This is a genomic window from Nostoc sp., assembly GCF_036918015.1.
In the GTDB taxonomy this organism is placed as follows: Bacteria; Cyanobacteriota; Cyanobacteriia; order Cyanobacteriales; family Nostocaceae; genus Nostoc.
The window spans coordinates 1-51158 of sequence record NZ_JBALEO010000053.1; the positions used below are offsets into that span (position 1 = coordinate 1).

48 protein-coding genes and 1 pseudogene are annotated in these 51158 nt (G+C 41.0%); 15 read left to right on the forward strand and 34 right to left on the reverse strand.

What is annotated here, in order from left to right; translation table 11 throughout:
• The first annotated feature begins 100 nt into the window (after window positions 1-100).
• Complete coding sequence (locus V7K61_RS12160; RefSeq protein ID WP_335053552.1) at window positions 101-1477, forward strand: adenylate/guanylate cyclase domain-containing protein; 1377 nt, start codon at window positions 101-103, stop codon at window positions 1475-1477.
• Here the strand turns inward: V7K61_RS12160 and V7K61_RS12165 are convergent.
• Entirely contained in the window at window positions 1451-1618 is a 168-nt protein-coding gene (locus V7K61_RS12165; RefSeq protein ID WP_335053553.1) for a hypothetical protein, read from the reverse strand. The two genes, V7K61_RS12160 and V7K61_RS12165, sit on opposite strands and share 27 nt — an antisense overlap.
• Window positions 1619-1718: 100 nt before the next feature.
• On the opposite strand from V7K61_RS12165, the gene V7K61_RS12170 reads away from it, so the two are divergent.
• The 7 genes from V7K61_RS12170 to V7K61_RS12200 all read left to right on the forward strand — a co-directional run bounded on the left by V7K61_RS12170 (window position 1719) and on the right by V7K61_RS12200 (window position 14700).
• Complete coding sequence (locus V7K61_RS12170) at window positions 1719-3224, forward strand: cyclic nucleotide-binding domain-containing protein (protein WP_335053554.1); 1506 nt, start codon at window positions 1719-1721, stop codon at window positions 3222-3224.
• Between the two features lie 468 nt (window positions 3225-3692).
• Window positions 3693-4757, forward strand: a complete 1065-nt coding sequence (locus tag V7K61_RS12175) for a substrate-binding domain-containing protein (protein WP_335053555.1) — start codon at window positions 3693-3695, stop codon at window positions 4755-4757.
• A 29-nt stretch (window positions 4758-4786) separates the two neighbouring features.
• A complete protein-coding gene (locus V7K61_RS12180) occupies window positions 4787-4924 on the forward strand; it encodes a hypothetical protein (protein ID WP_335053556.1) in 138 nt (45 codons plus the stop codon).
• Between the two features lie 59 nt (window positions 4925-4983).
• On the forward strand, window positions 4984-5628 hold the full coding sequence (locus tag V7K61_RS12185) for a hypothetical protein (protein ID WP_335053557.1): 645 nt from the start codon (window positions 4984-4986) through the stop codon (window positions 5626-5628).
• A gap of 34 nt (window positions 5629-5662) precedes the next feature.
• A complete protein-coding gene (gene pstS / locus V7K61_RS12190; RefSeq protein WP_335053558.1) occupies window positions 5663-6679 on the forward strand; it encodes a phosphate ABC transporter substrate-binding protein PstS in 1017 nt (338 codons plus the stop codon).
• Window positions 6680-6723: 44 nt separating this feature from the next.
• Entirely contained in the window at window positions 6724-8604 is a 1881-nt protein-coding gene (locus V7K61_RS12195) for an iron uptake porin (protein WP_335053559.1), read from the forward strand.
• 606 nt (window positions 8605-9210) lie between these two features.
• The gene (locus V7K61_RS12200) at window positions 9211-14700 is read left to right on the forward strand and encodes a trifunctional serine/threonine-protein kinase/ATP-binding protein/sensor histidine kinase (protein WP_335053560.1); all 5490 of its coding nucleotides are present in this window, start codon (window positions 9211-9213) and stop codon (window positions 14698-14700) included.
• 393 nt (window positions 14701-15093) lie between these two features.
• On the opposite strand, the gene V7K61_RS12205 is transcribed toward V7K61_RS12200, so the two are convergent.
• Window positions 15094-15894 carry an RMD1 family protein gene (locus tag V7K61_RS12205; RefSeq protein ID WP_335053561.1) on the reverse strand — a complete coding sequence of 267 codons (801 nt, stop codon included), beginning with the start codon at window positions 15892-15894 and terminating at the stop codon, window positions 15094-15096.
• Between the two features lie 229 nt (window positions 15895-16123).
• Between V7K61_RS12205 and V7K61_RS12210 the strand changes: the two genes are divergently transcribed.
• Both V7K61_RS12210 and V7K61_RS12215 read left to right on the forward strand, forming a co-directional pair.
• Window positions 16124-17617, forward strand: a complete 1494-nt coding sequence (locus V7K61_RS12210) for a CIA30 family protein (protein ID WP_335053562.1) — start codon at window positions 16124-16126, stop codon at window positions 17615-17617.
• Window positions 17618-17790: 173 nt separating this feature from the next.
• Window positions 17791-18138, forward strand: coding sequence for a hypothetical protein (locus V7K61_RS12215; protein WP_335053563.1), 348 nt, complete (start codon window positions 17791-17793; stop codon window positions 18136-18138).
• Between the two features lie 103 nt (window positions 18139-18241).
• On the opposite strand, the gene V7K61_RS12220 is transcribed toward V7K61_RS12215, so the two are convergent.
• The 4 genes from V7K61_RS12220 to V7K61_RS12235 form a co-directional block, all read right to left on the reverse strand.
• Window positions 18242-19765: a GH3 family domain-containing protein gene (locus V7K61_RS12220; RefSeq protein WP_335053564.1), complete on the reverse strand. Its 1524-nt coding sequence runs from the start codon at window positions 19763-19765 to the stop codon at window positions 18242-18244.
• Window positions 19765-20373 carry a DapH/DapD/GlmU-related protein gene (locus V7K61_RS12225; protein WP_335053565.1) on the reverse strand — a complete coding sequence of 203 codons (609 nt, stop codon included), beginning with the start codon at window positions 20371-20373 and terminating at the stop codon, window positions 19765-19767. The genes V7K61_RS12220 and V7K61_RS12225 overlap by 1 nt, the downstream gene beginning before the upstream one ends.
• Window positions 20370-21122 (reverse strand): sterol desaturase family protein, encoded by a 753-nt coding sequence (locus V7K61_RS12230; RefSeq protein ID WP_335053566.1) that lies wholly within the window; start codon window positions 21120-21122, stop codon window positions 20370-20372. The genes V7K61_RS12225 and V7K61_RS12230 overlap by 4 nt, the downstream gene beginning before the upstream one ends.
• A 160-nt stretch (window positions 21123-21282) precedes the next feature.
• Window positions 21283-22305, reverse strand: a complete 1023-nt coding sequence (locus V7K61_RS12235; RefSeq protein ID WP_335053567.1) for an aromatic ring-hydroxylating dioxygenase subunit alpha — start codon at window positions 22303-22305, stop codon at window positions 21283-21285.
• Between the two features lie 157 nt (window positions 22306-22462).
• Here V7K61_RS12235 and V7K61_RS12240 point away from each other — a divergent pair, with 157 nt between their 5' ends.
• Window positions 22463-24034 carry a hypothetical protein gene (locus V7K61_RS12240; RefSeq protein WP_335053568.1) on the forward strand — a complete coding sequence of 524 codons (1572 nt, stop codon included), beginning with the start codon at window positions 22463-22465 and terminating at the stop codon, window positions 24032-24034.
• Window positions 24035-24160: 126 nt separating this feature from the next.
• On the opposite strand, the gene V7K61_RS12245 is transcribed toward V7K61_RS12240, so the two are convergent.
• The 12 genes from V7K61_RS12245 to V7K61_RS12300 all read right to left on the reverse strand — a co-directional run bounded on the left by V7K61_RS12245 (window position 24161) and on the right by V7K61_RS12300 (window position 33973).
• Entirely contained in the window at window positions 24161-24559 is a 399-nt protein-coding gene (locus V7K61_RS12245; RefSeq protein ID WP_334859566.1) for a type II toxin-antitoxin system VapC family toxin, read from the reverse strand.
• Window positions 24556-24801: a type II toxin-antitoxin system Phd/YefM family antitoxin gene (locus V7K61_RS12250; protein ID WP_221708524.1), complete on the reverse strand. Its 246-nt coding sequence runs from the start codon at window positions 24799-24801 to the stop codon at window positions 24556-24558. Before V7K61_RS12250 ends, V7K61_RS12245 begins: the two co-directional genes overlap by 4 nt.
• 617 nt (window positions 24802-25418) lie before the next feature.
• Window positions 25419-25712: a 2Fe-2S iron-sulfur cluster-binding protein gene (locus V7K61_RS12255; protein WP_335053569.1), complete on the reverse strand. Its 294-nt coding sequence runs from the start codon at window positions 25710-25712 to the stop codon at window positions 25419-25421.
• Window positions 25713-25764: 52 nt separating this feature from the next.
• On the reverse strand, window positions 25765-26958 hold the full coding sequence (locus V7K61_RS12260; protein ID WP_335053570.1) for a P-aminobenzoate N-oxygenase AurF: 1194 nt from the start codon (window positions 26956-26958) through the stop codon (window positions 25765-25767).
• Between the two features lie 39 nt (window positions 26959-26997).
• Window positions 26998-27903 (reverse strand): ferritin-like domain-containing protein, encoded by a 906-nt coding sequence (locus V7K61_RS12265; protein WP_335053571.1) that lies wholly within the window; start codon window positions 27901-27903, stop codon window positions 26998-27000.
• 157 nt (window positions 27904-28060) lie between these two features.
• Complete coding sequence (locus V7K61_RS12270) at window positions 28061-29146, reverse strand: aromatic ring-hydroxylating dioxygenase subunit alpha (protein ID WP_335053572.1); 1086 nt, start codon at window positions 29144-29146, stop codon at window positions 28061-28063.
• A 5-nt stretch (window positions 29147-29151) separates the two neighbouring features.
• Window positions 29152-29892, reverse strand: a complete 741-nt coding sequence (locus V7K61_RS12275; RefSeq protein ID WP_335053573.1) for a hypothetical protein — start codon at window positions 29890-29892, stop codon at window positions 29152-29154.
• Window positions 29893-30152: 260 nt separating this feature from the next.
• Entirely contained in the window at window positions 30153-31157 is a 1005-nt protein-coding gene (locus V7K61_RS12280; protein ID WP_335053574.1) for an aromatic ring-hydroxylating dioxygenase subunit alpha, read from the reverse strand.
• Window positions 31141-31563, reverse strand: a complete 423-nt coding sequence (locus tag V7K61_RS12285) for an Mpo1-like protein (protein ID WP_335053575.1) — start codon at window positions 31561-31563, stop codon at window positions 31141-31143. Before V7K61_RS12285 ends, V7K61_RS12280 begins: the two co-directional genes overlap by 17 nt.
• 337 nt (window positions 31564-31900) lie before the next feature.
• On the reverse strand, window positions 31901-32683 hold the full coding sequence (locus V7K61_RS12290; RefSeq protein WP_335053576.1) for a nucleotidyl transferase AbiEii/AbiGii toxin family protein: 783 nt from the start codon (window positions 32681-32683) through the stop codon (window positions 31901-31903).
• Window positions 32676-33758: a type IV toxin-antitoxin system AbiEi family antitoxin gene (locus V7K61_RS12295; protein ID WP_335053577.1), complete on the reverse strand. Its 1083-nt coding sequence runs from the start codon at window positions 33756-33758 to the stop codon at window positions 32676-32678. Before V7K61_RS12295 ends, V7K61_RS12290 begins: the two co-directional genes overlap by 8 nt.
• Before the next feature lie 62 nt (window positions 33759-33820).
• A complete protein-coding gene (locus V7K61_RS12300; RefSeq protein ID WP_335053578.1) occupies window positions 33821-33973 on the reverse strand; it encodes a hypothetical protein in 153 nt (50 codons plus the stop codon).
• 361 nt (window positions 33974-34334) lie between these two features.
• On the opposite strand from V7K61_RS12300, the gene V7K61_RS12305 reads away from it, so the two are divergent.
• Together V7K61_RS12305 and V7K61_RS12310 are read left to right on the forward strand one after the other, a co-directional pair.
• Entirely contained in the window at window positions 34335-34778 is a 444-nt protein-coding gene (locus tag V7K61_RS12305) for a GNAT family N-acetyltransferase (RefSeq protein WP_335053579.1), read from the forward strand.
• Between the two features lie 54 nt (window positions 34779-34832).
• Window positions 34833-35147 carry a helix-turn-helix domain-containing protein gene (locus V7K61_RS12310; protein WP_335053580.1) on the forward strand — a complete coding sequence of 105 codons (315 nt, stop codon included), beginning with the start codon at window positions 34833-34835 and terminating at the stop codon, window positions 35145-35147.
• 56 nt (window positions 35148-35203) lie between these two features.
• On the opposite strand, the gene V7K61_RS12315 is transcribed toward V7K61_RS12310, so the two are convergent.
• The 14 genes and pseudogenes from V7K61_RS12315 to V7K61_RS12380 form a co-directional block, all read right to left on the reverse strand.
• Window positions 35204-35581 carry a helix-turn-helix domain-containing protein gene (locus tag V7K61_RS12315; protein ID WP_190894980.1) on the reverse strand — a complete coding sequence of 126 codons (378 nt, stop codon included), beginning with the start codon at window positions 35579-35581 and terminating at the stop codon, window positions 35204-35206.
• 14 nt (window positions 35582-35595) lie between these two features.
• A complete protein-coding gene (locus V7K61_RS12320; protein WP_335053581.1) occupies window positions 35596-35889 on the reverse strand; it encodes a type II toxin-antitoxin system HigB family toxin in 294 nt (97 codons plus the stop codon).
• Between the two features lie 139 nt (window positions 35890-36028).
• The gene (locus V7K61_RS12325) at window positions 36029-37744 is read right to left on the reverse strand and encodes an N-acyl-D-amino-acid deacylase family protein (protein WP_335053582.1); all 1716 of its coding nucleotides are present in this window, start codon (window positions 37742-37744) and stop codon (window positions 36029-36031) included.
• A 122-nt stretch (window positions 37745-37866) separates the two neighbouring features.
• Complete coding sequence (locus V7K61_RS12330; RefSeq protein ID WP_335053583.1) at window positions 37867-39333, reverse strand: Fic family protein; 1467 nt, start codon at window positions 39331-39333, stop codon at window positions 37867-37869.
• Window positions 39334-39465: 132 nt separating this feature from the next.
• Window positions 39466-39633, reverse strand: a pseudogene (locus V7K61_RS12335) (element excision factor XisI family protein); the annotation flags it as partial.
• 169 nt (window positions 39634-39802) lie between these two features.
• The gene (locus V7K61_RS12340) at window positions 39803-41107 is read right to left on the reverse strand and encodes a glycosyltransferase (protein WP_335053584.1); all 1305 of its coding nucleotides are present in this window, start codon (window positions 41105-41107) and stop codon (window positions 39803-39805) included.
• 8 nt (window positions 41108-41115) lie between these two features.
• Complete coding sequence (locus V7K61_RS12345) at window positions 41116-41691, reverse strand: YybH family protein (protein WP_335053585.1); 576 nt, start codon at window positions 41689-41691, stop codon at window positions 41116-41118.
• Window positions 41692-41750: 59 nt separating this feature from the next.
• The gene (locus V7K61_RS12350; protein WP_335053586.1) at window positions 41751-41999 is read right to left on the reverse strand and encodes a hypothetical protein; all 249 of its coding nucleotides are present in this window, start codon (window positions 41997-41999) and stop codon (window positions 41751-41753) included.
• 125 nt (window positions 42000-42124) lie between these two features.
• Entirely contained in the window at window positions 42125-43204 is a 1080-nt protein-coding gene (gene metX, locus V7K61_RS12355; RefSeq protein WP_335053587.1) for a homoserine O-acetyltransferase MetX, read from the reverse strand.
• Window positions 43205-43485: 281 nt separating this feature from the next.
• Entirely contained in the window at window positions 43486-44790 is a 1305-nt protein-coding gene (locus V7K61_RS12360; protein ID WP_335053588.1) for an O-acetylhomoserine aminocarboxypropyltransferase/cysteine synthase family protein, read from the reverse strand.
• A gap of 224 nt (window positions 44791-45014) precedes the next feature.
• Window positions 45015-45713, reverse strand: coding sequence for a glutathione binding-like protein (locus tag V7K61_RS12365; protein WP_335053589.1), 699 nt, complete (start codon window positions 45711-45713; stop codon window positions 45015-45017).
• Window positions 45714-45836: 123 nt separating this feature from the next.
• Window positions 45837-46613 (reverse strand): class I SAM-dependent methyltransferase, encoded by a 777-nt coding sequence (locus tag V7K61_RS12370; RefSeq protein ID WP_335053590.1) that lies wholly within the window; start codon window positions 46611-46613, stop codon window positions 45837-45839.
• Window positions 46614-46647: 34 nt separating this feature from the next.
• A complete protein-coding gene (locus V7K61_RS12375; RefSeq protein WP_335053591.1) occupies window positions 46648-47337 on the reverse strand; it encodes an SDR family NAD(P)-dependent oxidoreductase in 690 nt (229 codons plus the stop codon).
• A 59-nt stretch (window positions 47338-47396) separates the two neighbouring features.
• Window positions 47397-47906 carry an endonuclease domain-containing protein gene (locus V7K61_RS12380; protein ID WP_335053592.1) on the reverse strand — a complete coding sequence of 170 codons (510 nt, stop codon included), beginning with the start codon at window positions 47904-47906 and terminating at the stop codon, window positions 47397-47399.
• 77 nt (window positions 47907-47983) lie between these two features.
• Here V7K61_RS12380 and V7K61_RS12385 point away from each other — a divergent pair, with 77 nt between their 5' ends.
• Window positions 47984-48181 (forward strand): hypothetical protein, encoded by a 198-nt coding sequence (locus V7K61_RS12385; RefSeq protein ID WP_335053593.1) that lies wholly within the window; start codon window positions 47984-47986, stop codon window positions 48179-48181.
• A 35-nt stretch (window positions 48182-48216) separates the two neighbouring features.
• Here the strand turns inward: V7K61_RS12385 and V7K61_RS12390 are convergent, their stop codons facing one another.
• Together V7K61_RS12390 and V7K61_RS12395 are read right to left on the reverse strand one after the other, a co-directional pair.
• Window positions 48217-48516 carry a 2Fe-2S iron-sulfur cluster-binding protein gene (locus V7K61_RS12390; RefSeq protein WP_335053594.1) on the reverse strand — a complete coding sequence of 100 codons (300 nt, stop codon included), beginning with the start codon at window positions 48514-48516 and terminating at the stop codon, window positions 48217-48219.
• Between the two features lie 109 nt (window positions 48517-48625).
• Window positions 48626-49474, reverse strand: coding sequence for a uroporphyrinogen-III synthase (locus V7K61_RS12395; RefSeq protein WP_335053595.1), 849 nt, complete (start codon window positions 49472-49474; stop codon window positions 48626-48628).
• Window positions 49475-49933: 459 nt separating this feature from the next.
• Between V7K61_RS12395 and V7K61_RS12400 the strand changes: the two genes are divergently transcribed.
• On the forward strand, window positions 49934-50845 hold the full coding sequence (locus tag V7K61_RS12400) for a S1C family serine protease (RefSeq protein WP_335053596.1): 912 nt from the start codon (window positions 49934-49936) through the stop codon (window positions 50843-50845).
• Window positions 50846-51158 lie beyond the last annotated feature (313 nt).

Here is a 51158-nt window from a genome sequence, read left to right on the forward strand (position 1 = left end):
TTCCGTTACTGGGGTGCTTGTGATTACAGGCATCCCTTTATTTTTTGCCCACCCTCTCACTTACTGATCGCTCACCTTTAGTCTAAAGTCCAGTTTGAAGTTGAACGGGTTAAATTGGGCGATCGTAGCAGAGATAGAGGTGGGGGAAGCTTATCGTCCGCTTTACCAGTTACAGGTAATTTTGCTGGTTGCGGCGGCGCTTTTCTTGCTAGGAACAGCATTCTTAGCGGCAGTTGCTGCGAAAATTTTCACCTCTCCCCTGCGTCGTTTGACTGATAGCGCCCGGAAACTTGTGGCTGGGGAACTGGACACAGAAGATGAGGTAAAGTCACTTGATGAGTTTGGGGAATTGGCAACAGAGTTCAAAGAGGTGACAAACAAATTACGCCAAACTAAGGAAGAGCTGGAAACCAAGAAGCAGGAGAACGATGTTCTCATGCAGAATATTCTACCCAGAGCGATCGCCGAACGCAGGAAACAAGGAGAGCTATCCATTGCTGACAACTTCAAGCAAGTAACCATCCTCAATGCTCATGTGGCTGGAATTTCTGAGTTGAACAAACGCCTTTCACCGCAAGAAATGACAGAACTGCTCACCGAGTTATTTGATGAATTTGACGACTTTGCAGAACGCTACGGGTTGGAGAGGCATAACTCTCTGAGTACAAGCTATATGGCAGTTTGCGGACTCAGCGAAGCCAGATTTGACCACAGCCAGCGAACTGTTGATTTTGCCCTAGCAATGTTAGAGATTATCCAGCGTCTGAATATTAATTATAATTCTGCCTTGGCTTTACGCATTAGCATTCATGTAGGTTCTGTGACAGCAGGGGTAGTAGGGACACAAAAATTTGGGTACAGCATTTGGGGAGAAACAGCGTATATAGCCAGCAGTCTCCAGAGCCAAGCTCACTTGAACTATATTTTACTGACTGGGAGTGTGTACCAAAGGATCGCAGATAGCTACACATTCATCCAAAATCCGGTCGTGGAAATTCAAGGTCTGGGAGAGGTCGAAACTTGGACGCTGATAACCACCAGGAAGTTAGTTCTAACTCAGGTGGAGTTGGTTCAGTCATCCTTTGAAAAAGTGAAGCCTATTGCCGATCAGGCTGCCGAACTGTTTTACCAACGACTGTTTGAATTAAGCTCCTCCCTGCGTTCTCTATTTAAAGGGGATATGAAACAGCAGGAGCGGAAGCTAATGGATACGCTTGCACTTGCAGTAGAAGGTTTGCGTCAGCCAGAGCAGATTATCCCCACCGTTCAAGATTTGGGTCGCCGTCATGCAGGCTATGGGGTCAAGGATGAATACTACGATATTGTCGGCGAAGCTTTGCTATGGACTTTGGCGCAAGGACTGGGTGTAGAGTTTACTACGCCAGTGCGAAAAGCATGGGAAGAAGCTTACATATTTCTGAGTGAAATTATGAAGGAAGCAGCAGCAAAACTAGAGTTGGAGAAGATAAGTGTATGAACCCGGATTTCTCACGCATTGTGTAGGCTTCAGGGGAAGAGGAGTGTGGGGAGTGTGGGGAGTGTGGGGAGTGTGGGGGGTAAGACTTCTTCCCCATCCTCCCACACCTCCCACACCTCCCACACCCCTTGGATTTCTCACAAATGAGAAATCCAGGATGAAGAAGGCAGGAGGCAGGAGGTTAAAATAACACCTTTTTCTCGGTTTTAGATATTAAAAAATTGTTCGTAAAAAAACAGTCATGGATAAATCACTTCTGGGATGGCTATTGCTTTTGGGGCTGGGATTCCCATTGTTCGGTATACTGCTTGATGAAGCCGCCTCAAGATTAGAACGCAAGCAACACCCCTTAGCAGTCGCTCTGCGTCAGGTGCGCGAGTATGTGTTACCGCCCTTAGCTGCGATCTTGGTCATGCGACAGCTTTTAAGCGTCGCTGGCAAAGATTCTTGGGCACGTTTTGTGGAAACGTTAACTTGGGTTGCCGTCATTGTGGCGGGACTTTCTTTAATCAATGCCCTGTTGACCACAAAAAAGCAACCGATAAAATGGCAAATTCATGTACCTAGCCTGTTCTTTCAGGTAGCTAGGGGTGTAGTAATCTTAGGCATTGGCTATCACATTCTGAATGGAGTTTGGAGTATAAATTTTACTGGTTTGGGTTCCAGTGTGGGGATAGCTTCAGCAGTAATTGCCCTGGCGCTGCAAGACACCCTTAGCAACTTAGTATCAGGATTGCTGCTGCTATTTGCTAAACCCTTCAGAACGGGTGACTGGATTGAGCATGACGGAAAGCAGGGGCGGGTACTTGAGCAAAATTGGTGGTCGGTCACGATCGCAGGTCCTGGCTGGAAATTAAACGTTCCTAATGGTGTGTTGTCGAAGGCAAAGATTATCAATTACGGTCAGGGAGCAATCTTTAAAAGTATCTCTGTCAGTTTTTCTTACGACGACTCTCCTAATCAGGTGATTCCAGCACTAAGTAGCTTGGTGAAAGGCATAGATGGCATCGAAGACGAAGGTTTTGCTGCGGTTAGTTCCTATGGAGACTCCAGTATCACCTACGACCTTTACTATAAAGTACTACCTGAAAAAAACTTTGGCGTTTCTGGGGAACTCAAATCCCGACTTTACTATCTGACAAAGCGTTATGGTTTTACTTCTCCCTATCCGATCGCCGTTCAGTATAACGTCGATGCAAAACTTGGGATACCTAGTCAAATTCCCCAAGTAGTAGAGAACCGTCAACAAGAATTGATAACTTATTTGCGATCGCTCCCATATTTCCTCACGCTCAATGACAATCAGATTGAGAAACTGGCTGAACGGGCTAGATTTAAAGCCTACGGTCAGGGTGAGTTAATTGTTCAGGAAGGCAAAGAAGACGAGGGACTTTATATTATGTTCAAGGGTACGGGACAAGCGTACCTAAAAGATGAACAAGGGAACCGTAAGGTAGTGGACGAGCTTGAACTTAACGAAGCATTTGGTGAAATGGCTATCTTTCCAGGAGAACTCAGTCCAGTTAGTGCGATCGCCAAGGAAGATGTTGAGGTTGTGGTGATTCCCGCCCAAGAGATTATTGAAGCAATTGAATCTAACAACAAATTTGCCTCAGAACTTATCGAATATATCGAAGATCGGAAAAAGCTGATTCGACTTGCCAAAGGAATTAAGGAGGATGTAAATCTGCCGATTAATAATCTGCCGATTAACAATAATGGTCGCCGAGTGCAGGTGGGAAGATAATATATGTCATCAATCAGAATGAGAATGAGAAGGCAGAAGGCAGAGGAGCCACTGGGTTGCGGGGGTTTCCTCCATAGTAGCAAGTGGCGTGGCAGAAGGCAGAAAGTTTTATTAAAAAGGCGATTCAGAACCCTCCTTAATAAGAGCGACCAAATTAAAAATTTGGTCAGGGTTTTAAACCCTTGTTTCCTTTGGTCACGGGCTTTAGCACGGAGTCAGAATGTAAGAATTCAGTACCCAGGAGTCAGAAGTCAGAATAATAAAGTATCTATAGAATTAGTAAATTCATTCATCAAATATTTCTCCTTATTTTTTAACCCTTCTGGCTCCTGGATTCTGACTCCTGAATTCTTACGTCAGAATTTCCTTCTGCCTCCTGCCGACGCTCGCGGACTCGCTAACGCTGCGCTATCCTGCCCTCTGCCTTTCTCAATAACTAGAGCAAAAAAATTCAGAAATTACTTATTTTTGTTCAGCATCGTTTTACTATTAACAGCCTGCACTGGTCAATTAAAAACCTCAAAAGCAAATATTGACAATCAGGCTAGTGTGAACAAATCTTCACCAGAAAACTTAGGTATTGAGAAAGTCGAGGGGAAATTAGTTAAATCACTCTCAACCCCAGACTCAACTAAACAGGGCATTGTGCTTCCAGAGGTAAACCCCCTAGAACTAGAGGGAACAATAGCGATATCGGGAACTCAGGTAGTTTTGCCAATTAGTCAGGCTATTGCTCAACGCTTTATCCAAGACGGGTATCCTAGCAAGATTAATCTCGCTGGTATTGATACGGTCGTTGGCTTCAAGCTATTTTGCCAGGAGAAAAAAATAGATATTGTCAATGCAGTTCGCCCGATTACCACTCAGGAGTCAGCCGCCTGTGCTAAGTCAGGTATTGAGCCGATAGGCTTTCAAATTGCCACCGATGCAGTGACTATTGTAGTTAGTTCTGAAAATAATTTTGTCCCCAACACTCTGACACGCGATGAACTGGCAAAGGTATTTACTGTCCAAAAGTGGTCAGATGTGAATCCCAAATGGCCACAAGAGCTGATTAAACGCATTGTTCCAGCTGGGGCTGGTACTGGGGGAGGAGTTGACTTGTTTGCCCAAGCTATTCTCAAGGGGAACGTTAACCAACTTACTAGTGCTCCCAATACGATATCTTATGACTTTGTAGAGCAGTTACACTCAGAAGCTTTAATTAATCCCTACATGGTTGGCTTTTTAGAGTATGGCTCCTATCAAGAAAACCGCGGGAAGTTGAGGGCGATCGCTATTGATAAAGTAGACCCTTTCCTCCCAGAATATCCTCTAACTCGCCCTTTGTACATTTATGCAGATGCCAAAGCGATTCGGAACCGACCGGAATTAGAAGGGTTTATTAACTATTACTTGACCTATGTGGGCGAAGAAATTTCTACTCTGGGCTACCTTCCAGTTAAACCAACTGTATTGGATGAATCAAAAACTAAGTTCTTACAAGTGAAAGGGAATAAAGAGTTATTGAAGTCAGTAAGTAAGAAAAATTAGTTAGTGGGACAATTATTAACATTTAAATCATGAACGCAGACAGAGATTTAGCTGAGGCTGATAAGCAAATACAAATTTATTCCGACCAAAGCGATACTAATAACTTTTTGATAAAAATTATTGGTGGCGAACACGTTCATATAGGTTTATTTAAACAGGTTAATTGACTGGTTTAATGCTGGAGAAAAGGAACTGAGTCGCCGGGTAATTTTGAACTTTAAAAATAATGAATAAGAAAAAACCAACTAAAAAAATGATGATTTTCTGCACAACTACTGCGGGAAAATTGTTAACAATTACAGGAATAGCTATGCTCACCTCCTCTGTTTATTTGGCTGATGCTCAGGCTCAATCTCTCACTAACAATAGAAGTTTATCTCCGAAGACAGAAGGCAGAGGAGCCACCGAGAAAGCTCATAAAGCCTCCTGCCTCCTGCCTCGTTTATTAATAGCCCAAAATCTAGGGGGAATAGTCCGAAAAATCCCCCTAGAAGAAGTAGCACTTCCCGCAATGTCTTCAGCCAAGACAGCAACCAATGCTAAATTTAGCCAAGCCCGAATTGAATTGAAGTCAGATGGTTCTTTAATCTACATACTCAGAGGTCAAAACCAACAAGGCTTTGAAGTTGAAGTACAAGTTACTCCCGGCGGCACTCTTATTCAAGTTGATGAGCAAATAGAGATGAGTGGAGTTCCAGAAACTGCTGTAAAAGCTTTCAAAAAATGGGCACCAAACGATCCACTTATCAGTACTTGGCGGAGTACGCGTCTTGGCGAACTTTTCTATCAATTTGTTATTCGGGATTTTTGGTTAGAAATTGCTGCTGATGGTAATAAAGTAGTCATTTACCGCAAAAAAATCAATATTTAGCAAGTAAAAATATGCAATTCGGCGACATAGAGCTATGAAGACATTTACAATCAATAATTGGCAGAGAATTGTCGCTACTACACTAACTGCAACAACAATTACTTTCACTACTAACGCTGCATCTGCCCAATTACTTAAGGGTGGTGGTGCTACTTTTTCTGAACCTCTTTATCAGCGCTATAGTGCAGAATACGAACGGGAAACAGGCATCAAGTTCCAATACACTTCTATTGGCAGTGGTGGTGGCATTCGTTTGCTCATCAATAAAACTGTAGACCTCGCAGGTACTACTTTAATTCCTACCCCAATTGAGAAAAATCAGATGCAAGATGGGTTGTTAATCGTACCAACAGGAGGAGGGGCAATAGCGATTGTTTACAATCTTGAAGATGTCACCGCAGATATCAAATTATCTCGTGAGCAACTGGCACAAATATTTACAGGTAAAATTGCCAATTGGAACCAAATTGATTCCCGTTTTCCTAACAAAAAGATTCAAGTTGTAGTTCAATCCGATAGTAGCGGTACTAATTTTACCCTGACTAGATACTTGCGAAAAATTACGGGCGGAAAGATAGAAGCTAGCCGGGAACCTAATTGGGGATTTCAGGTCTTTGCTGCCCTGACTCAAGATAGTGCAGTGGCTGGAGAAGTGCGAAGAATTGATGGTGCAATTGGCTATGTTCAAACAAGCTTTGCTCGTCAGAACAATCTGCCTACAGCTAGGATTGAAAATCGGGCTGGTCGTTACGTGGAACCAACTTTGGCAGAGACGGAAAAGGCTCTAGCTAATATAAAGTTTAACGATGACTTCACGACTGAAGATATTGACGATCCAGAAGATGGCTATCCTTTGGTTAGTTTGAGTTGGCTACTCTTCTATAAAAAGTATCCCAACGAAACTCTTGTCCAAGCTAATAAAAATTTGTTGACATGGATTCTAACTAAGGGTCAAGGATTTAACCGAGAGCTAGGGTACACGAAAATTCCCGAAGATACAGCTAAAAAAGTGATTGAAACTGCCAACAATGAATTGGGAGTTCGTCCTTAAAAAATATTTATTATCCATTAGTTGTGTGAAAAAATGCAGAAATTATGAGCAAATCGAGTCTGCCATTGCCGCTGACTTTATTAATCTTGGGTTGTAATTTATTAGTATTATCTCCGGTCTTGGCGCAAGCAAATCATACTAATACTTCAGTATCTGAAATTCCAAAAACTGTAAACTTGTTAGAGAATCATGAGGTTAGTTCTGTTGGTGAATTAGCTCCTAATTCAGGTGTTCAAGGAAACGGGGAACTCTTAACAGGGAATAGTGAGGTACAAGACCAGAGATTTTATCCCAAACTTTCACAACTGTCTATAAAGGCGGGGGTTTCTAGCACCTTGAAAAATCAACTGGCTTCTGGTGATAGAATTCCCTCAAAAACCTCTGACGATCAACTTAAAATTCAAGAAATTCCTACTAACCAATTACAGCCACCCCAACTATATAGCCAACCACCAGATGCGATGACGGAAGTTACCAGGGTTGAAGATTTACGAGATGTTATTCCTGGGGATTGGGCTTATGAAGCACTGCGAAGCTTGGTAGAAAAATATCGTTGCATTGTTGGTTCTGAAAAAGCTACTTTTGAGGGTAATCGGGCTATAAACCGTTATGAATTTGCTGCTGCTTTTAATACTTGCTTGCTCAAGATGGGACGTATAATTTATAGCTTGAGTAATACATTCCCTAATCAAGAAGACTTAGCATCTGTAAAAAGGCTACAAGCAGACTTTGCTACAGAACTGAAAACCCTCACCACTAAAGTAGATAACTTAGAACAGCGATTAGTCTTTGTTGACGACCATCAGTTTAGTACTACTACAGTTCTCCGCGGGACAGTAGAGTTTAATTTAATTAGTGCTTTTGGGGGCAATAAAGCTGTTTCTTCTGGAGGAAATCCCAGGGAAGATTTGAATGAAAATCTTACTTTATCAGGGCGAGCAAATCTGAATTTCGATACCAGTTTTACAGGTAAAGACCGATTGCGAACTAACATTTTAGCTGGGAATGTTAGCAATTTTGGTAATAGTATTACTGGAACCGATATGACTCGCCTGATTGGTGCTGTCAATACTGGTAACAATGTGATGTTAGGTTCGTTGTTTTATGAGTTTCCGATCGCAGGTACACGCGGTAAGGTGGCGATCGCATCTGTTGCTGACTTTCCCACTCGCATTTTCCCTGCCCTGAATCCTGTTGCTTCTATTTCCAATTTTGGTGCTGAAAGTCCTATCTATTCGTTTGCTTTTGGTACGGGTGCTGTAGTTTACTATAACTTCACCGATCAAATTGCCGCTGGTGTCAGTTATTTAACTAGGAGTGGTAGCAATCCACTGGAAGGACTGTTTGGTGGTCAATCTACGGCCTTAGCTCAGGTAACTTATACTCCATCTAATAAGTTAGCGATCGCTTTTACTTATGGTCAATACTACGCTTTGGCACCTAATGTAACTGGGAGTAAGGGTAGCAGATTTGCTCAGTTGCCTTTTGGAGGGAGTACGGCGACTTCCGCCAATGCTTATGGTTTACAGTCTACTTATAAGTTGAGCAATAAGTTGATTTTAGGTGGTTGGATTAGCTATTTCAATGCTAGGGCTGAGTCTTCACCTAGCGTTAATGGTTTAGATGGTTCAATTGGAGCTAATGCTGACATCTGGAGTTGGGCAATTACTGCGGTAGTGCCAGATTTGGGTAAGTTAGGTAGTCAGTTAAATTTTGTTTTGGGTATGCCCCCGAAGGTTATAAGTAATGATGTTTATGCTCGTTTAGATAGGGATACTTCGATGCATTTTGAGCTATCTTATCGCTATCCAATGACTGATAGAATTTCTATTACTCCGGGAGTTTTATTGATTACTAATCCTGAGCATAATGCAGCCAATGATAGTGTTTGGATTGGATTATTGCGAACTACTTTTACGTTTTAATTAAAACCCAGAAATTCAAGTGCAGAGGAAATCGATCTAGAATTTCTCATTGAAGATTTACAAAAGATACTGCCTTCAATGAAAATAGGGACTGAAAGAATTTGTAATATTAAATACTACAAATTGGCAATGATCGCCTTAATGTCTCAACCACAAAAACACCTGGAAACGCCAATGCTACAGCATTAATTTCTTCGAGTTCAAATACGCCATAGTGATGAGAAATGTTAACTAAACCAAGCTTAGTGACTCAGTTATTTGGTAAGATCGACGCCATCGGGGGGCTTAACACTGGGAATGGCGAGTTAGTAGAAGTATCTAGCAAGGAATTGCTCTTATTTCAAGGCTTGGTTGATTGGCGTTCGCGTAGCGTGTCCGCAGGAATCTCGCCTGCGTATGTCTTTACTTGCGGCTGCGATCGGATAAGCGTTACTTCATCACAGGTCAGAAATATGCAAGATACCGTAAAAATCAAGTAATAATATACACTTTTGTTCCAACTTCTTTATGTAACATATCGTAAAAATCTGCTTATTCTCGTCACAAATGTTACAAAGCTAAACTTGCATGGGCATATTAAGAATGCTAATTTTGCAAGAAAAAACAATGACAGCTAGTTTATCTGGTTATCAACTCCTCGAAACCCTTCACTCCGGTAGTAAAACCGTCATTTATCGTGGACGGCGAGAAACCGATAATGTCTCTGTGGCGATCAAAACTCTTCTGTGCGAACATCCACCCCTGGAAGATATTGCTCGACTGCGCCACGAATATCAAATCATTGAGTCCCTGCGAATTCCTGGCATTGTTAAAGCCTACGAGCTAAAGAATTATCAGCATGGTTTGGCTTTGGTATTAGAAGATATTCCAGGTTGCTTGCTCAAAGAAATGATTACAACTCAAAAAACTACCTTGATTACTTTTCTCAAGGTGGCGATTAATTTGACACAGACTTTAGGAGAGCTACACGCCCAAAAAATTATACATAAAGATATTAAGCCGCACAATATTTTAATTAATCCCGAATCAGGGGAAATCAAACTGATTGACTTCAGTATCTCCTCGCGCCTCGATCGAGAAAATCCTACTTTGAGCAATCCTAATTTGCTTGAAGGTACACTTGCCTATATGTCGCCTGAGCAAACAGGCAGAATGAACCGAGTGTGCGACTATCGCACCGACTTTTATTCGTTGGGTGTCACCTTGTATGAAATGCTAACAGGTACGCTGCCATTTTATGCTAGTGACCCGATGGAGTTAATTTACTGTCACATCGCCAAAATGCCAGTCACACCCTGTAGTGAAACCGTGTGTCGTGTTCTGGAAGATGTGCCAGAGGCGATTAGTGCAATTATTTTGAAACTGTTAGCGAAAACAGCAGAGGAGCGGTATCAAAGCGCTTGGGGACTGAAAGCGGATTTAGAGGAATGCTTGTTTCAACTTCAAGTGATTGGCAAGATTGAAAACTTCGTACCAGGGAGACAGGACAAATCTGGGCATTTTTTGATTGGGCAACAACTCTACGGACGCGAAGCAGAAGTAGCAACATTGATGGCTGCATTTGAGCGTGTAGCAGATGGTAGCAGCGAATTTATGCTCGTCTCTGGTTATTCGGGCATTGGCAAGACGAGTGTCGTCAATGAAGTTCATAAACCGATTGTGGGGGCAAGGGGTTATTTCATTGCAGGCAAGTTTGACCAATTCAAACGCAATATTCCATACACGTCGTTGATTCAGGCATTCCAATCTTTGATTGGGCAATTACTAACTGAAAGCGAAGCCCAAATCCAAGGGTGGAAAGAGAAACTGTTAACTGCGTTGGGAGAAAACGGGCAAGTCATTATTGATGTGATTCCCGAAGTCGAACTAATTATTGGAACTGTGCCACCTGTTACACAACTGGGAGCCGCAGAATCTCAAAATCGTTTCAATCGCGTCTTTGGGCAATTAATTGGGGTATTCACGAACCAAGACCATCCCTTGGTTGTTTTCTTAGATGACTTGCAGTGGGCAGATTCGGCATCACTGAACTTAATTGAGCGATTGATGACGGATACTGAGCGCAAATATTTATTACTAATCGGGGCATACCGTGATAATGAAGTTTCCCCCACCCATCCATTGATGATGAGTTTGTCCAAAATTCAATCCTCTGGTGCGGTGGTGAATAACATCGTCTTGTCATCATTGCAATTAACGGATGTGGAAGCATTAATTGGCGATACATTGAATCACATAGAACACAGTCAGCCACTAGCAGAATTACTATTCCACAAAACCGGGGGGAACCCCTTCTTCTTAACACAACTGCTGAAAACCCTACACCAAGAAGACTTACTAACATACGACTTCCATTCAGGAGTATGGCAGTGGGATATTCAACATATTCAAGCGATCGGCATTAGCGACCTGAATGTGGTTGAACTGACAGCGAGAAATATTCGCAAACTGTCATTAGAAACGCAACAAGTCCTCAAACTGGCTGCTTGTATTGGTAATACTTTTAACTTAGATGTATTAGCGATCGTTAATGAAGCATCTTCTCTCACAACTGCGGCTCAATTATGGTCAGCCCTGGAAGTTGGGTTGATTTTGCCGTTAAGTCAGGATTACAAAATTCCCTTAGTATTTGGTCAAGATGAATTTAGCGGCATTAATTTAACGGATGTCAAGGTTGATTACAAGTTTTTACATGACCGCGTACAGCAAGCTGCGTATTCTCTGATTCCCGACGATCGCAAGCAAGCAACGCATCTAAAAATTGGTCAATTACTGCTGCAAAATACGACACCAGAAGAACGCAAAGAAAATATATTTGCTTTAGTTAATCAACTCAATTACGGTACTGATTTACTGATATCTGAAACAGAAAAATATCAACTTGCAGAACTAAACCTCATCGCCGGTCAGAGAGCAAAGGCAGCCACAGCCCATGATTCCGCTATCAAATATTTGCAAGTTGCTTTGGGACTGTTAGCAGAAGAAAGCTGGAAGTGTGAATATGCACTGACATTAACACTGCACTCAGAAGCGGCAGAGGCAGCTTTTTTAAGCGGTGATTTTGAAGAAATGCAGAGATTGTTTGCGATCGTCCAAAACCGTGCTGTGACGCTACTGGACAAAATTAAAGTGTATGAAGTCCAGATGCAAGCTTATATGGCGCAGAACAGGCTGCTAGAAGCGGTTAACACAGCGCTACAAGTTTTAAAGGTGTTAGGAGTGGAGTTTCCCCAAGAGCCGAACCTGTCAGATATTGGGCAAGGATTGGCGGACACGGCGGCAATTTTGAGTGGAACGCGAATTGAGGATTTAATTGAGCTACCTCAAATGAGCGATCGCTATAAATTAGCAGCTATTAGACTTTTGTCAAGTATCTTTGCTCCTGCATATATTGCTGCTCCTGCACTGTTGCCCTTGACGGTGTGCAAACAAGTACAATTATCCGTCCAATATGGTAATGCTGCCCTTTCTGGGTTTGCTTATGCCAATTATGGTTTTCTTCTTTGTGCCATTGTGGGAGATATTGATTCAGGTTATAAATTTGGTCAGTTGGCTTTAAATTTAGTGTCAAAGTTAAATGCTCAAGAAATCAAGGCCAAGACAGTTTTCATCGTAAATCTATTTATCCGACATTGGAAGGAGCATCTAAGAGAAACCTTAGAGCCTTTGCTGTCAGCTTACTCTAGCGGCATGGAAACTGGAGATTTAGAATATGCAGGCTATAGTCTACTTCAGTACTCCTGTTTAGCTTACTTTAGCGGTAAAGAACTGACTGTCCTGGAAACAGAGATAGCAAGAAACAGAGATGCTATTCATAAAATTAAGCAAGAAACAGCGCTTCATTATATAGAAATCTATTGGCAAGCTATCTTAAATCTACTGGGAAAAAGTGAAAATCCCTGCCTAATTAAGGGTGAAGCCTGCGATGAACAGATAAGGTTGCCACTGCACCAGCAAGCAAACGACAATGCGGGAGTTTGCTACATATATTTGAACAAATTTTTGCTTTGTTATTGGTTTGAAAATTACTCGGAAGCGATTGAGAATCTCGCTATAGCAGAGAAGTATTTAGATGCAGTGGTAGGAATGCCCGTTGTTCCTGTATTCAATTTTTACGATTCTTTATTACGGCTAGCGGTGTATCCTAACGCCCAAGAATCAGAGCAAAAGGCCCTCCGCGATCGCGTCCAAGCTAATCAAGAAAAAATCCAAAAATGGGCGGATTATGCGCCAATGAATCATTTACACAAATTCTATTTGGTAGAGGCAGAACGGCATCGGGTTTTAGGCGAAAAAATCGAAGCGATCGAGATGTATGAAAAAGCGATCGCACTTGCCAAACAAAACGAGTATATCAACGAAGAAGCGATCGCCCACGAACTCGCAGCCAAATTTTATTTGTCATGGGGTAAAGAAACGATTGCTCAAATCTATATGACTAATGCCTACTACGCCTATAGCCATTGGGGTGCTGTTGCTAAAGTCAAAGATTTAGAAACACGCTATCCACAATTAATTTTGCGGTCAAACACAGAAAAAATAGAAACGAATTACCTGCACACTCTTCAAACAAGCTCTACGACTACAGGAGGCGCTCACATTCTCGACTTCATGACAGTGATGAAAGCTGCACAGGTGCTGTCAGAAGAAATCGTGCTAACTCACCTGCTCGAAAAATTGATGAAGATTGTCATCGAAAATGCTGGCGCTCAACAAGGTTACTTTATTGTCAAGCACGAGAATAAATGGCTGCTAGAAGCGATGGGAATAGTTGTAGGTAAGGAGGTTAGTGTTGTTGTTCACGCAGAGGAGAAAACCAATTCCCTCTTACTCCCAGTTGCCTTATTAAATTATGTCGAAAGAACCAGAAACAATCTGGTTTTAGACGATGCTGTTAAAGACTCCCGTTTTGCGGCTGATGCTTATATCACCACTTACCAATCCAAATCGATTTTGTGTTTGCCGTTGATTCACTCTGGCAAGTTTACTGGTATTATCTACCTGGAAAATAATCTCCTTTCTGGTGCTTTTACTCCAGAACGGGTAAATGTGCTGAGTCTGTTGATAGCACAAATTTCGATTGCGATCGACAATGCCCGTCTTTACACCAATCTGCAAGCCTACTCGCAACAACTAGAAGCCAAATCACAAGAACTCGAAGCTAAAAATGAAGCTTTCCAAGCATCCGAAAAGCGCGAGCGAGAAAAAGCTGAACAACTTGCACAATCCCTGCACAAACTCCAACAAACCCAGGCTCAACTTGTGCAGACCGAAAAAATGTCAAGCTTAGGGCAACTAGTCGCTGGCGTTGCCCACGAAATCAATAATCCAGTCAATTTTATCTTTGGCAACCTAACTCATGCCAACACCTATACCCAAGAGGTGCTGAGACTGCTGGAACTTTACCAGAAACATTACCCATCTCCCCATCCAGAGATTCAGGAAGAAGTAGAGGCGATGGATCTAAAATTTCTGCTGGAAGACTTGCCCAAGCTACTGTCTTCTATGCGGGTTGGGGCAGACAGAATTCGCCAAATTGTCGCTTCTTTGCGAACTTTCTCACGCATGGACGAAGCCGAAATTAAAGCCGTTAATATTCATGAGGGCATTGAAAGTACCCTGATGATTCTGCAACATCGCTTCAAAGCAAAGTCAGATCGTCCGGGTATTGAGCTTATTAAACACTACGGCAATCTGCCCCAAGTTGAATGCTATGCAGGACAGCTAAATCAAGTATTTATGAATGTGTTGAGTAATGCGATTGATGCTTTAGAAGAGTCATTAACAGACAATCAAGGACAAATAAAAATTCCAACTATTACTATTCACACTGCACAAATTGACGCTCATCAAGTCGAAATTCGGATTGCAGACAATGGGATGAGTATACCAGAGTCTATTCGGCAACGCTTGTTCGATCCTTTCTTCACCACAAAACCTGTGGGTAAAGGAACAGGTATGGGCTTGTCGATTAGCTACCAAATTGTCACCGAAAAACATGGTGGTTCACTGTCTTGCACTTCAGAACCCGGCGAGGGAGCGGAGTTTCAAATCCGTATTCCAGTTTGCCAGGAAGTTAGTAACTTTCCCCGGTAGTTTGAACACTGATAGTTTTTTAGTTTTTCTTGAGCAAACATTAATTGGTTTCATCATTGTGGTCTGTTTTTCAGCCCTATTAGATAGCTCTTTCTGTGAACCCGCTTGGTGAAAATGTTTTGCCCTCACCCCCAGCCCCTCTCCCCAAGAGAGAGGGGAGCTAGACATTCAATTCCCCTTCTCCTTTGGGAGAAGGGGTTAGGGGATGAGGGCGTGAGGGATTTGCAAAACGCGTGTCTGATATAGTTTTCACCTTAAGTTAAAACCTATGAGCAATGCTGTGCCCCTACGATAGATGTGGTTCAAATACATGAAGACTGCTGTAAAATAGGTCGATTTTACCACTGAATTTTGAGTAGTTGCGATCGCTCTCTCACAATCCCAAATTTAGCATTAGCCTTTGAAAAGGATATCATAAAGTGACAGTAAAACCTCTACCACAATCAAAATCACCACATACCACTCTACTCGCTGACTACTGCTATGCTGCATGAACTCCAGCACCGTTTGGGCGGTTTGGGCAATTAGCTCTAGTTTACGTTCCAGGGCATGGTGACGCTCGCGGATTTCGTATTCATCTTCCAAGCGCAGATATAAGTTTTCTAGCTGTGGAGATTCCCAGAGTAACTCCGGCTTATCGATAATCTCTACTTGACCTACAATCTTATGTTGAACTAATAGGGTAGTCCCTAGTTGACGCAGTAATTCTCGGCTTTGTTGTCTACTCCTGTTTTCACGCTGAAGACTAGCTGCAAACGGTTCAATTTGATCGAATACAGTCGCTAGGCTGGTTTCATAGTGAGACAGTACAACACTTTTGGCGAGAATATCAGCCACTATTTGCAAGCGTTCTATACTCAATTCATGCAGTAAAATTTTTCCTTCTTTAGCTCGTTCACTTTCACTAATACTGAGATGGACTTCCACCTCTTCTGTTTCCGGGTCGGCAAAAGGGCCGCTAATTTGAGAGGATAGTTTGGTCAAAAAGGCTACCTTTTCTACAGGCTCAAGGTTAAACAGGACAACTGCACCATAGCCCAAGAGTACTGCGTAGCCTTCTTCACCGGCTTTAACCAATACTGGCATACTCGCCAAGCAAACATAATTCTCCAGCGTCTGTAAATTAATACCTTTACCAAGGAATAGGGCTTGCGCTCTAAATCTATCTTTGTCATTAAAAAGGAGTTTTTGCATTGTTGCCCGGAAGCTATATTCTGCCTGCTTTACTGCTCTGGTAGCGATAGTAATTTATGCCTGTTGTCAGAAATAACTACAATCTCAGCTTACCATTTCGTCTTTCCCCTACACCCCATGCCCTGTTTTAGATACTCTTGCGCCCTGAATAAATTACAGCGCTTTTCAAGTAATTGAACGACACTCCCTCCAAAATTGTTAGAGTGAATAAAGTTATGAGGACGCAAATATGACTGACAAAAATCGTTCTCAATGGGACTTAGGCAGGTTTATCGAAACCCTGACTTACTTTGAGGTAATTCCTTTCCTTAACTGGGTACAGCAATTAATCCAAGGTCGTCCTCAGGATAATCAATATAGACCCAATGGAGGAAGCAACGTGGGTGTAATATTAGTAGCAGGTGCAACAGGTGGTGTCGGTAAACGAGTCGTGCAGCGATCGCTCCAACAAGGTTATAAAGTTCGCGCCCTAGTTCGAGATATTGACAAAGCGCGGTCAATTCTTGGTAATGATATCGATTTAGTAGTTGCGGATATCACGCAACCAGAAACTTTAACTCCTTTAGTTCTTTCTGATATCCAAGCTGTAATTTGTTGCACAGCAGTACGCGTACAACCAGTTGAGGGAGACACAGCAGACAGAGCCAAATATTATCAAGGTGTCAAATTTTACCAGCCAGAAATTGTTGGCGATACTCCCGAAAATGTAGAATATCAAGGAGTCAAAAACTTAGTCGAAGCGGCGGCAAAATATTTACCCCAAGCAAAAGAAAAACTAATATTTGATTTCACCAAGCCATCAGCAGAATTAAAGGATAACTGGGGGGCGTTGGATGATGTCGTCATGGGTGGCGTGAGTGCCAGTAATATCCAATTAGTAGAAAATACAGCTTTATTTGCGGGTAATGTCTCCACCGCTAACTCTGGCGGATTTGCTTCTGTCAGAACGAAGAATTTTGATCCACCCTTCAACTTATCTGGTTACGCAGGTGTAAAATTGCGTGTCAAAGGTGATGGTCAGCGTTATAAAATCTTTCTACGGACAGATACAACATGGGATGGTATTGGCTATAGCTATTCTTTCGATACTGTAGCTAATACCTGGATAGATATTCACATTCCCTTTGCAGATTTGATTCCCGTATTTCGGGCAAAAGTTGTCAAAGATGCGCCGCCAATTGAGCAAAGTAGAATTTGTTCGTTTCAACTGATGTTGAGCAAATTTGAATACGATGGCGCTTTAAATCCCAAATTTTCCGCAGGTGGTTTTACTTTCCAGTTGGAATCACTTAAAGCTTATGGCGGGACAGCTTTACCACAATTTATCCTCGTCAGTTCAGCAGGTGTGACTCGTCCCGGACGCCCTGGTATTAATTTAGATGAAGAACCGCCGGCAGTGAAATTAAATGACCAATTGGGAGGAATTCTAACTTGGAAGTTGAAGGGAGAAGATAGTTTAAGAGAAAGTGGAATTCCTTATACAATTATTAGACCTTGTGCTTTAACTGAAGACGCAGGTGGTAAGGAATTAATATTTGAGCAAGGTGACAATATTAGAGGCAAAATCAGCCGTGAGGATGTGGCAGAACTTTGCGTGCAAGCGCTAAAACTAGGAAAAGCGTCTAACGTCACATTTGAGATTAAACAGGGAGAAAATACTGTCAATATCGATTGGCAGAATTTATTTTCTAACTTACAACCAGATATAAAGGTTCTCGGTTGAGTGAGGTATAAGAACCCCACCCCGCACCCCTCCCCGCAAGCGAGGAGGGGAGTATGATGTACCTTATATGATTAGGAAACGGTATAAGAGATAAAATATTTACAGATTTTTAGTCTGTAACTATCCCAATCAAATCTGATGAGATAGACTGTTTTAACAAGTTAGCTATTGATATGAAAAAAATCAAGGTGCTACTAATCGCCGGGATTTTAATAACAATTATCTGGGGCAGTTTTTTTTCTAAAACTGCCTCATCGCAGCAAGTAGAGTCCCGCATCTACAATCTGGAAGCGGATTTGAATCGTGTTGAGTCGCGGTTAAATCAGCTAGAGTCTCAGCTAGGTAAAACTCGCCAGTCTCCATCCTCAAGAACAACACTTACCCCACGACAATCAACTCGTTCTAGAGGTAACTTATCACAGCAAGATCCGATGTTTGATCGGCTTGCAACTTTGGTGGTTGAATTGAAGCAACAAGTTAATAAATTAGAGGAGCGAGTTGCTAAATTAGAATCACGCTAAATATTTAATCAAATTTCAAAAGCTAGTACTGCAAGGCGGAATTAAAAATTAAAAATGAACACATTAAGGCGAGAGACGCGATGAATCGCCGTCTCTACAATCATCAGTCTTTCATCTTGACGGCAATTTTCAACTTCAATTCTTGTAAAAGTTCAGTGCTAATGGGTGATTTTGCCAGAATTGGATGTTTAATACCTCCCCAAATACTTCCAGTACGGGTACGATGGGAAACTAATATTTCAGGAATTTGACTAGAGATTAAAACCTGTGGTGGTGCAAGTTGACTGAGCGATCGCGCTCTCTGGTAATGATATGATTCTGATAGAGCCAGATCCAGTTGTTGAGCGATAATTTCTGGGGTTTCTTTTGCCGAATCTAGTAATAGAATATAGTGTGGAGGATCGGCAATGGGCATCAAACTTTTAAAATTAGTTTCTTGCAAATTCAACAAAGTTAGAGCATTATTTACAAAGGTTTCTTGCAACTTTTCGCCCACTAAATCGCTAACAGCTTGATGTCGTCCGAGAAACTCTAAACAGGGAGTGTGGCGATAGTAATGAGTTACCCGGATGCGATCGCCAATTCGATAACGATACAAGCCCCCTTTCTGGGATAAAATAATCGTGTATTCCTTGCCAATGTTGAGTTCATGTAAACCATGAAGGGAACCAGTCTCATCCTCGAACTCGAAAAATATTTCATCGAGAACCGGCACACATCCCCCAGCGACAATCAAGGGAATCGTCATTGGGGCTTCCGTTGCTAGTAGTCCTTTACCTTGAATTAATACATCTGGAAATTTTAATCTTAATCCCTGAGCTTGATCTGCTGCATTGGCGCTATCCCAGCAAGAAATTAGCTTTAAATTTGGCCAGAGTTGCATCCAGGGAATATTACTTTCGCTAAGGAGTTGCAGCCGATGATGTGAAATCCGGTTGTGTAATTCTTTTCGCAATAAATCCTGATTTTCTTGAATATATTTTAAATGTACTTGCAGAAAACTAGGACTCCAAATAGAGATAATTTCTAGTTTTTCAGCTTTTAATAATGCCAAGGACAGTTGATGTTTAAACAAATTCGCATCATGCAGGCGATTAAGTTTATTTGGCATCACCAACCAAGGACGCAAAAACCAACGCAACCAGCCATCTAAATAATCTAAATCATCTTGTAAACTTTGGCTATCAGCTACATTTAATTGCGGCGAGATACAAGCATAAATCTTGCCTGTGGAGAATTTCGGGCCATGTACAATCAAATCATGCGCCCATACACAGAACATCTGATTAAACGATCGCCGTAAAGATTGAGTATAAGGAATCCATTTTACTGCTCCACTACTACCAGAGGTTTTTTCGTAGAACAAAATGGGTTCGGGAGTGAGGGAAATTTGCTGCTGTTTTTGATTTAACCAGGGTTCGAGTGCATCATAATCTACAATTGGTACACGCTGCCAATCGTCTACAGAATGAATCCCCAAAGTTTTACCATACTCACTCTTGATTAAGCGATCGCAAATCTCCCTCTGTACAGATGTCTGCATTAACTCTGGGTTATCCAAAGCTTGATGAAATCGCCTCGCCGTTGGCGCGAGGATTTGCCCAAAAAGCTGAATAATCGGACGCATTATTGCACCTTTTGATTAGGATAAAGATTGGTGGCTGCTGGTACATAAGAACCATCACCAATGACTACACCAGCAGCAAGATGAGATCCAGCTCCCACAAAAACATTGCTGCCAATCTTGACTTTTTTGACATACAACATTAAATTTTGCTTACGGGGTTTAATGACGTGAGAATAGATACCGACACCATGCCCGATAACGACGCGATCGCCAATTTCTAATAAACTGCGATCGGCAATCTCCAATCTTGTTGTCCAGTAAACATCTCGCCCCACTTTAGCACCCCACAATCGCAACCAACAAGAAAACACCCCCGGAATCAACCGCAGCACTGCTTCTAAAGCTGGAATGGCAATATAAATTACCTGGATTTGATGACTACCCCACCAGGGATTATATTCTTTATTTTGTAAATAACTAATACCTTCCCGCACAGGATAAATCCATTCATGCAAGCGGTAAATTAACACTGGTAGCCCATAAATAGAAAGCAACACCGCCAGAATGCTGAAGATGTTGGGTGAATAGGCAAGGTAGACTATTGCTGCCCCAGTTAGCAATAATATAAAGGTGGGAAAAAAGGAAAGAATTTTACTTATAACTGTCATGAAAATGGGAAGAAAAGTTTTTGGAACAAGTTTAATGAGCTAGAAATTCCGATTATAGATGGCAATTTTTTGCTTTCATAATATGTTCCATGTAACTTATCCCAAATTTTGAGATTAGCCCCATAGTTATAATTGTGGATTTCGCTGCAATGATGCCAAGCATGATCCTGTGGTAAGATTAGCCAATAAGATAAAAATTGATAAAGCCAGCTACTTTCAGGAATTATCAAGTTACTATGTCGCCATAAATCTAAGGCAGAAGTTAGACTTACTCCAAGTATATAACCTGTTGGATCGGCTAATAGATACAAAAATAAAGTGTGTATCCATAAATAAATAATTAACAAACTTGTCCAAAGTGTGTTGCGAGAAGTTCCTAATACATCCATCTGAGTAACGGTATGATGCACTTGATGAACTTTCCACAACAATTTAGTATGTAATAAACGATGATTCCAATAATATAAATAATCAATCCCAACAAAACTGATAATAAAAGCCGGAATTAATGATATTTTTAAATATCCTTGTTGAGTGGGTAGTAAATATTGATAAAGCCAATAAACTAAAGTAGCTTGTAGTAAAGGAATCAATATTCCTTGAATTGTTAATCCTGTAGCATCTATTACCCAATCTTCACGACTTTTAACTTTAAGTTGAGTTCGTCCAACCTGATTGATAATAGTCCAACCAACTAATCCGATAAAAGAACCAAAAATTAGTAGTTGTGAAAAGTTTTGTATTTCCACTTTTGATTGCTCACACTGATTTTAAACATGGGTTTTACCCCACCCTAACCCTCCCCTTATATACGCGCTTCGCGTTCCCGTAGGGTAGGGGAGGGAACTGGATTTTCCGATCTCCCCCCAATACATCGGGGGGATTAAGGGGAGTAATTACGAATTATTCTTAAACCCAAAATGTAACTTTTACTGATTGATTTGGCAATAAACGCGGATCTTCTCCACGAGATATAGCTGCCATAATTGACTCGACAAATATATGAATTGTGTCCGCAGGGGTATTATAAAATTGTGTCCCGTATTTAGCGATCGCTTCCCCTTGAATACCCAAAATTTCCACGTCTTGGCGGATAATGTGTTGAGCAGTCCACCGCACAAAGGGACGTGCTAATTTATTCCAAATACCATAGTTATAGGTGACATCGGTGTAAACCAGAGTTGAATTATCGGTTTCTGGAATAGATTGACTGGTAATGAATAAATGGCGATTATGTGCCATCTTATACTCTACAGAGGTAATATTTGGCATATAAAAGCGATCGCTATGTTTAATCTCTGCATTCTGCAAATTCAGAAAACGGCTGTACCATCCCAAATTACTGTTTTCGTTGCGATACTCCACCAAAACCGAACCATTGCAGCGTTCTACAGTCATCTCTAACTTTTGTTGGCGGGAGGTACGGAAAACACCAGGATGAACAAAAGCCGTATGGGGAATATCAATAAAGTTCTCTGCACAATTAGTCACATTGTTAGCAAAACGGTTAATTACCCGCACCGTTTCCCATCCGGTTTGTCCGTAGTGAGGCATAGAAAAGGGTTCAAGATCAATCTTTGGCGTATCAGCTAACCGCACATAAACATAGCCATCTTGTTCTTTGGTAGCGTAACACTTGGCTCGACGCTGTGGGGAAGGTTTGAAATCATCTCCTTCGGCTGGAACAGCAATCACGTTCCCAACCGCGTCATATACCCAACCATGATAGGGACATTGTAAAGCACCGTTACAGATTTTACCTGATGATAGACGGCTATTGCGGTGTAAACAGCGATCGCGCAAAGCTACGGGTTGTCCATCTTCACCGCGAAATATCGCTAACCATTCTCCTAAAACGGTGCGTGATAATACTTGGTTAGGTTGTAGCTGTTCGCTGAGTGCGACAATGTACCAGAAATCTGCAAATTGCATGGTGGGTGGGAGCGATCGTATTTAAATTATGGCAATGTCTTGAGTAGAACTGTTTGATAAAATTGATGTTGATGAAGTTACGGAATTTATTGCAGCACAAAAGATTACTAACATAATATTATAAATAATTAGCTCAACTTTTAGATATAGAGACAGTATGAGTAATTTTCAAGGTGATATTGCTGGTAAAAATATTATCACTTACGCTTCTAGAGGTGGTAAGAAATACTCTTCTAATGATATTGGACAATATTTAAGAAAATTTAAACTTTGTGATGCTCTCAGGCTTATCGGAGAATTGTCCTATAAAATCTTCAAGTCTCATAAAGGGTTACATATTATCAAAGGTGTACCTGTTTTTGACGGTGTTCTAGCATATTTGTCAATGCTGCTAATTGAAAACTCCAATGATTACCGCAGTCAAAACATGACTGAAGATGATTTGCTGAAAGCTATTGATATGTATTTTGGACTTCTAGACCCCTTTGAAAAAGACGACAAAAATCAACAAGGTTTTCTCATAAGATTTGGAGCTTCTCAACTTGAATATGATCGTGAAGCTCGTCACCTCCTTCCAAGAACACTAATTATCTACAGAGACCTGTGGGCTAAAATTGCAGGTGCAAATAAAATTGATATAGCTTGTGCAATTAAGAGTTTTTCTGGGCTAAATTTGCAGGAAATATTAGTATTAAGCTTGGCTTTACCTGGGAAGCAAGGTTTTTTTCGCCTATATGAAGACATAGATAAATATCCTGAAGCCGCAAAAGAATATTTTGATGTCAATAAGCAAAGAATCTTTGTAAATTGGATTTCATCTAAATACAATGACTTTCGCTCTCTCTCAAGAGCAGATTCACCACCGACAGGTGAGTATGATAAATTTAGATTTAACCCGCTTTGGGTCAAGCCTGCAATTATTCCAGATCGCAATCCTAAAGTCGGTTATTCCCAAGTTTACATAACACCAATACCAACTTTAGTTTATCAGCGAGTAACTAGAGGTCTTTACTTTAGTTTAGCAGATTACTTCAGAGATACTAATAAAAATCCATTTCGAGAAAATTTTGGACTTGTCTTTCAAGAGTATGTTGGATTACTCATAAAAAAGGCAATTGGAGAATTAAACGTTCAACAAGAGTGGCGATATGGGACTAGTAAATATCCTAAAGACACACCAGATTGGTTTGTTATTAAAAATGGTTCTGCTGTTTTGATAGAAGTGAAGCAGTCAGGTCTTTATTTAAATGCTAAAAAATGGGGTGATTTAGTTGAAATCAAGAGAGACATTACTAAAAATATTGGTGCTGCGGTACATCAAATGTGGGAGTTTGAAAATGATATCGAAGCTGGTTTATGCACCGTTCCTGATTGGTTAAGCGGGATGACAATAACTGAGAGATTAGTTATAACTTATGATCGGTCTTTTTTCGTAAATTCAGTTTTTAGAGATGAGATCCGGCAATTGTATCCTGCTATTCCTGAAACATATCATTGGCATACTATTTCAGTTGAAGAATTAGAGTATTTCCTGGGTATCGTTGGTCTGAATTTTATCGAGGCGTTGAAAGAAAAAAGACTTGATGCTGAAGGAGACAGTATGGATTTTAGAGATTATTATTCCAGAAAATCCTCTCAGAATGATTGCAGAAATCCATATTTAGATAGTGTTTATAATGACTTTTTTGGGGAACTAGAATTCTTATCTGAACAAATAAAGGCAGATTAGCAAGTATGTTGGGTTAACACTAGGAAACCCAACATTTCCCAAAACTGACTAAGAGCGATCGCCAGTTTGATAGTATAGATAGTGGCAAATTTTTGCACCACAAGCCAGAAGCATTGAAGTAAAATATCACGATTTAGCTGCCCAAAGCAGGGAAATATCGTATTTATTGAACATTGAATCGGCACTTACAAGCGTCATTTCTTCTATCTGAGCCTGTGCAATCAACATTCTGTCAAAAGGATCTCGATGATGCAATGGTAAAGCAGCCGCTTGTAAAGCATGAGAAGCTGTAATTTCTAGCGATCGCATTCCCAACTGTGCCATCCGACTAGAAATATAACTGTCTAAAGGATCTGGCAGTGGTAACTTACCGATGGCAACTTTTATACCTATTTCCCAAATACTGGCAACTGATAACCATAATTCATTGTTTTCATCGGCAATGTGTGCGATCGCTTCCTCATTCAAACGCTCTGGTTGTGCAAACCACCATAACCAACACTGCGTATCTAGCAAAAGTTTCACTCCTCACCGCCCTCAAATGCTGCTAACATCTCATCGGGTAAAGGAGCGTTAAAGTCTTCTGGCACTACAAAACGCCCTTTATCCTGTCCTAAACTATCGCGGCGATTTGATGAGGTGCGAAACGGAACCAATTTGGCAACAGGAATGCCTCTGTCAGAAATAATGATTTCTTCTCCATGCTCTACCCGCAACAAAAGCTGTGAGAGATTCGTTTCAGCTTGATGGATATTTACAGTTTCCATGATTTTATTTAACTAAGTCTTTAAACTAAGTTTAACCAAATTCATCCTTCACCCTGCGAATTTCCAGATTACTGCAAAATAAGCTTTCTTAATTCGTTTTTATTGGGTACAAATGAAACGGTCTTGGCTAAGAAGAAAACTGATTATTAATTTGATGTGAAAAATATCTAACTCACTAGAGATATTCAAGACTTTAAATAAAGATAGATTGGCAAAGCTTCAAATTCGAGGATTTAGTCACCTCCAGCATCACAACTACCACCCCCATCAGATCCCCCACTATCGCAACTGCTTGAGTCATTACTGCTTCCATCGCCATAACTTAGAGGATCTAAAGAATTCCAACTAGTATCTGTGTCATGAGAGTAGTAGCTAGAATTAGTTATATTTGTTTTGTAGGAACTCTTTTGATCCAATAAAGTATTTAAAATATAGGGTATCAAAAACGCACCAATAAAACCTATTGATATCACGATGAAAATAATCAGGGGAAAAAAGCGATCGAGGTGCATAGCTTTTATTTTTTGGTGATGTTTTCAAATTATTCAACAAAAAGTAAGTCTCAGTATAAACTTCAGTGGCAGTAAGCCTGATTCCAGATTCAATCTTAACTAAATTTATCCTTTCAGTCTCCGAATTTCAATATTAACTGTAACATCATCAATCTGACAAGCTAACCGCGCATGAGGATGATTAGCTGCTAACGTCTCTAACATTTCCTGTTCATCAGGTTGGGGAGGCGGAATATCACCAATAACTTCAACCAAACAAGTTCCACAAATACCAGTCCGACAACCAAATAAAACAGGTGAATTCTGAATTGTGAGATGTTCAGATAAATTTTGATGACATTCCAAAGTTATAGGAATAAAATCACTTCCTGGAAACGATATTTTACAGAAGTCATCCATAATACGCAATAATTTTACCTAAACAACACTCTTCCATTCCTCTCTGCGCCGGTCACTGAGCGTAGTCGAAGTGCTGCGTCTCTGGGTGAGCTAAAAATAAATCCCCTTGGTGTTCAAAACCTTGAAAAGCCTTTTGCTGAGTCGCCAAATACCGAGAAATTGAATTAGTAGCCATCAGTGACATATCCCGATTACGTTGCCAAAGATAATCGAGCTTTTCAACATACACCTGATAAGATTTCATTGCCTCCTGATGAGTTGAAAAACTGCGCTGCAATCCTTCCGACTCTTCTGTAAAGCAACACCGCATCATTTCTTTAGCATCTTCGTCACTCATCTCAAAAATGGGCGATCGCAACACCCGATAAATCTTGCTATACAGCGCCGGATCGTACCAAAAAATCCCGTTTATCGCCGCCGAAAAATGAAAATGATCGCGCTGACATCCGAGCAATCCTAAATTAGCAACCAGTCGCTCAAAAGCAGTCGGTGGTTTAAGACAAGTGACAACATCGTGAGATATAATTGTCGAACTATTGAAGTGAAAACTTTCATCCATGAAGTGATAATAGGAGACTTTAGCAGGAATTGGAGCAGCTTCAGGATGCGGATGTTTCTGATAATAATTGCTGAGTTTGTGCTGTACTAACTTGCCATTTAGTGTCCGCACTCCCCGTACCGTGAAATACTGACAAGCCAAAAAAGTATTATTCGCAGAAATCAGCCCAAAGTATTGAAGTTGAATTTTTTTCCACCAAGTTTTTAGGGCATTGGTATCAGCATAAACCATCGTTTCTGTAAAGGGACCGCGCATGGGGTAGGTAAAGATAAGTTCCCCAAATAACGCTTGTTCAACCTGTTTGGCAATTGTGCGGAAGGCGTTAATGTGCGATCGCTCTTGGGCAGATTCCAAATCTAATGTATCGCAGATTAAGCGAAAATCTTCTTGGGCGTAAAGTCCAGCTGCACTGGTTTGATTGAAAAAGATAGTTGCAATTTCGGCAGAAACAATTTGTGAGTAGTAAGCTACCCAGTAAAGTTGGTTCAAAATTATACGCTGATGTTGGCTGGACTGTTCCCATAAAGGTGTGCCATATAGCAGGGAAAATTCCTCTGGATTCCAATACTCGTTTTGACAATCCTCATAGCGAAACTTGGTGACAGCTTCATCCATTAAAGCAGTATGATCTTGCTGTTTGTTGCGGGTGTGGTTAATTTGTAATTTACGATGAATATTTTTTTCCATATCCGTTTTTATTTCACGCAGAGATAAGATTAATATTTATTACACACATTGATGGGCGGGGAGTGGTTCAAAGGCTCCGCGTTCTTCTAAATTTTGCAGGATAGACTGGGCTGATGTTCCTCCCATGAGCGATCGCAATATTTGTAATCGTGTTCCGCTATGGGTTTCTGTATCTAGTTCTTCTAAAATTTGGATTTTTTGCGATCGCGTCAGATGTCCTTTTACTTGTTCGATTGCTGCTAGTACGCTTTGTGGCCCCACCTGTACCATAAACAAAAACTGTGCCAATACATCAAGAATTGTTGTTTGACTCAATGCTGAAACAGTAATTTGATTAAACAAAGTGGTTCCCGTAGCGTGATGACGGGATTCAGATTGTAAAAAACTAGAAAAAAGTTCTGCTAAAACTGGATAGCGGCATTCCTTCGCTAAACGCCGGTAATGGCTTAAACCCCATCCTTCTAAAATAACTTGCAGCACAAACAATAAAACTGTTTTATCTGCACTTTCAACCACTTCTGATAGTAAGCGCAAAAACGGATCGTTCGTGCTATCTACTTCAATTTCTGGTAAAAAATGGCTAATTTGGTAAAGGTGGGTAGCTTCATCAGCCGTAAACAGTCCATAAAGGATTCGTTCTTCAACTGTTTCTGCTAACAGTACCATTTTTGCCATGTAGCCAACGCCTGCTTTCTCAATAACATAAGATTCTTCTAACAAACTGCGGTTGGCAAGTTCGAGAATAGCAGATTTTTCATTAATATTAGATTGTTGAAAAATTTTGACTTGATGTAAGTTGAAAAATTCAGCATTCCAATAACTTAATTGAGGGTAATTAGCATAATCCTTCTGATTTGATAATGCGGCTGTTAATATCCGTCGCAAACGGTCATCAAAATCTGTGTGTGGTAGGTTAAAACCGACAATTTTATATTTAAAATCCATGTTTTTCCTGTTCAATTAAAGTGAATTCATGGTTATAATTTGAGAGGACTTTTTAAAAGCTATATTTGTTACCGAAAACATCTAATATCCCCCTTAATCCCCCCTTATAAAGGGGGGAAACTGGAAATCTAGTCCCCTCCCCTTTACAAGGGGAGGGTTAGGGTGGGATAATGTCACAATTTGATGTGCTATACGACACTTTACAAACATCCTCTGATAGGGTTTGAATATTCGGATAATTAACAGTGTCCCAAGTTCCCCAGGTTAAAGCTTTCTGGTGATTAACGTGCTGAATAAATTCCAGAATAGATTGATCTGCTTTAGTTGGAGTCTTTAAATCAAACTGAATTGTTTGAAATACCTGTGTATCCCCTTTGGCGAAGTAATTACCAACCTGCTGAGTTAACCATAACAAACCACGATTTAAAACCCATCCCCAAAATCCCGGACGCTTGGGAGTGACAAGAATTGTTTGCCCTTCAGTTTTACCACCTTCGATCATTCGCAGTGTAAATATAATGTAGAAGTGCAGAAAATCTGGGCCTAGCGTCACAGTGCCAGTGCTGCCATACCAGTAACACATACTATAAGTAACTTCGTTGCGATATAGAGGACGAATTAGGCGGATTAACCAAGAATCATCCCCTCCGCGCGTAGTGTTGCTGAAGGTAATAGCGTTGGGGTTGAGGTTTTGAGAATCAAATACAATCTCTAAAGGCAAATTGTGTACTGTATTGAAGTGGTGAGCATCAATCGCATTAATTAGTAAGACATTGGGATGGCAGTTTTTGACAAATCGAGTCCCCAATATATAATCACAGTCTGCGTGTTCTAATTGTGGTACAAAAGGCAGCGAACTTGGCTTTTCTTCTCCCACCCAAACCCAAATCATGCCGTAGTTTTCCGCCGTATGCCAAGTTTTAATATACACAGGTAGCGGTTTTCCCAGAGAAGGAACATCTACACAAATTCCGCGACTGTCATACTTCCAATTATGAAAAAAGCAGCGAATTCCATCACCTTCTACCTTCCCTTCTGCTAAATGTGCGCCCATGTGTGGACAATAAGCATCTATAGCTATTACCTGATCGCTAACTCCCCGATAAATTGCCAGATTTCTACCTAGCAAAGTTATCGCTTTTACCTTGCCAAGCTTTAATTTTTTTGATGGTAATGTCCAATACCATCCTTCTATAAATTGTGTTGGGTTATTAAAGTTTAAGTGTGGGTTAGTAGATGGCATAAAAATTAAATAAGAACACAATCTTGCACAAATTTTAACGATGATTCTGACTTCCACATCCGTTGTCCAGAACGGGTGAGATTGTCATAATTAATTTCAGTTAAACAAACTAATTCATCCCCTAACCGATAATCGGGATTTTTTTCTTCAAAAAATTGGATATGGGGATTAGTTTGTCGTCCTGATGGAATTTCAATCAACCCTTCCCGTAAAACTTGGGGATGCGAGAACCGGACAATACCACTTGCTTCCTGGTATAAGTTACCATAATATTCCTGTGCCAAATTCCCCATTAAATTCTTAACATCGGCAGGTGTTGTGACATCATAACGCGGATAGAAATCTTGCCAAAAAGTAGGGAGAAAACGATAAGTGCGAAAACCAGAGCAAATTAGCAGCCAATAAAGTTTATTTTCGGCATAATGTTGATGCAGAAAATTGATAGCGGCAATCCAACTACGTGGTAGTGTTGTACTCGACCAAGCACTAGGATCAACAATAGTGTCGCCAGAATATACCACACTAATTTTTTCTCCCAAAAAAGTCTTTTGGCATAACATCAGAGTTGAAAATCCTTTGAGTGCGTTGGATGTTTCATCTCTCAACAACAAAACCCAGTTTTTGCGCTCTAGATCGATTTCAAACCCATCCCAGGTTATACCTTTAAAGTGATTTTGCAGCAACGCATACATGGCGGTGCGATCGCTTGGCTGCAAATTTTGAACAGGAATCAGCAAACTTTTCATTACTCGTAAATTACCTAGACTCGATTCGTATTATATTTAATTAAAACTTTATCGACCATTACGGTAAATTTACGGTGTAATGTGACAGATTCCAGAATGGTTATCTACATTACAATTCTGTATTTACATCTTGCACCTTTTGAATCAGAGTTGATGGAAATCACGCACTCTACAAAATAATTAAGATGTATTTAGATTGAGAAATAAAACGCAACATTACCAAAGCTTTTGTTGGATTACGCGATCGCTAACCCAATGTACTATTCTACACCCCTATTTTTTGACCATCGAGACGGTTTTAGCTGATTTACATAGTCCATATATTTAGCTAATGGCTGATCAATACTAAGGAGCAACTTCGGATTAAAGCGAATATTGTCGTAAATTTTACCATCCTCATCCCTGAGCATATAGTAAGCCAAGCGAGTACAGAATAGCAAAAACTGACTCACCAAATATCCCCCAATACCTTGACGTTTTTCAGTTACATAAATCGGTTGAATTCTCGTTCTTCCAGGTGCAATTGGAGTATAAGCATATATCATATATAGTGGCGGAAAAAGCCTAACATCTTTCATCATTGTTAACAAGCCAATGCAACCATGAGCATAACGCATTGAATATTGATATGTAGAACCAAGAAATCTTTGACCTAACTTTTCTCGAAATGTAGTTTTGGGGAATTGTCCCCGCATTGTAAAGTCAATTTGCGTCCCTGATTCGCTGCGATGTAGCAACAGATCCATTTTGATATCTAAACGATGAATTGTTTTTAAATGTTGAGCATCAATCCCATTCATCATACAAATATGGTGATGACAACTTCTTGCAAATGCAATATCAGCTTGTGCAACAATTTCTTTTCCCTTCAATTCATCAAAATCAGCCACTCTCTCTGGTGCTTTAGCATCAGGATAAATCCAGATAAATCCATACTTTTCCTCTGTTGCATAAGCTTGTAACTTAGCTTGAGTAGGAATTTCTGATTGACAGGGAATATTTTGACAAATACCTGTTTCATCAAATGCCCAATGATGAAATGCACAACGAATCCAATTACCGTCAACCTTCCCAATTCCTAAATCTGTTCCCAAATGAGGGCAGTAAGCATCCAAAGCCCGTATTTGCCCATCTTGACCTCTAAAAATGGCAATTTTATGACCGCATACTTCTACAGATTTTGCTGTTTTTTTAGGTATTTCATGACTAGGACAGGCAATATACCAACCCTTAGCAATTACATTCCAATTATTGAATATTTGCATAATTGTTTGATAGATAATTATTTAATATTTCTTGTCGTTGGCGAATATCATCTCGATATTTACCCGTCAAAATTCTAAATAACATTTTACCTAAACAATAAGAAGCGCGCCAAGAAAATACAGCATCTTGTAAATCGATATGGCTACGCTCAAATAAAAAATGTCCGGTTAATCCCAGCAATTGAGTTAACGGTAAGCTTAAGAGCAACCAAAAGTTTTGCAATTTACAAGTATAAAAAAGTAAACTGTAAAAAAAGAATATTCCCAGAATGTGTAACGTAATATTAATTGGATGTTGATGTTTAAGAATAAAAATATCCCAATAGTCTGTAAAAGGATGCTCCAAAATTTGATTATTAATCCCATTTCTGAAACTTTGTTGAGGATTATAATTGATATTACTCATAAGAGAGTTTGTGAAAAAGCAATATATTTTATACATCAATAGTCATTATCAGCCACACAAATACCTTTACATTTAATACCGTTCGTAGCAGTGCGTTGACAATGAGGACATAGAACTTTTTCATTTTCTGTTTCTTTATTTATGTTTATGTTTATACTACTGCTTGCCTGTAGCTTATCTTTGTCGGTCTGGAGTTTTACATTCATAAGGATAGAGGAATTTTTCCCTTTTAAAATGTTATAAGGATGATCTATAATTTGATTATTAATCCCATTTCTGAAACTTTGTTGAGGATTATAATTTATGTCATTCATGAGAAGAGAGATGAAATGCATTGTTAAATCACGTTATCCGAGGAAAAAGAGCTAATGCCTTTTTTAAGTATTTCCAACTTATAGCCTAAAGATCCTGGCTCATCATCAAACTTATCTAGTAGTTTGTTCAATAGTAAATTTAACTCAAGCAGTGTTTTTGACTGAAGAATTTTATAAATATCTTGTCCTAGTAAATAGATATTTGCATCAAGTAACTCAATTACTCCATCAGCAAGTTTCTCTGCTAGTTCATTATAAACTCGATCATCATCTTCATATTTTGATAAAATAAAATCAATATCCTCTAAATCTTTGTTTGTGCGCTCTCCGCGATCTCCCCAAGCAAAAATTTTGAGAACTATGAAAGCTGGTATGTCGATTACTTGTATTTCAAAATCATCAATAGGAATATGTTTGGCAGATAACATCGCTTCAGTAAACCCTAAAACGTTCATTGAATTGCCTGTGTCAGACCAAACAATTTTTTGATCAGGTTCACCAATTTCTCCGAAAGGTACGATGTCCACTTCGATATTAGTGTTAATATGTATAAATTTGTGAGGAATCCTTGTATCCTCAAAACAAGGAGAATCACCATTTATTAGAGCTTCACAAATTTGTTGATAATCTTCCCAGCTATCTATCGATATTGCAATATCCCAGTCTTTTGTTCCTCTCCCTTCTCCAAATTTCTGATCAAATATTAGTAACCTAGCACCGGCACCAACTACAATCATTGGTATATTTAATGCACTAAAAATGTTTACTAAATCAGATAATACTTGTTTTTCGTTAGATTCAATCATTATTTTGATTTATTTCTTCAATGTATTTATTGTAAATAATTTGAGCAGTTTCTTTTAATCGACTGTTGCCAGTCCGAACTAATTCTGCATGAATTAGTAATGGGTGAACAATATTTTTTGCCAAGTTTCTAAATTCATTTTGTTGGCAGTTGTCGTGACCAAAACTTTGAAGCAACACAATCTTCCCCTCAGAATCAGGCTTTAGCTTTAGCTTGACTGCTATCTGACGATCATTGATATTTTTATTGAGATGTAGCGTCGCACTAATAGGGCGAAGATATTGGGTTATTATTGAGGCAGCAAGTTCACCACCTATTAAATATCCATATACATCTGCATATTCTTTAATCTCAGCTTCAACCTCGGAGAAATTTCGTTTCCCTATAGGAGTAAATGTTCCAAGTAGTAATTTTGCACGTAATATTTCAGAGTATCCTAACTCCCATCGCTCAAGAAGTTTAAGATAATTAATAATTTCATATCCTCTATTCTTACGTCTAATATAATCTAGCTCTTGAAGTTTTGTAAGTGTGTTTTTTATTGTTTTTGGAGTAACACCAGCAATATAAGCGATTTTTTCATCTAAATATTCTTTCACAGAAATACATCTTGGCTGCTTCAGCAAAACATATATGATTTGCAAAGCGGCAGCCGTAATTTCTAAAGATTTATTTGTGCTGTCTTTTAAAACTTGATTGCGAACTACTATATAAATTTCTGGACTATTTAAATAAATGTTGCCATCAACATCAATAAACTCAATATTTCTTTCTAAAAGTTGATCGACAACTAAACTGGATAACCTACGTGTAATGAGCAAAGGTCTTTGTCCATGATTTAGTTTTTTACCTAAATTTGCCAAATATTCTGCAACTTGCTCAATTAAATCATTGGTAAGTCCAGTTTTAATTTCACATATATAATTGACAGTTGTATGAGATGTGTTAATAATTAATTGCCCATCTGCTAAAGCTTCATTAGAACAATAAGGTTCTTCTTTGATGACTGCCTTAATATTGGGTAGCGATTCAAGATAAGCAAGACATTTCTGAAACAGTGGGTTACTTGGGTGCATGAATTATTCACCACCTAACGACATATAAAGTTAATTATAGCTCTCGATTATTATTTTAATAATTAATCCAGTTCAACCGAGAAACAAAACTGTTCCCAACTTTTCATGCCCCAAGCGATCGCTCCACCCGCCGTAGGTATTACTCTCATAAAAATAGTGCGTTCTATTTCGTTAATGTAGCGTACAGTAAGAGCGATGCCTACGGCGGGTTGCACCAACGCACGAGCAACTAACCTTGTCTACAACCATGATAAGTGGGCAAAGATTTTTTCCTGCCAGTAATTAATCCGGTTTTCTCGTGTTGCTGGTTTACCCATTAGTCTACCCCAAGTACCATTTGCCGCACCACTAGGATGAGGAAACTCAAGGTGTTTGACTTCTAAATTTATACTTCTAATGGCGCTACTTGCTTTTTTTCCCCAGGTAACGATCGCAAGTGGCTCAAAAATTTCTAACTCTGCCTTCAGAACTTGAATGAAGCGAGTACGATCTTGCTTGTTCAGATGTATTACACACGAGTCGCGTAAACGAGAACCCCTATATGTATAAACTGTATTGAAGTGATGAGGACACCCAATGGAAGTTTTCTTGGCTAATATTAATCATCTTGAAAGTGTTTCAGTACTATTTGATCGGTATCGTATTTTTTACAATCAGGCATCAAACCTTGCAGCTGCCAAAGAGTTTCTCAAAGAACGTTTCAAGAATAATGACTCGGTAGTGTTTGCAGCTAATGACAATGGAGAGTTAGTTGGATTTACCCAGCTTTATCCCAGCTTTTCTTCAGTGTCGATGAAACGAGTATGGATATTGAACGATTTATATGTGGAAGAGTTGTATCGCCGGAGGGGAATTGCAAAGTTATTGATGAGTGTTGCGGAAGAATATGCAAAAGAGAGTGGAGCCGTTCGAGTAATTTTAGCTACTCAAATTTCTAACATAACCGCGCAAAAATTCTATGAAGCGCGAGATTACATTAAGAATGAAGAGTTTTACCATTACGCTTTGCGGTTGCAGTAATGTCACATTCATGCGCTATGACAAGCATAGGAATTCGCTTTCAGGAGTAATGTGATGGATCAAGCAAAGAGAAAACGTTTGGAATCTAAAGGCTGGAAAATTGGCACAGTTTCAGATTTTTTGGAGTTAACACCCGAAGAAACTATCTTGGTTGAAATTAAGCTAGCTCTCAGCCAAAACTTGAAGGAGCGTCGGCAAAAACTGATGACTCAAAGTGAACTCGCTGCTAAAATTAGTTCCAGCCAACCTCGGATTGCTAAAGCTGAAAATGGCGATGCTTCAGTATCAATTGAATTGTTGATTCGGGCAATGTTAGCAACAGGTGCAACTCCTCAAGATATTGGCCAGGTGATTGCTGGTGTGGGGTAAAAGCAATTTAATGCTAAACTCATTGTTCATATTTAATCGCTTTTTTCTGGCCGTTATTAAGCAGAGGTTTGCACTGAATCATAAGGCTGGATCAAAATCTCAGCCGGAATACCTAACTCTTGATTTAACTTCCGAATCATCTCCAAGGTCAATGAGCGTTTACGAGATAGTATCTCAGATACCCTAGCTCGACTGCCAAGACATAATTCCAAATCACGACGAGACCAGCCACGGGTATCCATGTAGTATTGAATTGCTTCGATAGGATCGGGTTTTTCAATAGGAAAATGTGCCTTTTCGTAAGCTTCTACTAAAGTACTCAGCACATCTAATCGATCGCATTCAGGTGTATTAGGGACGGCATCAAACAGCAACTCAATTTCTCGAAGAGCTTCCTGATAGTCAGCTTGGGTTCTAATTGGACGTAATTCCATACATCAACCTCTATTTAGATAGTTTCTGCATCTATCTTGTCATACTCGATATGAGTGCCAATAAACCGGATAAAAACAATACCGATATCATAACGAATTGCGACAATGAGCCGATAGTTATTGCCTTTGATGTTGAATACGACACGGTTGTTAGCAATAATACTGGCATTACCATGAGCGGCTTTAACATCAACTGGACTCTGCCAATCGGCGTGAGAGGCTTCATAATACCAAGTTTTTAGTGCTTCTTCAGCATCTGGATGAGATTCCCAGAAATTTCGCAGGGTGCTGCGGGATAAAATACGCATGGCATTTATGATAATTTGATCCCTTTTTGGGATCAAGAGTAACTTGAAGAGATACTAACTTTTATCCCGAATTAAGCCTAACGTTCCTAATTAGCCATCGCTTCACCCGTTGTAGGCAGCGCACTAGTCAAGCTCGAACTTAGCGATCGCTAAATGATGACAAAACACTTCCCAACTTTTCACGCCCCAAGCGATCGCTCACTTCCCCCCGACAAACAACCCGAACCCCATTAATATAAACCCCTTGCACAATCTCATCCGAGCCACGCTTAACCATCCGAGGTTCACCATCTAAAACGGGATCTGATATCTGCACCTGCGGGCTAATTGGCTGATTTAAAGCATTAGGATCGAGTAAAACTATATCCGCTTTCGCGCCAACTTTGAGAACTCCCGTATCAAGACGAAACCAACCAGCAGGTTCTCCCGTAACCCGGCAAATCGCAGCTTCAGGTGAAAGAAACTTCGTTGCAACTGCTTGTTTGAGCAAAGATAAAGCTCCATCATAGTAGCCCAGGTTACGTACATGAGCGCCAGCATCGGTAAAACCAGGGAAAATATGAGGATGCTGCATCATCGCTAAACGGGGTTTTAGGCGATCGTTCGCTCCTGTTGCCACCCAGCGTAAATCTGTATCGTATTTTTGTAATGCGTGGATAAATAAATCTACTGGTTCTTGTTGCTTTTGACGAGCAATTTGGGCAAAACTTAACCCTTGCCAACTTGCTTCGGGACAGTGAATAACTTCCATCAAATCTAACTGACGATGGAATGATTTACGCCATTTACTGAGCCATTCTTGGCGAAACTGACGACAAAAAATTTCCGATGCCCATAGTTGTTGCCTTTCTTCTCGTGACTGACAGCCATTGAGTTGTGCGCCTGTGGAAAATTCTTCAAATAAGGGAGTCACAGATCCATCAGAGTAAATGGTGAAGGGTTCGGTTAGGGTTTGAAAGCGCACATTACCATTTAGAAGCCGATTCCAAATAAAAAGTAGGGGGGAAAATATTCGCCATAGTTTGCGATCGTGTACGGCATCTAAGGCTGAGAGGACTGTTAGCCGCAGTGGTTTTTGTCCAATCCCTGAACCCATCCGCAGAATCTCTACAAAGGAAGTAAGTCGTTGTAAGTTGGGTGTGACTTGAAAAACGCGATCGCACCGCCGACATAAATCCGCCAACATTGCATATTCTTTAAATTTGGCGTGTTGAGACGGAATTGTACAGCCTTGCCATTCTCCACTCATCCGATGCCAGGGAAACATATCAATAGAAATGCCAATAAAGCCAGCATCTATTGCATCCCTGGCTATGCGCTGCATAAGTTTTAGTTCAAATTTTGTCGGCTGAACGGTTAAACTGCGTTCTAATCCCATCACATAAGCGCGTAAAGCACTGTGTCCAAACATTGGGGCAACATTGGGGCCAAGGGGTAACTGTTGCAAATGCTGTAAATATTCTGCTGGTGTCTGCCAGGAAACCGACTTTTCTAGCCATTTTGCAATCAGCCGATGGGAAAGTGTCTCTACCCTCTGAAAAATATCAGCCAGGATTTGGGGTTGGGCGATCGCAACAGACAAGCTACAGTTACCAATAACCACGCTCGTAACACCATGACGAACTGATTCGCTTAATCCTGGTGCAATTTCTAACTCTAAATCGTAGTGGGTATGAATATCTATAAATCCAGGTGTCACCCATAACCCAGAAGCGTCAACCACCTCACGCGCTGGGGTAGTTAAGGAGGGTGCAAGGGTGACAATGCGCCCATTTTGAATGCCAATATCTCCGCGAACAGGTGGAGAGCCTAAGCCATCGAAAATTAGCCCGTTTTGAATCAGCAAATCCAACATGATTTTTTTGCCCTTTGGTTGTTATTGGATCTGTTTAGGGTCATTATAGGCTGGGAATTTATTGGAAATGGCGACGCCGATAGCGAGTCTTCGAGCGTCATAGCCCGTCGTAGACATCGCTTTCAGAGACTCTTGTTCCAATATTCCAAACCGGTCACAATTACATCTTCTAACCACTTCTTAAAACGCTCTGTTAAATTACCCTCTTCATCAGCATAAGAGAACTGGAATGGAGAATCTGTTAGGGCTTGAATGTCACTAATGTTGCGCTCACCATCTTCTGCATTATCTCTGTGGTATGCACATGCAGAACACACAAGTAAGCCACGATACTCATGTCCAAGAACATGAAATGAAAGCAAAATCGTCGTTGATATTCCTATATCAATAACTAACTGTATCCAGGTATGATAGTTACGAATATTAGCAAAGTATCCTAACTGTTTAGCCGTCTCTACAATTTGGTAGCGGTGGTAATATGAACGAGTATCACCAGCAGACGCACTAATTATAAAAGCATCAGCATCATCCACTAAATTTTGTACGGATAGCTTGATTTCATTAGCAACATCTTGTGAGCGATTAGAGGCTATCTCAAATAACTTGGAAGCAAAATCTTCAACTTTTTGACTGCGCTCTTGAATAGATGCTGATTGATTTTGCTTCAGCTTTTCAGCAATGGAAGCAATAATAACCTGAGTACGTCGGGACTCTGATAAAACTTGTTCTGATAAACCAAGACTGCGGATGAAAGCTTGCTTTTGGCTCTTGGCAAATAGTTCAATCAATTTTGACAAATTGCCTTGGTCTGCCTGCTCTAAAGCTGCAATGTAATCTGCACGATCGTCACGAGTCAGAACAAGGGGAAACCAACCAGCTTGAATAAAAACTAAGCTGGCAATACATCGAGCAACTCGGCCATTTCCATCTTGAAAGGGATGAATCTGTGTAAATCGATGATGCAACCAAGCTGATTCAACTTCAGGAGGAATTTGCTGATTTCGATGTTGATGATGCAATTCAATTAACCTGTCCATTTCAGATGCCACTTGTTCTGGCGGGCAGTATTCGTGAATAATGCTATCTGGTCTCATCGGATTATTAGGTAGACGCTTCCAGTCACCCATTATGAGAGAAACACGAACAATTTCCCCTGTCGATGGAACTAAAGCCTCTGTATATTCTTGGTTCTGGGTTAGAACCTGATGTAACTGCTTTATATACGAGGTTGATAAATTTCTTTGCCCGCCCACAAAATCAAACAGTCCTTCAATCGCAGTTTCCTGATCCCTGATTAAAGACACTACTTGTTTTACAGGACGATCTGTAGCTCCATGAGGAATCAGAGCCTCGTTAATTCCTTGTTCAATTAAAAGGCGAGTTATTCCTCGATCTATGTTGTATAATCGCTCAATAATTCCAGTTTCAATGGCTATTTCGCGGCGTAGTCTTTCCATGAAGACTTTAAACTCACCAGATGCGCGAAGCCGCTCTGCTTGCTCATTCCAAACAGTTACCAATGGCGGTAATTCCGAACTAGCTAAACTTTGCCAACTTGATAATATATCTTCTATCGGTTGCCATGCCATAAGTCATTAATATTTGATAATTAATTTTAAATTTTACCTTATTTTTTTTCATAATCACTGTAATAATTTCCACCATAATGTTCAGCTTTTACTCAGTGCGATCGCTCATTCTTCCGATTTACTCGGTTCAACTTATGCAACACCATATCCCGTATATTGCCTAACATTTTGCGGGTGAAATCCTAAGACAATTCTATCTTTAGGAATTCCGGCAGCTTCTAATTCATAGGTAACACCATCTTCTGTATCATCCCGTTGTACCCAGATTTTGCCATCGATAATGTCAACATGAACACAACAAAAGCAGGCATTATTTTTAACATTTTAGTCCATCTTGGTACTTAAGCGTTCTAAACTTGATTTTAAAGTCTAGTTTTGATGTTTAACTAATAATTTGGCATAACAGGTACTGAAGAACCAGAATTTTTAACAGCATCGTGATAGATATCTTTTGCAGGCATATTAGATTTTATCTATTTCTATAATCACTGTCAGTATTTTGACCACGATGCTCAGTTTTCAGCCAGTGCGATCGCTCTTTTTGCACACACATCTTTAAAGTCGTCACAATCATCACAGGAATCCAATGCACCATGTATAATGACCCTTGAATTGTTGCCCAAACCAAAGACCATCCTCGTAAATTTTGAAATTGGTAAAGTCCAGCAATAAAGGCAATTGTCAAAATGATGCTGAGTAGTGTCTGGAGGGAAAATAAAACGGGATGATGGCTATAAAATATTGTCCAAAGTAAGTCGGGTATTAGTCCAATTGGCAGAAGAAATTGCAATATAAAAAATAATAGTAAATCAATTTCTTTCGCCCAACCTAAAGTAAGAATTTGCGGAAAATAATCCAGGTAACGCTGATAGCCACCCTCAGCCCAACGACAGCGTTGATTCCAAAGTTTTTCCCAAGTTGTTACACCTTCTTCCTGAATTGATGGAACTGTCACAAACTCAATTTCCGCACCTGCTAAATAGAGTTTGAAGCAAAGATCCAAATCATCGGTGACGGTGTTCTCATTCCAACCTTGACACTTTTCTAACAATTCCCGACGAACTAACATCCCATTACCGCGCAGTTCAGACATTCCACCAATAGCAATGCGATGGGTTTGCAGAAAGCTATCACAGTTCATTTCCATCTGCTGGCAACGGGTTAAGAAATTAGTATTAGCATTAGAAATCGCTTTTCGCACTTGCACTGCACCGATCGCTTGCTTCTGAAATAGAGGTACTGTTTGCTGGAGAAAATTAGCAGGTAACTGAGCATCCGCATCGCAGACTAGAATAATCTCCCCTTGGGTAAAGGGAAATACTGCATTCAATGCCCCTGATTTACCACCTTTTGATTCTCGTCGATGAACTTGTAAAGCTGAAAATTGAGTTTGTAATTCTTTCAAAACTTGGGGGGTTTCATCGGTACTACCGTCATCAACGACCCAAATATCTAGGGAATCGCTGGGATAATTCAATTGGCATAAGCTGTAAACTAGATTAGCCAAGACTGAACTTTCATTTTTAGCCGGAACTAAAATCGAGACTGGCGGTAAATAAATCTCACTCTCCATCACCGCCGCCGCTGGTTTTGCTAACAGCATCCGTAAGGTTTGCACAGTCAGGATTGCTGTTAATCCGAGCATCAACCATTGTGTTTCTGGTAGCCAGTGCAGCAAACTCACACTACCCCAAACTAATAAAACTACTATGGTTGCTTTGATACGGCGATGAAAGCTAGTATTTTTACTGGGCTGATAGGTGCTTCTTCCCACTTTATTTGCTATATCCTTTCGGTTCGTGGCTTAGTCCTGCGACGTAATAATAGCATCGCCGCTGCTCCCAGAAGGAAACCGCCCACCCCTGCTGCAACTGCTAGAATCCGCCCCAATTGTTGAGCAGCATTTAGCACTGGGTTATTCAACAGATTTGAGGAAAAATGCAACGATTGAATCGTCCATTTATCTTGGAGTTTTTGCAGCACGGCTGTCCATCGCAACGCCATATCAGCCGCTTTGCCATCTTTGAAAGAAAAAGATGCGATCGCTTCTCCAGAGGCAACATCGATCTCTGGAGTGAGAAATGTTCTGACAGGATCTCCTTTTAGTTGCATTTTGATATCTTTAATGGAACTGGAAAACTGCTGATTCCAGTACTTTTCAAACTCAGGAACAGTGTTAAAAATCTGGTTATCAACTGTTGTGATTGTGAAGTTTGGGTGCAAATAAGGCTGTATTTTGGCAAAATCGCGAGTGTTTAGGGCTTGCAGGGCAATATCCCGCGTGCGAATAATTGCATTTATCTCCTGTGGGTTGACATCTGCTAGAGCGTATTGGGGTAGATTCCAAATTACCAACATTAACAAAACACTCCAAAGTAGCTGAGTGCATTTGTATATGCTTGCTCGTCTCTGTTTCATCATCTAAAAAACCTGTAGATTGGGTGAAGCTTACCGATAATTGTTTTAATCTTAATACCCACATTTTGCCACTTCTGTTGAATGGCACTGATTAAAAGAATTTTTACAAAGATGTTTCGACTACGCTCAACAACCAGGCAGAAGGTTTCCGCAGATACCCGCCGTAAATCTGGTACACTATGTTTTAGTTGGCGCTGTCGCAAAATCTCAACTCCCGCGACTGTCGCCACTCTATAAATTTTTTCCATATACACAAGTTTTAATTTGGTAGGGTGCGTTATGGAATTTATTCCTAACTCACCGAAAATAACTGACGGTGCGTTACGCGGACACGATAACACACCCTACAAAACTACAAAATGAGATTATCGAGTTAGGAGGCTGAGAAATCTAAACTTTGCCGAAAAGATATCAGCAATTCATTCAATGCAGCCATATCAATTAAAAATGCATCGTGTCCGTGGGTTGACTTCAGCCACGCCAGTTGAGCATTAGGGATTAAATTTGCCAATTCTTGTTGTTCTACTGGAGGATAGAGGATGTCAGAATCAATTGCGACAACTAAAGTCGGTTGCTGGATGCTTTGCAGAATATATTCATAATCTGACAAATCAGGACTGGTGCGATCGCGTGCAACATTATGGCGATCCATTGCGTGGGTGAGGGTAATGTAAGTGTTGGCATCAAACCGTTCTGTCAGCTTTTGACCCTGATGCTGTAAGTAACTGACTATAGTAAACTGCTCAGATGTATCATACTCGCGTCCAAAGCGGCTTGTAAAACTATCCCAAGAACGGTAAGTAGACATCGCCATCATCCGCGCTACTGCTAGTCCTTGGTTTGGCAGCGCATCGAGGGTGTATTTCCCTCCTTGCCAATTTGGATCGGCATAAATTGCCTGTCTTTGGGCTTCACTCAATCCAATACACCAAGCTGAATGTCTGCCAGAAACAGCAATGGGTGCGATCGCTTTCGCTTTTTCTGGATATAACAACGCCCACTCCAGTGCTTGCATCCCACCGAGTGAGCCACCAATTACTAACCGCAGAGATTGAACACCCAGGTATTCTAATAGTACAGCTTGCAGGTGAACCATATCTCGGATTGTAATCTTAGGGAAGGATACGCCATAAGGGTTTGCCGTTATGGGGTTGATAGTAGTTGGCCCAGTTGTGCCGTAACAACTTCCCAAAATGTTGCTGCATACAATAAAGTCGCGTTCTGGATTGAAGGCTTTTCTCGAACCAAACAAAGGTTCCCACCAATCATCAGCGTCAGCGGAACCAGTTAAGGCATGACAAATCAGTACCCCATTATCGCCTTGAGCATTTAACTGTCCCCAGGTGCGATAAGCAACCTGAACGCCAGTTAATGTTTCGCCGCCTTCTAGTTGAAATGGCATCGTCAGTTGGTAAAACTGGGTTTGCGGCGAGATGAAGTCTGAGTAGATCATAACTAGAGTGGGGAGATGGGGGGCAGGGGAGCAGAGGGGCAGGGGAGCAGAGGAGCAGAGGGGCAGGGGAGTTGTAAGCTAATCGTCATTCATTTTTCCAGAATGATTCGCTTGTAGTAAGGGGTTCAGCCCTGCTTTTATGCAACTTAAATGAAATGCCTATTAGCTTAGTAAGTTTTATCCCCTCTGCCCCTCTGCCCCTCCGCCCCTCCGCCCCTCTGCCCTTCTGCCCCTCCGCCCCTCTGCCCCTCTGCCTCTTGTGCCCAATGCCCAATTGAGAGCTAAATTCTAACTTGCTGGAATGCCTGCTCAAAATCTTCTTTGATGTCGTCGATATGTTCAATTCCCACAGATACTCGCACCAAATCGGGTGTCACACCTGCTGAAAGCTGTTCGTCATTATTTAGCTGTTGATGGGTTGTGGAAGCAGGATGAATGACGAGAGTTTTCGCGTCACCAACATTTGCTAAATGACTCGCTAATTTCACATGATTAATAAAAGCTTTACCCGCTTCCAGTCCACCTTTGATGCCAAAGTTTAAAACTCCCCCAAATCCATGCCGAAGATATTTTTTCGCCCGTTCATGATATGGGTGATTGGGAAGCCCCGGATAATTAACCCAAGATACTTGCTCTTGTTGCTCTAACCACCGAGCCAATTCTAGGGCATTGCTCACATGACGATCTACACGTAGAGAGAGAGTTTCTAATCCTTGCAGTAACAGAAAGGCGTTAAATGGACTCAAGCACGGGCCAAAATCTCGTAATCCTTCAACTCTGGCGCGAATAATAAAGGCAATGTTACCAAAGGAGCCACCGGGGCCAAAGACTTCTTGAAAATTTAGCCCATGATAGCCGGGTGCTGGCTCAGTAAATAGAGGAAATTTGCCGTTACCCCAGTCAAATTTACCCGAATCGACAATTACGCCACCGATGGAAGTACCATGTCCACCAATCCATTTAGTTGCAGATTCCACTACAATATCTGCACCATGTTCAATAGGTTGAGCTAAATACCCACCAGCACCGAAGGTATTATCCACAATTAAAGGTATGCCGTTTTCGTGGGCAATGTGAGCTAAAGCGGCAAAGTCGGGAATGTTGAATTGCGGATTGCCAATGGTTTCAACGTATAACGCTTTCGTGCGATCGTCGATCGCTTGACGAAAACTTTCTGGATCATCTCCCTCAATAAACTTGACTTTAATGCCTAGACGTGGTATGGATACTTTAAACTGGTTATATGTTCCCCCATAGAGAAAACTAGTGGAAACAATATTATCCCCAGCCTGAGCGATGGTGCTGATTGCCAAGAATTGCGCCGCTTGCCCACTAGCGGTTGCTAATGCTGCTACACCTCCTTCTAAGGCAGCAATCCGCTTTTCAAATACATCCGTCGTCGGGTTCATGATGCGGGTGTAAATGTTGCCAAATTCCTGGAGAGCAAATAACCGCGCTCCGTGGTCGGTGTCGTCAAAAACGTAGGAAGTCGTTTGGTAAATCGGTACAGCACGAGCATTCGTTCCAGGAGCCGGCTCTTGTCCAGCATGAACTTGCAGGGTTTCAAAACGATATTGTTCTGACATAAGCAGTTATTTGAGTTTCCAATTATACAAACAAGTAATAATAATTGAGCCTTGTTTTGGATAAATCAACGGCAATTCGCAAGACTTACCGTATTTTAACTGGTTGCGCCCAGGATTCCTCATCTTTAGCACAACAAGTTTGGTATAACTTACTCACTCAGTTTTTTATTTTTAAGCAGAACTAATTTAGCGATCGCCACAGTGACAAGATAATTTAATTAGGCTCAAGGCTGAATAGTCTTCGCCGACTGGTTAAATAACAATTCTCGTAACTTATCTGGATCGAGCGCTTCAGTTTTGAATGCTTCTGCTTTTTCGTAGGCGCGAATTGTTGCTGGACGCGCTTTTATTGTCTCAAACCAGCGTTTAACATGAGGAAAATCCTCTAGGTTTTGACTTTGAATCTCATGGGGCACAATCCAGGGATAAGCAGCAATATCGGCAATGGAATAATCGCCAGCCACAAATTCTTTATCTGCTAGTTGCTTATTTAGCACTGCATATAAGCGTCCCGTCTCATTCACATAGCGGTTAATCGCATATTCAATCTTTTCGGGAGCATAGGTGCTAAAGTGATGATTTTGTCCCGCCATTGGCCCCAGTCCTGCCACTTGCCAGAACAACCATTCTAAAACTTGAGTGCGATTACGTAAATCTTGGGGGATTAATTTCCCGGTTTTTTCTGCCAAATATAGCAAGATTGCCCCAGACTCAAATACCGAAATTGGCGCACCTCCATCTGCTGGTTCGCGGTCAACGATCGCAGGCATCCGATTGTTAGGAGATATCTTCAGAAATTCCGGCTTAAATTGATCCCCAGCCGCGATATTCACAGGATTTATAGTGTATGGTAAGCCAACTTCTTCCAAGAAAATTGTGATTTTATGACCGTTTGGAGTTGCCCAATAGTAAAGTTCAATCATGGTTCTTTTCCTAAAATTGCGCGATTGTTTTGTAGGTTAATAGTGCGTTACAGACATCTCTTAATTACGAACTTGTACTGAGCGTAGCCGTTGGCGCAGCCTCTCGTAGAGAAGTATTACGAATTACGAATTAGATTGTGGTGCTTTTGCGATCGCAGCCCAAACCCTATGGTGAACCTGAAGAATTGGTGTAGGATATTGTGTTTCGAGCAATGTTGCCAATTCCTGGTCAAATACTTCTACTTTTTCTGGTGTCAAACTGGCTCCCACACCAGCACTCGCCCGAATTCGTCCCCGCCAATTTTCGTGTGTATAAGAGACAAATACATCATAAGAAAATGTGCGGATTTCTCGGAATCCTCCTTCGCCAATATCTTGTAACCACAGGGGATACAATCCATTACCGCCGTCCAAATTCCACGCGGGATTATGAGCTTTGATCAGTTGTTCCGTTGCTTGAACTACATTACCTTTTAAGGGTATCCAATCAAAATGTGCGATCGCAAGCAAGCCATTTACTCTCAATATACGAGTAATTTCCTGGACAGCACGTGGACGGTCAAACCAATGCCAACACTGTCCAGCTGTCACCACATCCGCACTGGCGTTTGGTAACTCGGTATGCTCGGCAGTTGCGACTCGATAATCTACTTTAATTTGGACAGCTTCGCTTAACAGTCTCGCTTGTTCTAAAAGTGAGGCTGATGGGTCTATGCCAATTACATCAGCACCTCTATCGGCAAAGCCCCGCGCTAGTGTTCCTGTTCCGGTGCCGAGGTCAACAATATTCTGCCCTGGTAAACCTATACCATATTCAGAGAGTTTGTTAAATAATGAACTGGGAAAACCAGCGCGGTGTTTTGCATAATCAGTAGCAGTTGCACCAAAATCAATTTTCATACCTATAAAACTATTCTTGTAACAATTGTCTAGGTTAGAAGTTCTCTATCCACGGACGTAGTTCTACTTCCCATGTCCAAGCACTGCGGGGTTGGCGGAGAATGCTGAGATAAGTTTGAGCGATAGCATCCGGGTCAAGAGTACTATCAGGATTATCTACTGGATCTTGGCGGTCTGCGGATCTGATTGCACCATCAATCACGAAATGCGCCACATGGATATTCTTTGGTGCTAATTCTCTAGCAATACTCTGAGCCAAACCGCGTAGTGCAAATTTACCCATTGCAAAGGGAGCGGACAGAGGATAACCCTTAACACTGGCTGAGGCTCCAGTAAAAAATATAGCACCGCCACCAAGTTGTAAAAACCTTTTGGTAGCAGCTTGAGCCACAAGAAAGCCACCATAAGCAGTGACATCTAGGGTTTTTGCCACTTCACCAGGGTTTAGCTCGACAAGAGGCCCCCGCACCCGGAAACTGGGATTGTAAACGACAATATTCGGAGAACCGACTTTATTATCAATATCAATAAATAACTGTTCTACTTCATCTGGCTTTGAGGCATCAGCGGCGAAACTAACTGCGCCAATTTCGCTACTCAATTGAGTGAGTTTTTCAATTTGGCGAGCCACTAAAGCTACGGTGAATCCTTCTTTGGCAAATAGGCGAGCTAAAGAAGCGCTCAGTCCATTACCTGCACCGACAATTAAAGCTGTTGTTGCCATAAATTCAGTTCTCCTTATCCTGCAAAATTTTAGTTCCCCTTCTCCCTTGGGGAGAAGCGTTAGGGGATGAGGGCTTGAGCAATGCTATGTAAAACTAACTCGATATCATTAAATATTTGCTCATTACTAAAGCGAATCACAGTAAATTGATTAGATTTTAACCAGTTTTCTCTGATAAAATCTTCAGCCTGTTGATTTGCATGAATACTACCATCTAATTCAATAATTAGTAATTTTTCGTGACAATAGAAATCAGTGATATATCTACCAATATTATGTTGTCTGCGAAATTTTGTATTTAACAAACGTCTATTTCTTAAACATTCCCATAATATTTCTTCTGCTGGTGTTTGTTGTTTTCTTAACTTGCGGGCGCGTTCTAATAATACTTTTGGAATTTGTCGGTTGCTACCAGCTAATTTAAGGATTTCTGCCCTCACCCCTAGCCCCTCTCCCTCTGGGAGAGGGGAACAAGATTTATCTTGTTGATGATATTTATTCTCTTCTTTCTCTTCTTCTTGACTCCCTCTCCCAAAGGGAGAGGGTTGGGGTGAGGGCTGATATTCCATAATTCTGCACCTACAACAAACTCATCTGTCCCCTTATCTTTCCCCTTTTTTATCCAGACTTAGAGCGGTTGTAAGTTTTGGTTAATCTTTCAGACAATGCAAATTACCAAAAACTTGCTGCACATTTAACCCATTTGCGATCGCAGCTTAATTTCCACAGCTTTTTTAAAGTAACGTATACAATGGACGGCTGCTACCGCCACCAAGGAAGGCAGCAGCCTAATCAGCAGTATTTACACCCAGAGAAACGAGGATTGAAAAGGGTTTGGGCTTAAGATATGACACCAATGCCCTCAACCCTCACCCACTCTTAAGCGTTAAGCTCTTCCTCTTGATGGGTTTGGATAGTGCAATCAGAAGTGGCATAAGCAACGCAGGTGAGAACCCATCCCGCATCAATTTGATCGTTGTCTAGGAAATTCTGATCGTCTTGGTTAACTGTACCTGAAATCAGCTTGCCGGTGCAGGTAGAGCAAGAACCAGCGTTACAGGAATAGGGCAAGTCCAGATGATATTCCTCGTTAGCGACCTCTAGGATGTACTCATCATCAGGAACGTCAATTACTTGTTCGCCTTCTGGGGTACGCAATGTAACTTTGTAAGTTGCCATGTAAAAATTTCTAACTCAATATAAACTCCATTTTCGATACTACGGGTTTATGTGCAGCTAGTCTAGAGTGAAATCTAGTTGATTATTCTACATCTTGAGACGCTTAGTTTTAATCGGAAGTGGGAGTAAAAAATGCTGCGATCGCTTCAGCAAATCCCTCAAATGAACTATAATCCTCAGACACGATAGAGACAGTCATACCCAACTTTTGGGCATTAGCAGTGGTATAAGGGCCGAAACACGCAATAACACAATGTTCATAATCGCTTTGCGAGTTGACCATTGTCAAAAAGCTTTCTACTTCCGCTGTGCTACTAAAGGCAATTACATCAATAATTGCTTGACGCATCAAATTTAATTCAATACTGTAGATAGTTTTATCTAACCCCTGCGTAATATATGTGGGTATGCGAGTTACTTCTATGCCCAATTTCTGCAAATCTGTAATCAAATTGGGTACAACATCAGGCTCAGGCAAACCTACAACTTCTGGAGCCGGGATCAGCACTTTTTTCTCATGAATTTGCGGAATTTTCGCTAATTCAGTCACAATTCCGGCTGGACTAGATTCTGTTGGGATTAAATCTACCTTGCCAGAAAAAGATAATAAACTTTCTGCATCTTTTCCTAATGCACATAAGTGACATTTTTGCACCAGAGATATAGGAATATTCAAATCATTTATGCGGTGAAAAAATGCAGTGATGCCATTTCTACTTGTGAAGAGAATCCAATCAAATTCGTTTATATGGGCTAAAGCGGCATCTAACTGAGTGTAGTTTGATAAATAGCAGGTTTCGATGGTAGGCATGAGAATAGGTAAACCACCTTTTTTGATGATTTGTTCAGATAACCTATAAGCATAATTTCTCGGTGCTGTTACTAAAATTCTCTTGCCATAGAGAGGTAAATTTCTCGATGGAGTCAACAGGTTGATTTCTCTTGATTCGGTGTGCATTTGTTTCTCGAAACAGAATTCAGGAGTCATATTATGTCCGCTTGATTGCCTATTAAACCCGAAGAACCCCACCCCAAAGCTACGCTTTGTCTCCCCTCCCCGCAGGCGGGGAGGGGTTGGGGGTGGGGTGTAATGACTGTGGGAATCATAACTAATTATGCGGACATGATATCAGGAGTCAGAATTCAGCATGAATTCTGTACGACGGCTAAATTGAGCGCTCACTTTAGCCGTCGTAAGCTGAATAATATAGCGCAATACAAGATGTAGAGACGCGATGAATCGCGTCTTGAAAGACCAATTATCTACACCAATAAGCACAAGAATTCAGCAACACCCAAAAGCTGATGTAAATCCTAGCCATTTTTCTAGGGTGAATTACTCCCCATTTTTCCGATGTCATCTGTGTTGAGAAAACGGCACGATCTGAATATCTAAAAACGTTGGCGGAAAAATCTTATGTCTTCATTACTGGCTTTGTCCAACAGTTTAGCTGACACCGTAGAACAAGCTGGAAGTGCTGTGGTTGCGGTAAATGGCGGTACACGTGTTTCCCCAAGCGGCATTCATTGGCGTAATGGCATCATTGTTACTTCTGATGAGTGCCTCCAGCGCTATGACGATATCACGATTACTTTATCAAATGGTAGCACTGCACCAGTAACACTCGTCGGTCATGACTCTAGCACCGATATAGCTGTTTTTAAACTAGAAAATGCAGAAATACCTGTGGCAAAAGTTGGCGATGCTAAAACGCTTAAAGTTGGTCATCTGGTACTAGGACTGGCAAGAGGTGGCGAAGGTGACTTAAGGGCGGCGATGGGTGCAGTGAGTGTGGTTAGCGGTGCTTGGCGGAGTATGAATGGTGGGAATATTGACCAATTTATCCGCCCAGACATCACCTTATACTCTGGCTTTGCAGGTGGGCCGCTCGTAGATGCGGCGGGTTTTGTGGTAGGTATGAATACATCGGGGCGGCGTGGTACTGCTCTGACAATTCCCACTGCTACAGTCGATCGCGTGGTTGACCAATTAGTAGCAAAAGGACACATTTCTAAGGGCTACTTGGGTGTGGGAATGCAACCTGTACGTTTACCAAAGAATCTGAAAACTGCTCTCAATTTAAGTTCGGCAACTGGGGTAATTGTTGTCAACGTTGAGGCTGCGGGGCCTGCTGACAATGCAGGTGTGCTGCTTGGCGATGTTTTGGTAACATTCGATGGCGTAACTGTAGATGATACAGGTGATGTGTTGGCGCTACTCAATAGTAGCGATCGCATTGGTAAAACTATCAACGTCCAAGTTGTCCGGGGTGGAGTGTTAATTGAGTTAGCGATCGCAGTTGGCGAACGACCTACTAAGGAGGAATAATACCAATTGGGAATGAGTTAGAGAGACGCGATAAATCGCCGTCTCTACAGGTAATTTATCCATCAATTATTTATTGACAGACTACTAGCTTTGTCAATATTTATCTAAATGTTTTGATTCATTCGACCTTTTTACTCGGACGTTAAGCCTCTGAACTCGGAATTTGCACCTTTTTACTCGGACGTTGAGCCTTTGAACTCGGAAGTTGCACCTTTTTGCTCGGACGTTGAGCCTTTGAACTCGGAAGTTGCACCTTTTTGCTCGGACGTTGAGCCTTTGAACTCGGAAGTTGCACCTTTTTGCTCGGACGTTG

Bases quoted from the DNA above. Each gene is read 5' to 3' on its own strand.
- V7K61_RS12170 (WP_335053554.1), top strand. From the start codon at position 1,719: ATGGATAAATCACTTCTGGGATGGCTATTGCTTTTGGGGCTGGGATTC.
- V7K61_RS12180 (WP_335053556.1), top strand. From the start codon at position 4,787: ATGAACGCAGACAGAGATTTAGCTGAGGCTGATAAGCAAATACAAATT.
- V7K61_RS12185 (WP_335053557.1), top strand. From the start codon at position 4,984: ATGAATAAGAAAAAACCAACTAAAAAAATGATGATTTTCTGCACAACT.
- pstS (WP_335053558.1), top strand. From the start codon at position 5,663: ATGAAGACATTTACAATCAATAATTGGCAGAGAATTGTCGCTACTACA.
- V7K61_RS12195 (WP_335053559.1), top strand. From the start codon at position 6,724: ATGAGCAAATCGAGTCTGCCATTGCCGCTGACTTTATTAATCTTGGGT.
- V7K61_RS12200 (WP_335053560.1), top strand. From the start codon at position 9,211: ATGACAGCTAGTTTATCTGGTTATCAACTCCTCGAAACCCTTCACTCC.
- V7K61_RS12205 (WP_335053561.1), bottom strand. From the start codon at position 15,894: ATGCAAAAACTCCTTTTTAATGACAAAGATAGATTTAGAGCGCAAGCC.
- V7K61_RS12210 (WP_335053562.1), top strand. From the start codon at position 16,124: ATGACTGACAAAAATCGTTCTCAATGGGACTTAGGCAGGTTTATCGAA.
- V7K61_RS12215 (WP_335053563.1), top strand. From the start codon at position 17,791: ATGAAAAAAATCAAGGTGCTACTAATCGCCGGGATTTTAATAACAATT.
- V7K61_RS12220 (WP_335053564.1), bottom strand. From the start codon at position 19,765: ATGCGTCCGATTATTCAGCTTTTTGGGCAAATCCTCGCGCCAACGGCG.
- V7K61_RS12225 (WP_335053565.1), bottom strand. From the start codon at position 20,373: ATGACAGTTATAAGTAAAATTCTTTCCTTTTTTCCCACCTTTATATTA.
- V7K61_RS12235 (WP_335053567.1), bottom strand. From the start codon at position 22,305: ATGCAATTTGCAGATTTCTGGTACATTGTCGCACTCAGCGAACAGCTA.
- V7K61_RS12240 (WP_335053568.1), top strand. From the start codon at position 22,463: ATGAGTAATTTTCAAGGTGATATTGCTGGTAAAAATATTATCACTTAC.
- V7K61_RS12250 (WP_221708524.1), bottom strand. From the start codon at position 24,801: ATGGAAACTGTAAATATCCATCAAGCTGAAACGAATCTCTCACAGCTT.
- V7K61_RS12255 (WP_335053569.1), bottom strand. From the start codon at position 25,712: ATGGATGACTTCTGTAAAATATCGTTTCCAGGAAGTGATTTTATTCCT.
- V7K61_RS12260 (WP_335053570.1), bottom strand. From the start codon at position 26,958: ATGGAAAAAAATATTCATCGTAAATTACAAATTAACCACACCCGCAAC.
- V7K61_RS12265 (WP_335053571.1), bottom strand. From the start codon at position 27,903: ATGGATTTTAAATATAAAATTGTCGGTTTTAACCTACCACACACAGAT.
- V7K61_RS12270 (WP_335053572.1), bottom strand. From the start codon at position 29,146: ATGCCATCTACTAACCCACACTTAAACTTTAATAACCCAACACAATTT.
- V7K61_RS12275 (WP_335053573.1), bottom strand. From the start codon at position 29,892: ATGAAAAGTTTGCTGATTCCTGTTCAAAATTTGCAGCCAAGCGATCGC.
- V7K61_RS12280 (WP_335053574.1), bottom strand. From the start codon at position 31,157: ATGCAAATATTCAATAATTGGAATGTAATTGCTAAGGGTTGGTATATT.
- V7K61_RS12285 (WP_335053575.1), bottom strand. From the start codon at position 31,563: ATGAGTAATATCAATTATAATCCTCAACAAAGTTTCAGAAATGGGATT.
- V7K61_RS12290 (WP_335053576.1), bottom strand. From the start codon at position 32,683: ATGATTGAATCTAACGAAAAACAAGTATTATCTGATTTAGTAAACATT.
- V7K61_RS12295 (WP_335053577.1), bottom strand. From the start codon at position 33,758: ATGCACCCAAGTAACCCACTGTTTCAGAAATGTCTTGCTTATCTTGAA.
- V7K61_RS12305 (WP_335053579.1), top strand. From the start codon at position 34,335: ATGGAAGTTTTCTTGGCTAATATTAATCATCTTGAAAGTGTTTCAGTA.
- V7K61_RS12310 (WP_335053580.1), top strand. From the start codon at position 34,833: ATGGATCAAGCAAAGAGAAAACGTTTGGAATCTAAAGGCTGGAAAATT.
- V7K61_RS12315 (WP_190894980.1), bottom strand. From the start codon at position 35,581: ATGGAATTACGTCCAATTAGAACCCAAGCTGACTATCAGGAAGCTCTT.
- V7K61_RS12320 (WP_335053581.1), bottom strand. From the start codon at position 35,889: ATGCGTATTTTATCCCGCAGCACCCTGCGAAATTTCTGGGAATCTCAT.
- V7K61_RS12325 (WP_335053582.1), bottom strand. From the start codon at position 37,744: ATGTTGGATTTGCTGATTCAAAACGGGCTAATTTTCGATGGCTTAGGC.
- V7K61_RS12330 (WP_335053583.1), bottom strand. From the start codon at position 39,333: ATGGCATGGCAACCGATAGAAGATATATTATCAAGTTGGCAAAGTTTA.
- V7K61_RS12345 (WP_335053585.1), bottom strand. From the start codon at position 41,691: ATGTTGGTAATTTGGAATCTACCCCAATACGCTCTAGCAGATGTCAAC.
- V7K61_RS12350 (WP_335053586.1), bottom strand. From the start codon at position 41,999: ATGGAAAAAATTTATAGAGTGGCGACAGTCGCGGGAGTTGAGATTTTG.
- metX (WP_335053587.1), bottom strand. From the start codon at position 43,204: ATGATCTACTCAGACTTCATCTCGCCGCAAACCCAGTTTTACCAACTG.
- V7K61_RS12360 (WP_335053588.1), bottom strand. From the start codon at position 44,790: ATGTCAGAACAATATCGTTTTGAAACCCTGCAAGTTCATGCTGGACAA.
- V7K61_RS12365 (WP_335053589.1), bottom strand. From the start codon at position 45,713: ATGATTGAACTTTACTATTGGGCAACTCCAAACGGTCATAAAATCACA.
- V7K61_RS12370 (WP_335053590.1), bottom strand. From the start codon at position 46,613: ATGAAAATTGATTTTGGTGCAACTGCTACTGATTATGCAAAACACCGC.
- V7K61_RS12375 (WP_335053591.1), bottom strand. From the start codon at position 47,337: ATGGCAACAACAGCTTTAATTGTCGGTGCAGGTAATGGACTGAGCGCT.
- V7K61_RS12380 (WP_335053592.1), bottom strand. From the start codon at position 47,906: ATGGAATATCAGCCCTCACCCCAACCCTCTCCCTTTGGGAGAGGGAGT.
- V7K61_RS12390 (WP_335053594.1), bottom strand. From the start codon at position 48,516: ATGGCAACTTACAAAGTTACATTGCGTACCCCAGAAGGCGAACAAGTA.
- V7K61_RS12395 (WP_335053595.1), bottom strand. From the start codon at position 49,474: ATGCACACCGAATCAAGAGAAATCAACCTGTTGACTCCATCGAGAAAT.
- V7K61_RS12400 (WP_335053596.1), top strand. From the start codon at position 49,934: ATGTCTTCATTACTGGCTTTGTCCAACAGTTTAGCTGACACCGTAGAA.